56 protein-coding genes (2 of these 56 running past the window's edge) are annotated in these 55,697 nt (G+C 58.1%); 26 read left to right on the top strand and 30 right to left on the bottom strand.

Annotated elements, in window-relative coordinates:
- Nucleotides 1-625: the 5' portion of a ComF family protein gene (locus K0B93_RS06255; RefSeq protein WP_228743318.1), read on the bottom strand. Its footprint begins 119 nt before the window's first position; 625 of the gene's 744 nt are visible here — the first part of the coding sequence; it begins with the start codon at nt 623-625; its stop codon lies off the left edge, out of view.
- 41 nt (nt 626-666) lie between these two features.
- Here K0B93_RS06255 and bioB point away from each other — a divergent pair, with 41 nt between their 5' ends.
- The 7 genes from bioB (at nt 667) to K0B93_RS06220 (ending at nt 9,044) form a co-directional block, all read left to right on the top strand.
- Nucleotides 667-1,743 (top strand): biotin synthase BioB, encoded by a 1,077-nt coding sequence (gene bioB, locus K0B93_RS06250; protein WP_219866388.1) that lies wholly within the window; start codon nt 667-669, stop codon nt 1,741-1,743.
- Between the two features lie 20 nt (nt 1,744-1,763).
- Nucleotides 1,764-2,939, top strand: a complete 1,176-nt coding sequence (bioF, locus tag K0B93_RS06245) for an 8-amino-7-oxononanoate synthase (RefSeq protein WP_219866387.1) — start codon at nt 1,764-1,766, stop codon at nt 2,937-2,939.
- A complete protein-coding gene (gene bioC, locus K0B93_RS06240; RefSeq protein ID WP_219866386.1) occupies nt 2,936-3,784 on the top strand; it encodes a malonyl-ACP O-methyltransferase BioC in 849 nt (282 codons plus the stop codon). Before bioF ends, bioC begins: the two co-directional genes overlap by 4 nt.
- 37 nt (nt 3,785-3,821) lie before the next feature.
- Nucleotides 3,822-4,514, top strand: coding sequence for a dethiobiotin synthase (bioD, locus tag K0B93_RS06235; protein ID WP_219866385.1), 693 nt, complete (start codon nt 3,822-3,824; stop codon nt 4,512-4,514).
- A 51-nt stretch (nt 4,515-4,565) separates the two neighbouring features.
- Nucleotides 4,566-4,811 carry a flagellar biosynthesis protein FlgE gene (locus K0B93_RS06230; RefSeq protein ID WP_219866384.1) on the top strand — a complete coding sequence of 82 codons (246 nt, stop codon included), beginning with the start codon at nt 4,566-4,568 and terminating at the stop codon, nt 4,809-4,811.
- A gap of 425 nt (nt 4,812-5,236) precedes the next feature.
- Nucleotides 5,237-7,036, top strand: coding sequence for an acyl-CoA dehydrogenase C-terminal domain-containing protein (locus K0B93_RS06225; RefSeq protein ID WP_219866383.1), 1,800 nt, complete (start codon nt 5,237-5,239; stop codon nt 7,034-7,036).
- A 211-nt stretch (nt 7,037-7,247) separates the two neighbouring features.
- Nucleotides 7,248-9,044 carry an acyl-CoA dehydrogenase C-terminal domain-containing protein gene (locus K0B93_RS06220; RefSeq protein ID WP_219866382.1) on the top strand — a complete coding sequence of 599 codons (1,797 nt, stop codon included), beginning with the start codon at nt 7,248-7,250 and terminating at the stop codon, nt 9,042-9,044.
- 77 nt (nt 9,045-9,121) lie between these two features.
- Here K0B93_RS06220 and K0B93_RS06215 read toward each other — a convergent pair whose 3' ends face one another.
- The 5 genes from K0B93_RS06215 to leuS all read right to left on the bottom strand — a co-directional run bounded on the left by K0B93_RS06215 (nt 9,122) and on the right by leuS (nt 14,502).
- Nucleotides 9,122-9,757: an endonuclease gene (locus K0B93_RS06215; protein ID WP_219866381.1), complete on the bottom strand. Its 636-nt coding sequence runs from the start codon at nt 9,755-9,757 to the stop codon at nt 9,122-9,124.
- A 192-nt stretch (nt 9,758-9,949) separates the two neighbouring features.
- The gene (locus K0B93_RS06210; RefSeq protein ID WP_219866380.1) at nt 9,950-10,213 is read right to left on the bottom strand and encodes a hypothetical protein; all 264 of its coding nucleotides are present in this window, start codon (nt 10,211-10,213) and stop codon (nt 9,950-9,952) included.
- Between the two features lie 110 nt (nt 10,214-10,323).
- Nucleotides 10,324-11,331: a DNA polymerase III subunit delta gene (gene holA / locus K0B93_RS06205; protein WP_219866379.1), complete on the bottom strand. Its 1,008-nt coding sequence runs from the start codon at nt 11,329-11,331 to the stop codon at nt 10,324-10,326.
- Nucleotides 11,328-11,915: an LPS assembly lipoprotein LptE gene (gene lptE / locus K0B93_RS06200; protein ID WP_219866378.1), complete on the bottom strand. Its 588-nt coding sequence runs from the start codon at nt 11,913-11,915 to the stop codon at nt 11,328-11,330. The genes holA and lptE overlap by 4 nt, the downstream gene beginning before the upstream one ends.
- A gap of 1 nt (nt 11,916) precedes the next feature.
- Nucleotides 11,917-14,502 (bottom strand): leucine--tRNA ligase, encoded by a 2,586-nt coding sequence (gene leuS / locus K0B93_RS06195; RefSeq protein ID WP_219866377.1) that lies wholly within the window; start codon nt 14,500-14,502, stop codon nt 11,917-11,919.
- 205 nt (nt 14,503-14,707) lie between these two features.
- Between leuS and K0B93_RS06190 the strand changes: the two genes are divergently transcribed.
- A complete protein-coding gene (locus K0B93_RS06190) occupies nt 14,708-15,256 on the top strand; it encodes a zinc ribbon-containing protein (RefSeq protein WP_219866376.1) in 549 nt (182 codons plus the stop codon).
- Here K0B93_RS06190 and lnt read toward each other — a convergent pair.
- The 5 genes from lnt to miaB form a co-directional block, all read right to left on the bottom strand.
- On the bottom strand, nt 15,225-16,787 hold the full coding sequence (gene lnt / locus K0B93_RS06185; protein ID WP_219866375.1) for an apolipoprotein N-acyltransferase: 1,563 nt from the start codon (nt 16,785-16,787) through the stop codon (nt 15,225-15,227). The genes K0B93_RS06190 and lnt overlap by 32 nt on opposite strands.
- Nucleotides 16,777-17,622 (bottom strand): HlyC/CorC family transporter, encoded by an 846-nt coding sequence (locus K0B93_RS06180; RefSeq protein WP_219866374.1) that lies wholly within the window; start codon nt 17,620-17,622, stop codon nt 16,777-16,779. The genes lnt and K0B93_RS06180 overlap by 11 nt, the downstream gene beginning before the upstream one ends.
- Nucleotides 17,619-18,092 (bottom strand): rRNA maturation RNase YbeY, encoded by a 474-nt coding sequence (ybeY, locus tag K0B93_RS06175; RefSeq protein WP_219866373.1) that lies wholly within the window; start codon nt 18,090-18,092, stop codon nt 17,619-17,621. The genes K0B93_RS06180 and ybeY overlap by 4 nt, the downstream gene beginning before the upstream one ends.
- Complete coding sequence (locus K0B93_RS06170; RefSeq protein WP_219866372.1) at nt 18,089-19,072, bottom strand: PhoH family protein; 984 nt, start codon at nt 19,070-19,072, stop codon at nt 18,089-18,091. Before K0B93_RS06170 ends, ybeY begins: the two co-directional genes overlap by 4 nt.
- A 78-nt stretch (nt 19,073-19,150) precedes the next feature.
- The gene (miaB, locus tag K0B93_RS06165; protein ID WP_219868043.1) at nt 19,151-20,497 is read right to left on the bottom strand and encodes a tRNA (N6-isopentenyl adenosine(37)-C2)-methylthiotransferase MiaB; all 1,347 of its coding nucleotides are present in this window, start codon (nt 20,495-20,497) and stop codon (nt 19,151-19,153) included.
- A gap of 181 nt (nt 20,498-20,678) precedes the next feature.
- Here miaB and trmH point away from each other — a divergent pair, with 181 nt between their 5' ends.
- Nucleotides 20,679-21,389, top strand: a complete 711-nt coding sequence (gene trmH, locus K0B93_RS06160) for a tRNA (guanosine(18)-2'-O)-methyltransferase TrmH (RefSeq protein WP_219866371.1) — start codon at nt 20,679-20,681, stop codon at nt 21,387-21,389.
- 232 nt (nt 21,390-21,621) lie between these two features.
- On the opposite strand, the gene K0B93_RS06155 is transcribed toward trmH, so the two are convergent.
- From K0B93_RS06155 to gatC, 7 genes are all read right to left on the bottom strand, one after another.
- Entirely contained in the window at nt 21,622-22,638 is a 1,017-nt protein-coding gene (locus K0B93_RS06155) for a nucleoid-associated protein (RefSeq protein ID WP_219866370.1), read from the bottom strand.
- 79 nt (nt 22,639-22,717) lie between these two features.
- Nucleotides 22,718-24,376 carry a sulfate adenylyltransferase subunit CysN gene (gene cysN, locus K0B93_RS06150; protein WP_219866369.1) on the bottom strand — a complete coding sequence of 553 codons (1,659 nt, stop codon included), beginning with the start codon at nt 24,374-24,376 and terminating at the stop codon, nt 22,718-22,720.
- Between the two features lies 1 nt (nt 24,377).
- Nucleotides 24,378-25,286: a sulfate adenylyltransferase subunit CysD gene (gene cysD / locus K0B93_RS06145; protein ID WP_219866368.1), complete on the bottom strand. Its 909-nt coding sequence runs from the start codon at nt 25,284-25,286 to the stop codon at nt 24,378-24,380.
- 169 nt (nt 25,287-25,455) lie between these two features.
- The gene (locus tag K0B93_RS06140) at nt 25,456-25,914 is read right to left on the bottom strand and encodes a PilZ domain-containing protein (protein WP_416383195.1); all 459 of its coding nucleotides are present in this window, start codon (nt 25,912-25,914) and stop codon (nt 25,456-25,458) included.
- Between the two features lie 229 nt (nt 25,915-26,143).
- Nucleotides 26,144-27,595, bottom strand: coding sequence for an Asp-tRNA(Asn)/Glu-tRNA(Gln) amidotransferase subunit GatB (gene gatB, locus K0B93_RS06135; protein WP_219866367.1), 1,452 nt, complete (start codon nt 27,593-27,595; stop codon nt 26,144-26,146).
- 22 nt (nt 27,596-27,617) lie between these two features.
- The gene (gene gatA / locus K0B93_RS06130; protein ID WP_219866366.1) at nt 27,618-29,075 is read right to left on the bottom strand and encodes an Asp-tRNA(Asn)/Glu-tRNA(Gln) amidotransferase subunit GatA; all 1,458 of its coding nucleotides are present in this window, start codon (nt 29,073-29,075) and stop codon (nt 27,618-27,620) included.
- A 29-nt stretch (nt 29,076-29,104) separates the two neighbouring features.
- Entirely contained in the window at nt 29,105-29,392 is a 288-nt protein-coding gene (gene gatC, locus K0B93_RS06125; RefSeq protein ID WP_219866365.1) for an Asp-tRNA(Asn)/Glu-tRNA(Gln) amidotransferase subunit GatC, read from the bottom strand.
- A 374-nt stretch (nt 29,393-29,766) separates the two neighbouring features.
- On the opposite strand from gatC, the gene K0B93_RS06120 reads away from it, so the two are divergent.
- Genes K0B93_RS06120 through K0B93_RS06090 form a run of 7 tightly spaced genes read left to right on the top strand, consistent with a single transcriptional unit; the run spans nt 29,767 to nt 38,931 of the window.
- A complete protein-coding gene (locus K0B93_RS06120; protein WP_218636732.1) occupies nt 29,767-30,807 on the top strand; it encodes a rod shape-determining protein in 1,041 nt (346 codons plus the stop codon).
- Between the two features lie 29 nt (nt 30,808-30,836).
- A complete protein-coding gene (gene mreC / locus K0B93_RS06115) occupies nt 30,837-31,730 on the top strand; it encodes a rod shape-determining protein MreC (protein ID WP_219868041.1) in 894 nt (297 codons plus the stop codon).
- Nucleotides 31,730-32,206, top strand: a complete 477-nt coding sequence (gene mreD, locus K0B93_RS06110; RefSeq protein WP_219866364.1) for a rod shape-determining protein MreD — start codon at nt 31,730-31,732, stop codon at nt 32,204-32,206. Before mreC ends, mreD begins: the two co-directional genes overlap by 1 nt.
- A gap of 2 nt (nt 32,207-32,208) precedes the next feature.
- Entirely contained in the window at nt 32,209-32,811 is a 603-nt protein-coding gene (locus tag K0B93_RS06105; RefSeq protein ID WP_219866363.1) for a Maf family protein, read from the top strand.
- The gene (gene rng, locus K0B93_RS06100) at nt 32,808-34,286 is read left to right on the top strand and encodes a ribonuclease G (protein WP_219866362.1); all 1,479 of its coding nucleotides are present in this window, start codon (nt 32,808-32,810) and stop codon (nt 34,284-34,286) included. The genes K0B93_RS06105 and rng overlap by 4 nt, the downstream gene beginning before the upstream one ends.
- Nucleotides 34,287-34,326: 40 nt before the next feature.
- Nucleotides 34,327-38,079 carry a YhdP family protein gene (locus tag K0B93_RS06095; protein WP_219866361.1) on the top strand — a complete coding sequence of 1,251 codons (3,753 nt, stop codon included), beginning with the start codon at nt 34,327-34,329 and terminating at the stop codon, nt 38,077-38,079.
- Nucleotides 38,080-38,091: 12 nt separating this feature from the next.
- The gene (locus tag K0B93_RS06090) at nt 38,092-38,931 is read left to right on the top strand and encodes a carbon-nitrogen hydrolase family protein (protein ID WP_219866360.1); all 840 of its coding nucleotides are present in this window, start codon (nt 38,092-38,094) and stop codon (nt 38,929-38,931) included.
- A gap of 19 nt (nt 38,932-38,950) precedes the next feature.
- Here K0B93_RS06090 and yjgA read toward each other — a convergent pair whose 3' ends face one another.
- The 12 genes from yjgA to K0B93_RS06030 all read right to left on the bottom strand — a co-directional run bounded on the left by yjgA (nt 38,951) and on the right by K0B93_RS06030 (nt 48,286).
- Nucleotides 38,951-39,481 (bottom strand): ribosome biogenesis factor YjgA, encoded by a 531-nt coding sequence (yjgA, locus tag K0B93_RS06085; RefSeq protein ID WP_219866359.1) that lies wholly within the window; start codon nt 39,479-39,481, stop codon nt 38,951-38,953.
- Between the two features lie 35 nt (nt 39,482-39,516).
- Complete coding sequence (mgtE, locus tag K0B93_RS06080) at nt 39,517-40,878, bottom strand: magnesium transporter (RefSeq protein ID WP_219866358.1); 1,362 nt, start codon at nt 40,876-40,878, stop codon at nt 39,517-39,519.
- Between the two features lie 116 nt (nt 40,879-40,994).
- Nucleotides 40,995-41,264 (bottom strand): HPr family phosphocarrier protein, encoded by a 270-nt coding sequence (locus K0B93_RS06075; RefSeq protein WP_219866357.1) that lies wholly within the window; start codon nt 41,262-41,264, stop codon nt 40,995-40,997.
- 7 nt (nt 41,265-41,271) lie between these two features.
- Nucleotides 41,272-42,156, bottom strand: a complete 885-nt coding sequence (gene rapZ, locus K0B93_RS06070) for an RNase adapter RapZ (RefSeq protein WP_219866356.1) — start codon at nt 42,154-42,156, stop codon at nt 41,272-41,274.
- Between the two features lie 28 nt (nt 42,157-42,184).
- Nucleotides 42,185-42,655, bottom strand: coding sequence for a PTS IIA-like nitrogen regulatory protein PtsN (gene ptsN / locus K0B93_RS06065; RefSeq protein WP_219866355.1), 471 nt, complete (start codon nt 42,653-42,655; stop codon nt 42,185-42,187).
- Nucleotides 42,656-42,741: 86 nt separating this feature from the next.
- The gene (hpf, locus tag K0B93_RS06060) at nt 42,742-43,050 is read right to left on the bottom strand and encodes a ribosome hibernation promoting factor (protein ID WP_203300215.1); all 309 of its coding nucleotides are present in this window, start codon (nt 43,048-43,050) and stop codon (nt 42,742-42,744) included.
- A gap of 110 nt (nt 43,051-43,160) precedes the next feature.
- The gene (locus tag K0B93_RS06055; protein ID WP_228743317.1) at nt 43,161-44,687 is read right to left on the bottom strand and encodes an RNA polymerase factor sigma-54; all 1,527 of its coding nucleotides are present in this window, start codon (nt 44,685-44,687) and stop codon (nt 43,161-43,163) included.
- Between the two features lie 158 nt (nt 44,688-44,845).
- Complete coding sequence (gene lptB / locus K0B93_RS06050) at nt 44,846-45,571, bottom strand: LPS export ABC transporter ATP-binding protein (RefSeq protein WP_219866353.1); 726 nt, start codon at nt 45,569-45,571, stop codon at nt 44,846-44,848.
- Nucleotides 45,549-46,106, bottom strand: a complete 558-nt coding sequence (lptA, locus tag K0B93_RS06045) for a lipopolysaccharide transport periplasmic protein LptA (RefSeq protein ID WP_219866352.1) — start codon at nt 46,104-46,106, stop codon at nt 45,549-45,551. The genes lptB and lptA overlap by 23 nt, the downstream gene beginning before the upstream one ends.
- Nucleotides 46,090-46,740: an LPS export ABC transporter periplasmic protein LptC gene (gene lptC, locus K0B93_RS06040; RefSeq protein WP_219866351.1), complete on the bottom strand. Its 651-nt coding sequence runs from the start codon at nt 46,738-46,740 to the stop codon at nt 46,090-46,092. The genes lptA and lptC overlap by 17 nt, the downstream gene beginning before the upstream one ends.
- Nucleotides 46,737-47,306: a KdsC family phosphatase gene (locus tag K0B93_RS06035; protein WP_219866350.1), complete on the bottom strand. Its 570-nt coding sequence runs from the start codon at nt 47,304-47,306 to the stop codon at nt 46,737-46,739. Before K0B93_RS06035 ends, lptC begins: the two co-directional genes overlap by 4 nt.
- Nucleotides 47,306-48,286, bottom strand: a complete 981-nt coding sequence (locus K0B93_RS06030) for a KpsF/GutQ family sugar-phosphate isomerase (RefSeq protein ID WP_219866349.1) — start codon at nt 48,284-48,286, stop codon at nt 47,306-47,308. Before K0B93_RS06030 ends, K0B93_RS06035 begins: the two co-directional genes overlap by 1 nt.
- Before the next feature lie 235 nt (nt 48,287-48,521).
- Here K0B93_RS06030 and K0B93_RS06025 point away from each other — a divergent pair, with 235 nt between their 5' ends.
- The 10 genes from K0B93_RS06025 to hisC form a co-directional block, all read left to right on the top strand.
- On the top strand, nt 48,522-49,334 hold the full coding sequence (locus K0B93_RS06025) for an ABC transporter ATP-binding protein (RefSeq protein WP_219866348.1): 813 nt from the start codon (nt 48,522-48,524) through the stop codon (nt 49,332-49,334).
- Entirely contained in the window at nt 49,331-50,113 is a 783-nt protein-coding gene (gene mlaE / locus K0B93_RS06020; RefSeq protein WP_219866347.1) for a lipid asymmetry maintenance ABC transporter permease subunit MlaE, read from the top strand. Before K0B93_RS06025 ends, mlaE begins: the two co-directional genes overlap by 4 nt.
- A gap of 35 nt (nt 50,114-50,148) precedes the next feature.
- Entirely contained in the window at nt 50,149-50,598 is a 450-nt protein-coding gene (gene mlaD, locus K0B93_RS06015) for an outer membrane lipid asymmetry maintenance protein MlaD (RefSeq protein WP_219866346.1), read from the top strand.
- Between the two features lie 37 nt (nt 50,599-50,635).
- Complete coding sequence (locus tag K0B93_RS06010; RefSeq protein ID WP_219866345.1) at nt 50,636-51,289, top strand: MlaC/ttg2D family ABC transporter substrate-binding protein; 654 nt, start codon at nt 50,636-50,638, stop codon at nt 51,287-51,289.
- Nucleotides 51,286-51,606 carry an STAS domain-containing protein gene (locus K0B93_RS06005; protein ID WP_219866344.1) on the top strand — a complete coding sequence of 107 codons (321 nt, stop codon included), beginning with the start codon at nt 51,286-51,288 and terminating at the stop codon, nt 51,604-51,606. The genes K0B93_RS06010 and K0B93_RS06005 overlap by 4 nt, the downstream gene beginning before the upstream one ends.
- A gap of 113 nt (nt 51,607-51,719) precedes the next feature.
- Entirely contained in the window at nt 51,720-51,962 is a 243-nt protein-coding gene (locus K0B93_RS06000; RefSeq protein ID WP_218634992.1) for a BolA family protein, read from the top strand.
- 28 nt (nt 51,963-51,990) lie between these two features.
- The gene (murA, locus tag K0B93_RS05995; RefSeq protein WP_219866343.1) at nt 51,991-53,253 is read left to right on the top strand and encodes a UDP-N-acetylglucosamine 1-carboxyvinyltransferase; all 1,263 of its coding nucleotides are present in this window, start codon (nt 51,991-51,993) and stop codon (nt 53,251-53,253) included.
- Between the two features lie 29 nt (nt 53,254-53,282).
- Nucleotides 53,283-53,924, top strand: coding sequence for an ATP phosphoribosyltransferase (hisG, locus tag K0B93_RS05990; RefSeq protein WP_219866342.1), 642 nt, complete (start codon nt 53,283-53,285; stop codon nt 53,922-53,924).
- An 89-nt stretch (nt 53,925-54,013) separates the two neighbouring features.
- Nucleotides 54,014-55,321, top strand: coding sequence for a histidinol dehydrogenase (gene hisD, locus K0B93_RS05985; protein ID WP_219866341.1), 1,308 nt, complete (start codon nt 54,014-54,016; stop codon nt 55,319-55,321).
- A 35-nt stretch (nt 55,322-55,356) separates the two neighbouring features.
- On the top strand, nt 55,357-55,697 hold the 5' end (the start) of the coding sequence (gene hisC, locus K0B93_RS05980) for a histidinol-phosphate transaminase (protein WP_219866340.1). The gene runs 712 nt beyond the window's last position; the window shows 341 of its 1,053 coding nt (coding positions 1-341); the start codon lies at nt 55,357-55,359; its stop codon lies beyond the right edge, outside the window.

The raw sequence follows: 55,697 nt of genomic DNA, 5'->3' as shown, positions 1-55,697 counted from the left end.
TGTGCTCCGGTACCGGGCCACGGATCTCGAAAACCCCTCTAAGATTGTCCAGTCGTTCGTGGCGGTTCAGTTCCCGCTGGGCCCTGACGTTCTGTTTTCGTCGCACCAGGCCGGCGGCGACAGGGATGTCGAGTTGCCTGCCTATCTGTTCAGCGATTTCCTGGGCCTGATTGAAGCCGCGCTTGCGGCGCCGTTGCCGGTACATGGGGGTTGGAATCAGCGCCTCGGGTTTGAGGTCGGGATTCTGCTTGAGCTGCTCGACAAGGTATCGCCCGAGGCCGGCAATCAGGGGGCGGGCGAACTGGCGCTGGCTGTTGTACTTGAAACGCCCAATCATCTTGTCGACCGGAAACTGGTATCGCCATGGAGTCAGTGAGCGCCTGAAGGGCGGGGGAGAGGAAACGCAGTCTCCGCAGGTAGCGACGCGGGCGGAGTGTGGAAGGGGCAGGGCGCAGGTCCGGCATTGCCACTGGTTGGCCGGCAGGTCATCGTGGCAGGCCATGCATAAGCCATTGAAAGCATTGCCCGAAAGGCATGCTACGCACAATCCGGCTGTCATTTCGCTGTTAACCTTTAGTTCCATTAAGGTTGACAGCCAGTTCAGGCCCTTTATCATCTGTTTCATCCGTAAACCCAGAGACCGGAAAAGGTTAACAGGACTCTCACATGACCGCTACAGCCACCTCCTCGGAAATTCGTCACGACTGGACGCTGCAGGAAGCACGCGATCTGTTCGCGCTGCCATTCAACGACCTCCTGTTTCGCGCCCAGAGTGTTCATCGTCAGCACTTTGATCCGAATGAAGTTCAGGTCAGTACCCTGCTCTCTATCAAAACTGGCGCCTGCCCGGAGGACTGCAAGTACTGCCCGCAGAGTGGCCACTACAACACCGGTCTCGAGAAGGAAAAGTTGCTGGAAATTGAGAAGGTGGTGGCTGAAGCCAAGGCCGCCAAGGGCAAGGGGGCTTCCCGCTTCTGCATGGGAGCTGCCTGGCGCAGCCCGTCCAAAAAGGATATGCCCTATGTCCTGGATATGGTGAAACAGGTGAAATCCCTGGGGCTGGAGACCTGCATGACCCTGGGCATGCTGGAGGAATACCAGGCGAAGGAACTGGCGGACGCCGGGCTGGATTATTACAACCACAACCTGGATACCTCTGAGAAATACTACAGCCACATCATCACCACCCGTACCTATCAGGACCGCCTGGATACCCTGGATAACGTACGCAAGGCGGGAATGAAGGTCTGCTGTGGCGGCATCATGGGTATGGGTGAGGACGATGACGACCGGGTCGGGTTGCTGATGCAGCTGGCAAACCTGCCACACCATCCGGAGAGTGTGCCTGTGAACATGCTGGTGAAGGTCAAGGGAACCCCCATGGAGGACGTGGAGGATCTTGATCCTTTTGATTTCGTTCGTATTATTGCGGTGGCTCGGATCATGATGCCGGCCTCCCACGTCCGGCTCTCTGCAGGCCGGGAGAACATGAACGAACAGATGCAGGCGCTGTGCTTCATGGCCGGTGCGAACTCCATTTTCTATGGCGAGAAGCTGCTGACCACTGCCAACCCAGAGGCTGACGCCGATATGGAGCTCTTCCGCCGTCTGGGGATCCGTCCGGAACAGCGTGAACAGTGCGCCTCCGAGGAGCAGGAAGAAGAGGCAATTGCCGAAGCGGTGGAGTATGAGGCGACCCGCCACATGTTCTATGACGCGACACGGGAATCCGCGGCGTCCTGACCGAATTCCGGGGTGATATTGTGCGTGACTTTGAAGGCGAGCTTGCTCAGAGGAAAACGGCGGGTCTCTATCGGACCCGTCGGCAGATCTCTGGCCCACAGCGGCCGGCGTTAACGTCCGATGGCAGGTCCCTGCTGTCCTTCTGTAGCAACGATTATCTTGGATTGGCCAACAATCCTGCCAACATCGACGCCCTCCGGGATGCGCTGCCCGAGACCGGTCTCGGTGGCGCGGCCTCGCACCTGATCTGTGGCCATCACGATGCTCACCACGAGCTGGAACAACGTCTTGCCAGCTTTACCGGGCGCAGCTCCGCGCTGTTCTTCTCCACGGGTTACATGGCCAATATGGGCGTGATTTCGGCGTTGGCCGGACGCGGCGATACGATCTTCTCCGATCGCCTCAATCATGCCTCCATCATTGATGGCTGCATTCTCAGTCGGGCCCGGGTAAGGCGGTACCCCCACGGCGATGTCGGCGAGCTGGAGGCAATGCTGGCGCAGACATCCGGGCACAAGCTGGTGGTAACCGATGGCGTATTCAGCATGGATGGCGATGTCGCTCCGCTGAAGGAATTGGCGAGGGTGTGCCGGGAGCATGACGCCCTGCTGGTTGTTGACGACGCCCACGGCATTGGTGTGCTCGGCCCCGAGGGGCGCGGCAGCATTGCCGCTCAGGGACTGTCCGAAGCTGACGTGCCCGTGCTTATTGGGACGCTGGGCAAGGCTGTGGGTACCAGTGGCGCTTTCGTGGCCGGGTCCCCGGTGCTGATGGATTACCTGGTTCAGAAGGCACGGACCTACATCTACACCACGGCCATGCCGCCGGCGATTGCGGTCGCGACCAGGGCCAGTATTGACCTGATCGAGAAAGATGATGAGCGCCGACAGCACCTTCAGGCGCTGGTCGATCGGTTTCGCACAGAGGCATGCGCCCTCGGGTATCAGTTGATGCCGTCCCAGACCCCCATTCAGCCCATCATGGTGGGCGATAACTGGACCGCGCTCGAACTGAGTCACGCTCTGGAAGAGCGGGGGCTGCTGGTAACGGCGATCCGGCCGCCCACGGTGCCGGAGGGAGAGGCACGGTTGCGGGTTACTTTCAGTGCTGCTCACAGCCAGTCGGATCTGGATCGCCTGCTGCAGGCCCTGGCAGAATGCCGCCATCTGCTGGCAAAGCAGGATGTGGCGGTATGACTGCTGCGGCCTGCCTTCATGCCGAGGCAACAGAACCTTACGCGCCGCCAGAAAAAGAGATTGCAGAAAAGTCCCTGATTTCAAAGCAATTCGGAAATGCCTGCGCCACCTACGAGAATGCCTCCCGGCTGCAGCGCCGGATGGGTGAGGTTATGTGCCATAAGCTCGAATCCGGCGAGAATAGCCTCCGTCCGCTCCGCGTCCTGGACCTTGGCTGCGGGACAGGCTGGTTCGCCCGCAGGTTGTCTCAGATGTGGCCATCAGCACGGGTGACGGGCGTGGATCTCTCGCCGGCTATGATCCGGAGAGCCAGCGAACAGAGCGATGCAGATATTGACTGGCTCGTCGCCGATGCTGAGGCTTTACCGCTGCCGGACTGCAGTTTTGATGTTGTTTTCAGCAACCTGATGATTCAGTGGTGTGCCGATCCGGGACCGGTGTTTGCCCAGTGCCGACGCCTGCTAAGGCCTGGCGGCAGACTGATGGTCTCGACCCTACTGGACGGGACGCTGCGGGAATTGGTGGGTGCCTGGGCTTCCGCCGATCCGGGGCGCCCCCACGTGAACCGTTTTGAGACTGAATCCTTCCTGCAGGCGCGGGTAGCGGGTGAGTTGCCCGGTGCCTCCGTCGAAACCCGGACCCTGCAGTTGCCCTATGCCTCGCCCGTCGCGCTGGCCGCTGAGCTAAAGCAGCTGGGGGCCGGCTTCAAGAGTGAAGGTCGCAGAAAGACCCTGACTGCGCCTGGTCGCGTACGCGCAATGTGCAGACAGTATCCGAGAGAGGCAGACGGCACCGTGATCGCAAGTTATGAGGCGGCGTGGGTGGACTGGGGTTCGGCGGACTAGCTATCTCACCACAACCCATTCAGGAAACACGGAAGGCATGGCCAAGAAATCCTATTTTGTTACAGGCACCGATACCGGGGTGGGCAAGACCATGATCTCGGCGGCGATCCTTGAGTTGGCAAAGGCAGAGGGCAAGCGCACTCTGGCCATGAAGCCGATAGCTTCCGGCTGCGAATCGACAGCCGACGGACTGCGCAATGAGGACGCGTTGGCCCTGCAGAACGCGATCACGGAGCCTCTGACTTACGATCAGATCAACCCGATTGCGCTGGAACCTGCCATTGCGCCTCACGTTGCCGCTGCGCAAGCGGGCAAAAATGTCACGGCGCAGCGCCTGATCGGCTTCTGCCGCGGGCTTCAGATTCGGCCGGCCGACCTGTTGCTGGTTGAGGGTGCTGGTGGCTGGCGGGTTCCCCTGAACGACCGCGAAACCTATTCGGCCATGCCCCGGGAACTGGGGATGCCAGTGATTCTGGTGGTCGCCCTGAAACTCGGATGTATCAATCATGCCTTGCTGACAGCGGAAGCCATCCGGGCTGACGGCCTGGAGGTCGCTGGTTGGGTCGCCAACCGTGTGGAACCGGAATCGATGGCCTCTGAGCAGGAGACGCTGAATTACCTTCTCACCCACATGAGGACGCCGTGCCTTGGTGTGTTGCCCTGGCAGGAAAGTGCCGACCCTGTTGCCCTGGCGAGTTATCTGAAAATCGACCAGTTGTTTGAAAATTGACCAAAAATGTGGCTTACTGGAGTCAATAATCGGTCATCGGAAGTATTGGTTATGTTGAACAACACGCTCGCCGTGGGCATTCAGGGTATTCAGGACGGCATGATGGGCATGGAGAGCGCCGCTCGCAAAATAGCGCGCGGTGGAGCTGATGGTCCCCAGGGGACCGCCCAGGGCGCCGGAAACCTGATTGAGCCGATCATTGACCTGAAGCTCTACGAGCGCAGTGTCGAAGCGTCTGCACAGGTTGTTAAAGCCGCAGACGAGACCCTGGGTACACTTCTGGATATCATGGCCTGAGTAGCGTTCGTGACTGCCATACCCCCCGAATATTCCCTCTTTTCCCGTGTCCGGTGTGGGCCCGATGCTGCCCAATAGGCGATAGGCCGGGAAGTTTTCATCGACGTGCCTCCGTTCAGGGGGATCCCCAAGCGAGCGTTGAGAAGATGTGGATTGTCAGAGCGTCCGCCTGAAATCCAGAACCCTTTCGTCCTGAAATTCCCCCGATTCGCAACTGCTTGTATTTGCTTGTTGGCGCCCCTGGGAGTCACACACGGCAACACAAATTTTTGTTCCGACTATTGACAATTCTGTGCCTGTAAACGTATGTTTCAAACAAGTGTTTAATTAAGGCCGCGGCGCAGCGCGCTGCGGTGTCTGAGCAAACCCAAGGCCAGAAGCTGTCAGACCAGATTCAGCTGAGACCGAAAACCGAGGTGGATTCCATGCCTGAATACAAAGCGCCCCTGCGTGACATCAAATTTGTAATGAACGAGCTGCTGGACAGTGAGCAGCACTACGCAAACCTTGAAGGTGCCGAAGACGCGACTCCGGACATGGTGGATGCCATTATCGGGGAAGGTGCCAAGTTCTGTGAGCAGGTTCTGTCTCCGCTGAACCAGGTGGGTGATAAAGAGGGTTGTACCTGGAGCGAGGACGGTGTGAAAACACCGACAGGCTTCAAGGAAGCCTATCAGCAGTATGTCGAGGGCGGCTGGCCGTCCATGACCGCAGACCCCAACTACGGCGGCCAGGGCCTGCCGCATTCGCTGGGCCTGGTCATGAGCGAAATGGTTGGTACTGCCAACTGGTCCTGGGGCATGTATCCTGGTCTGAGCCACGGTGCAACCAACACCATCGAGGCTCATGGAACCGAAGAACAGAAGCAGACCTACCTGACCAAGCTGATCAGTGGCGAGTGGACCGGCACCATGTGCCTGACCGAGCCGCACTGTGGTTCTGATCTGGGCACCCTCCGTTCCAAGGCCGAGCCGAATGCCGACGGCACCTACTCCATCACCGGCACCAAGATCTTCATCTCCGCCGGTGAGCACGACATGGCCGACAACATCGTCCACATCGTTCTGGCCCGCCTGCCGGGAGCTCCGGAAGGCACCAAGGGTATTTCCCTGTTTATCGTTCCCAAGAACCTCCCGAACGAGGACGGCTCCTCAGGCGAGCGCAACGCCGTTTCCTGTGGCTCCATTGAGCACAAGATGGGTATCCACGGCAATGCCACCTGCGTGATGAACTTTGACGGCGCCAAGGGCTGGTTGATCGGTCCGGAAAACAAGGGCCTGAACTGCATGTTCACGTTCATGAACACCGCCCGTATCGGTACCGCTATCCAGGGTCTGGGTGCCGCCGAACTCGGCTTCCAGGGTTCGCTGGCATACGCCAAGGAGCGTCTGGCCATGCGATCCCTGAGCGGCCCGAAGAATCCGGAGGGCATTGCCGATCCGATCATCGTGCACCCGGACGTTCGTCGTATGCTGCTGACCCAGAAAGCGGTTGCTGAAGGCGCCCGTGCGCTAATCTATCTGACAGCCCAGCAGGCTGACATTGTTCACAGCGGCAAGACCGAAGAAGATCGCAAAGCAGCCGATGAAGCATTGGGCTTCCTGACGCCGATCGCCAAGGCGTTCCTGACCGAGATCGGTTACGAAGCGGCCAACCTCGGCATGCAGGTGTTCGGTGGCCACGGCTTCATTTCCGAGTGGGGTATGGAGCAGAACGTACGCGATGCCCGAATCGGCATGATTTACGAAGGTACTACCGGTATCCAGGCACTGGATCTGCTGGGCCGTAAGGTTCTGATGACCCAGGGCGAGTCCCTCAAGGGCTTCACCAAGCAGGTACACGTGTTCTGCAAGGAAAACGCCGACAATGAGCAACTGAATGAATTCCTTGAGCCGCTGGCTGCAATGAACAAGGAGTGGGGCGACCTGACCATGAAGGTTGGTATGACCGCCATGAAGAACCGTGAAGAAGTGGGTGCTGCATCGGTAGACTACCTGATGTACTCCGGTTACGCCGTGTTTGCCTACCTGTGGGCCCGGATGGCCAAGGTTGCACTGGACAAGATGGCGGACGGAACATCTGAAGAGATGTTCTACAATGCGAAGGTGCAGACTGCTCGCTTCTACTTCAAGCGCATGCTGCCTCGCGCCAAGGCACATGCTGAAAGCATGCTGGCAGGCGCAGACAGCCTGATGGACATGCCGGAGGAAGCCTTCGCCATCTGAGGCGCGGGCTCCTGAGGAAGTTCAGAAGCATACAGAAAGCCCGCACTCCCCGGAGGCGGGCTTTTTTCATGAGTTGAGTTCCGCTTTTGAGGTAGAATAGCGGCCCATAAAAATAATCTAGAGCGGACACATAGCCCGAACAGGCGAGTCTGGCCCCATCACGGCCGTTTTGCCGCCTGAACAGACTGACTGGAATTTTGGAGAGTTATAGATGGCCGATTATCAGGCACCGTTACGTGACATGCGTTTCGTGTTAAACGAAGTTTTTGATGCTCCCGCCCTTTGGGCTTCGCTGCCCAAGGTGGCCGAGAATGTGGATCCGGAAACAGCCGATGCCATTCTGGAAGAAGCCGGAAAAATCACCAGTGGTGTACTGGCACCGCTGAACCGCGAGGGTGATGAGCAGGGAAGCAAGTGGAACGAGGGTGAAGTCACCGCACCGGAGGGCTTCAAGGAGGCTTACCAGACCATCGTGGAAGGTGGCTGGAATGGCCTCGGTGGCAACCCCGAATTTGGCGGCATGGGTATGCCCAAGACCCTGGTCGCCCAGTTTGAGGAAATGATGCAGGGCGCCAACATGGCGTTTGGCCTGGCGCCAATGTTGACTGCTGGTGCCTGTCTGGCGCTGGACGCCCACGGCAGCCAGGAGCTCAAGGAAAAGTACCTGCCAAACATGTATTCCGGGGTATGGTCCGGTGCCATGGACCTGACCGAGCCTCACGCCGGTACCGACCTGGGTATCATTCGCACCAAGGCTGAACCGAACGACGATGGCTCTTTCGACGTGACGGGCACCAAGATCTTTATCACTTGGGGCGAACACGACATGGCCGAGAACATTATCCACCTGGTTCTCGCCAAGCTCCCGGATGCTCCCAAGGGACCGAAGGGCATTTCCCTGTTCCTGGTTCCCAAGTTCATGGTCAATGATGACGGCTCGCTGGGTGAGCGCAACAGCTTCAGCTGTGGCTCCATCGAGAAGAAGATGGGCATCAAGGGTTCGGCTACCTGCGTGATGAATTTCGACGGCGCCAAGGGCTGGCTGGTTGGCGAGGAGAACAAAGGCCTCGCGGCAATGTTCACTATGATGAATTATGAGCGCCTGGGCGTTGGTATCCAGGGCATTGGTGCGGCAGAGGCTTCATTGCAGAGTGCCCGTGAGTACGCGCTGGATCGTATCCAGAGCCGTGCGCCAACTGGCGCCCAGCAGCCGGAAAAGGCCGCTGATCCGATTCTCGTACATCCAGATGTGCGCCGCATGCTGCTCACCATGAAAGGGTATGTCGAGGGTGGTCGCGCTTTTTCCACTTACGTTGCCCAATGGCTGGATATTTCCAAGTATGCGGATCCCAGTGAGGAAGAGCGCCGCAAGCACGCCGAAGGCATGGTTGCCTTGCTGACACCGGTTGCCAAGGCGTTCCTGACCGACCGTGGTCTGGATGCATGTATCATGGGCCAGCAAGTCTTCGGCGGCCATGGTTTCATCCGGGAGTGGGGGCAGGAGCAACTGGTTCGCGACTGCCGCATTACCCAGATCTACGAGGGAACCAACGGTATCCAGGCGCTGGATCTGATGGGGCGTAAAGTTGTCGGCAGCCAAGGCAAGTTGTACGAGTTGTTTGCCCAGGACGTTGCGGCGTTCATTGAGGAAAACAGCGCTGACGAGCATCTGCGTCCGTTCCTGGAACCCCTCGCTGCTGCGTTCGAGCGTCTTTCCGACGTTACCGAGCATGTCATCAAGCAGGCGGGGAATAACCCGGATGCTATCGGGGCCGCATCGGTGGATTATCTTGACCTGTTTGGGCTGACCGCGCTTGGCTACATGTGGGCCAAGATCGTGAAGGCGGCGGCACCTAAAGCAGAAGGTGACAGCTCTGGGTTCTACACGGGCAAGCTGAAAACCGCACGCTTTTATTATGACCGTTTGTTGCCCAAGACCGTTTCCCTCGCGGAGGGGATTCGCAGTGGCAGCGAATCCATGATGGCGTTGACAGCGGAAGAGTTCTGATTGCCGTGTAACGATTGCAGGACAAAAAAAAGCAGGCCCTCGGGCCTGCTTTTTTTATTCCGTAAACGGTGACGTGGTCAGAGCTGTTCCATTCTTTCCGGATGGGTAACAAACGGATTCTCGTTACCCTGTATTTCCGCAATGCGGCGATGCCGGGTCAGCTCGGTATCGTCCGGAGGGTCCATGCGATTCCAGCCCTGAAATACCGGTGTTGCACCAAGCCAGGGTAATCCGTAGGTATCCACCATGTAAGCAACGGAGCGTGCAATATCGCCTTTGACCCGTTCGGGTGGCTCAAAGAATCCGGCGCTTTCCCGGATGCCACACTCGTCCGCCTTCATCGTCTCCCCGAGGTTCTCATAGCGAACGTTACGGCGTTTCATCTCGGTTCGGTTTCGCACGGGAACCATGTTGTGAAGATCCGAGGCAATTTGCCGATAACGGTTGTCCTGCTCGCATTGCCGGGAGGTTCCACAGTCAAGGGCGCTACGGATGTCTGCCAGGGGATAGACATAACCGTCGGTCATGAGAAAGCCCTTGGTGGTAAACGCCTTGTCACAGAAAAAGGAGTTGCCACCGTTGGCATACAGGTTGCCCCAGAATTCGTTCTTGATCACGGTATCCGGGTCGCTGAAGCGGGTATTTTGTCCAATGACAATGCTGGCGGTAAACAGGATTGAGAGAGTTGTTATTGTAAGCAAAAAGTTTTTCATACGCCTTTTATACCTCGCAGTGTCTGTAAGCGCCCATGCAAAGCAGGCCGTGTTGTTACGTTGGCCTGCAATGACCAACTGGTCAAAAACATGACGCTCCGTTCACTAATACTGAGAAGTATGGCACAGAGGCTCTCTCCAAAAGAGCCTCTTTGGTTGAGATTTGTGGCGTTGTGTTAACGGGTTAACAGTTTATTTCAGTTTATTCCGAATGTTCTGATACCCGCTCTTCAGGTCTTCGCCGAGCTTATGGGCGGTCTGGCGTGCTTCCTGCGAGGCACTGTCTGCGTCGTGCAATACCTCGTCGACCTTGGTGCGGAATCGATCCCAGTCTTCCTCCAGGTCGTCCCACTCGTCTTTAACGTCTTCTTTGGCAAGATGCATTTGCACGCGGGCTTCGTCGCGATACTGTTTGATTTTCTCTGACAGCTTCTTGAATTCCTCTTGAAGATTCATATCAAGCACCTCCTTTGATTGACGGTCTGTCTAACATGCGCCGTGAGGTGAAAAACTGTCAAGTGGGTCGTACGCGCGCCTTGAACAACCTGCGGCGAGGTTGATCCAGGTCAGGTACGGCCAGCGAGGTGAACGGACAGGTTTCGCAAGTGGTGCCAGGGGGACAGGTCATCGAAGCCCTTGGCAGCGCGGTCGATCTGGCTGCACAGTTCAATGGCCTCGTGAAGCTGTTTGCGGTCCAGGCGCCGTGCCGCCTGTTCAATAACGCGGGCCCGCTGGGGCTGGAAGACGCCGCGTTTCTTCAGGAACGCCGAGGGGTTTTCGCCCTGAGCCGATGTTCCCTTGAGTTCGAGAATCAGGTTCAGGTCACGGGTGAGTACCGCAAGCAGGCCGAGAGGGTTCTCACCTTCCTGTTGCAGGATACCGATCATCTTGCCGGCATGGGGAGCCCGGCCGGCCAGTAACTCGGTTACCAGTTCGAAGCCGTTAAAGCGGGAGCTGTCTTGAACCGCCTGTTCCACCGTTTCTTCGTCGATGGTCGATCCGTTTCCCAGTAAAGACAGTCGATCAAGTTCCTGACTGGCGGCCAGCAAATTGCCCTCGAGGCGTTCTGCAAGAATGGCCAGGGCACCCCGTGTGAGACTGAGGCCCCGACTTGAAGCCCGTTGTTGTAGCCAGCCCTGGAATTTGTCGGCATCCACCGGCCAGACGGGAACATGCACACCTTTATTCTGGAGTTCCTTGTACCATTTACGTCGCGTTTCCGCCGCGTCCAGCCGTGCACTGATCAGCAGCAGGACAATGTCTTCCGGTGGCTCCTTAAGCACCTGCTCAAGCACCGCCCTCCCGTCGCCCAGTTTTCCGGTCGGGAGGTGGATTTCGATGCGCCGCCTTTCCGCAAACAGGGACATGGCACTGAATTCGTCGGCCACGGAATTCCAGTCCAGCTGGTGGTCGGCATGGAACGTCAACCGGTCCTGAAAGCCGGCATCCCGCGCGGCTTTGCGTACCAGGTCGCAGCATTCCTGAACCAGCAGTGGTTCGTCTCCAGAGATCAGATAGACCGGCGACAGGCCTTTCTTCAGGAGTTGGGGGAGCTGGGCCGGTTGCGTCTTCATGGTGTCGAGGTGTCGCCGTCAGACTCGCTGGCCGTGGCCTGGTGCTGTTCACGAATGGTTTGGATGCGCGCTTCAGTCAGCGGAGCGAGGCGGAAAATCACTTGCTGAGCCAGACGATCACTGAGCTGCATCCGAAGCTCTTCTTCTTCACGCTGTTTGGCCAGGACATTGGTCTCGTCATACCGGTAGCTTTCGCTGGCGGTGAGGCGGGTGTCGCCGATCATGGGCACGCGGTCGGCACTGATCAGTTCGATGTTGACGGAATGGCGAAGCGTGTACTCTGCGGCCGCAGCCTGTACCGTGATGGCAGAAGCGCGTCGGTTTTCCTGGAAGCCACTGAGTTGCATGACATAGGCGGCGTCGGCGGCAGGGCTGAGCTCTACCTCACCCAGCTCCAGCTGATTGAGCACAGACTGACAGAGGGTGTCCGGTACATCGGTTGTGCACTCAACGGCCAGCGGCTGCAGGGCCGACGAGACCGGAGGTGCGCCGCGCAACTGAAATCCACAGCCGGTCAGCAAGGCCGCGAGCGCTGCGGCCATGATCGTAAGCGCTGTGGACTTCATTGCGGGGCAATGGGGCATATCAGTTGGCCACCACGTTAACGAGTTTGCCGGGCACAACGATAACCTTGCGCACAGTCGTGCCTTCGGTAAACCGCATGACGTTCTCGTTTTCCAGTGCCAGCTTCTCCAGATCGGCCTTGCTGATATCAGCCGGTACATCCTGTTTTGCCCGCACCTTGCCGTTGACCTGAAGAACAACCTGAATCTGGCTGCGAACCATCGCGTTTGGATCGGCCTCGGGCCACCGGGCATCCACCACCGGCTCCTCGTGACCCAGTGCCTGCCAGAGAGCGTGGCAAACGTGGGGAACGATGGGGGAGAGCACCAGAACTGCCGTATTCAGGGCTTCCTGTCGCACGGCCCGGCTCTGGTCCTGATCGTCGCTCAATCTGGCGACGTCATTCAGCAGTTCCATCACTGCCGCTATTGCGGTGTTGAAGGTGAGGCGACGGCTGACATCGTCACTCACCTTGGCAATGGTCTCGTGGGTTTTGCGGCGCAGATCTTTCTGGGCATCGTTCAACTCGGCCGCATTGAGAGTCGGGGCCGGGCCACCGGACGTATGTTCGCTCACCAGTCGCCACAAACGCTTGAGGAACCGGTGAGCGCCTTCAACGCCGCTGTCTGACCACTCCAGGGACTGCTCGGGAGGTGCCGCAAACATCATGAACAGGCGAACCGTATCGGCTCCGTGCTCATCAATGATGGCCTGAGGATCAATACCGTTATTCTTTGATTTCGACATCTTGGTGACGCCGCCAATTTCCACCGGTTGGCCATCTTCCTTGTGGAGCGCCCGAATCACCTGACCCTTGCCATCGCGCTCGACCGTCACGTCCGCCGGAGCAATCCAGGTCGTTTTGCCCGAATCATCAGTCCGGTAGTAAGTCTCGGCCAGGACCATGCCTTGGCACAGCAAGCGGTTGAACGGCTCCGAGCTGGTCACCAGGCCTACGTCCCGCAGCAGTTTGTGGAAGAAGCGGGCGTACAGCAGGTGCAGGATGGCGTGTTCGATGCCACCGATGTACTGGTCAACCGGCAACCAGTAATTGGCCGCAGCGGGATCCAGCATGCCCTTGTCGTAGTTGGGGCTGCAGAACCGGGCGTAGTACCACGATGACTCCATGAAGGTGTCAAAGGTGTCGGTTTCCAGTGTCGCCGGCTGGCCTTCAAAGGTGGTTTTGGCCCAGTTCGGGTCCGCCTTGATCGGCGACTGCACACCGTCCATTTCGACGTCTTCGGGCAGGGTGACCGGCAGCTGGTCGTCCGGTACCGGACGTTCGGTGCCGTCTTCCAGCGTCATCATCGGAATCGGCGCGCCCCAGTAGCGCTGACGGGAAACACCCCAATCCCGCAGGCGATAGTTCACCGTGCGCTTGCCAATGCCGTGTTCTTCGAGGTAATTGGCGATCTCGTGGAAGGCTTCCTCGCTGGTCAGGCCACTGTACTTGCCGGAGGAGACCAGGGTGCCTTTCTCGGTAAACGCCGCTTCCTGAACGTCAATCTCACGTCCATCCCGGGCCGCGATTACCTGCTTGATCGGCAGACGGTATTTCAGGGCAAACTCGTGGTCCCGCTCGTCGTGGCCCGGTACCGCCATCAGGGCGCCGGTGCCGTAATCAGTCAGCACAAAGTTGGCGATCCAGATCGGAATTTCTTCCTGGGTCAGCGGGTGAATGGCTTTGAACCCGGTGTCGATGCCTTTCTTTTCCATGGTCGCCAGTTCGGCTTCAGCAACCTTGCTTGTGCGGCACTCGTCGACAAACTCCGCGACATCCCGGTGGCGTTCCGCCGCAGCCTTGGCCAGCGGGTGTTCGGCAGCCACGGCCATGTAGCTGACGCCCATCAGGGTGTCCGGGCGAGTGGTGTATACCGTCATTCCCTCGTCACTGTCTTTCAGCGGGAACGTCAGTTCGGTGCCCACCGATTTGCCGATCCAGTTGCGTTGCATGGTTTTGACCTGTTCCGGCCAGTCTTCAAGCTGATCCAGGTCATTCAGAAGTTCTTCGGCGTAGTCGGTAATGCGGATGAACCACTGGGGAATTTTCTTCTGCTCGACCAGCGCACCGGAGCGCCAGCCACGGCCGTCCACGACCTGTTCATTGGCCAGTACCGTCTGGTCGACCGGGTCCCAGTTGACCGTGGACATTTTCTTGTAGACCAGTCCCTTCTCATACAGGCGTGCGAAGAACCACTGTTCCCAGCGGTAGTAATTCGGCTTGCAGGTGGCCAGTTCACGGTTCCAGTCGTAGCCAAAGCCCAGCTGTTTGAGCTGGTTTTTCATGTACTCGATATTGGCGTGGGTCCATTTCGCCGGGGCTGTCTTGTTGGCTATGGCGGCATTCTCGGCGGGCAGGCCGAAGGCGTCCCAGCCCATGGGCTGCATGACGTTCTTGCCCTGCATGCGCTGGTAGCGGGAGATCACGTCGCCGATGGTGTAGTTGCGAACGTGCCCCATATGCAGCTTGCCGCTGGGGTAGGGGAACATGGAAAGGCAGTAGTACTTGGGTTTGCCCGGTTCTTCCTTCACTTCGAAGGTCTTGTTCTCCTCCCAGAAGTTGCGGGCATTCTCTTCTACGTTGCGTGGATTGTATTGCTCGTCCATTCCTGCCATTACCAAAGTTACCCTGTATCAAAATGATGTTCGGAGCGGCCGGACATTCTAACGCACAGAAGGCCTGACAGGTAGTCTGCCAAAATCCCGATCCTGTGCCAGACTGAACAATATCGGAGCATTGCCGAAAGGTCCTGGGCCGGGGTGGCAGGCAGCCGCCCTTCTCTGTAGTTGGTGTGCGTGTTGGAGAGCCGTTATGACTGAACCAGAACGAAACCATCTGTCCGGTAAAGCGCTTGAAGTCTACAACCGGATGCTGGAGCGGGTGCAAGCCGGGTTGAAACAGACCCAGGATGCCTCCCTCGAGACGCTGGAGGATGAGATTCGGAAAGCAATCGAGTTCGAGTACGAACTGGAAGAGATGACCCGGGAGGAAGCAGACCTTCTGGGCGCCTATCTGCAACGCGACCTGGAGCATTTGCTGCATTTCGTGGAGGAAACCGGGGAAGGCCTGACCGATTGGTTGCAGCTGGATATTTCACTGCTTGAGCACCAGCTCGCCGACCAGCTCCTGTCGGTGGCCGACAAGACCTTGGTGGATACCCTGGAGCTTCGGCAAAAACTGGAGAATGAGGATGCCGGCCATTACATCTCCGGCGAAGTGGCCACGGCAGGCATGTTTCGTTGCCTCAACTGCAGCCACATGCGCTGCCTGACGGCAACCAGTCACCTGGAACCCTGCGACGCCTGCGGTTCCCACTACTACGAGCGGGTTACGAGCCGGTGGCCGAGGAAGGAGGAATAACCCGTTCCCGAACGAACACCACCAGGATCAGCGCCAGGGTCAGAACCGGCCAGGATCCCGTTTGCATATAGGGAGTGCTGCCCTTGGCGGTGAATACCTCGCCGTTCAGGGTAGCGCGCTCAAATTGCGGGATGGTTTCGGTGATCCTGCCGCGGTTGTCGATAATGGCTGTCACCCCGTTGTTGGTGCCTCGGAGCATATACCGCCCGGTTTCCAGGGCCCGCATGCGGGCTAGCTGAAGGTGCTGTAGCGGACCGATGGAATTGCCGAACCAGCCGTCATTGCTGATGGTGAGCAGGAGGTCCGCGCCCCGGCTGTTGAAGGCCACAAAGTCGGGATAGGCCACCTCATAGCAGATAAACGGCATGATGCTCATGCCGTTGGCTTGGAGTGGGCCCTGGTATTCCGGGCCGCGGCTGAAACTGCTCATGGGCAGGTCGAAGAAACCAATCAGTCCGCGGAGCAAGCCTTGAAGCGGGACATACTCGCCGAATGGCACCAGCTTCTGCTTGTGATAGATGCCCTCGCCGTTGCCAATGGCCATGATGCTGTTATGGAAGGTGAAGTCCTCTATACGGTCACTGAATCCGTACCAGGGGATTCCGGTAATCAGGGTGCTCTTCCCGCCCAGCTTCTGATCGATGTGGTCGATAATTTTGCCCGCCTGGTCCTGGGGAATGGGGATGGCGGTCTCCGGCCAAAGGATCAGGTCGGCATTCCAGTGCTCTTCGGTCATGCCCAGATAGGTCACAATCTGGTCTTTCAGGAAGTCCGGATTCCATTTGATCTGTTGGGGAATGTTGCCTTGCATCGCGACAAAGCTGGTCGGCTCGGTGCTGACCTGGGTCCACTCAACACGGTTCAGGGACGGGCCAATCAGCCAGGGCGTCACGGCGACGACAAAGACGATCGCTGCTGCCATATGACGGAGGTGTTTGATCAGCCACCACGCAGCGTAGAGTGCAACGGATGTAACTGTAATCCAGAAAGTGACACCGTGGACGCCGGTCAGTGGGGCCAGCCCTGCGAGTGGGCCGTCTGTGTGCGCGGTACCGAGATACAGCCAGGGGAAACCGGTGAGAAGCCAGCCCCGGAGCCAGTCTCCGAGAATCCAGATGGCAGGAAACAGAATCAGCCGCCGGATGGGACTGTTCTTTGCGAGCTTGCCCCAGAACCAGAATGCGAGCGCGTGGAACAGCGCCAGCCCGGCAACGAAGATCACGGTGAGGAGCACAGAAACGGGGATGGAGGTGTTGCCGTACTGGCTGATGCTGATGTAGACCCAGCTGGCACCGCTTCCGAACAGCCCGAGGCCCGTGAACCAGCCGGCCGCGAACAGCCGGTCGGACCCGAGCGGCACAGTCACCAGCAGGATCAGAAGGATCGAGACTGGCCCGAGCCACCAGAGTTCAAAGGGTGAGAAAGTGAGTGTTTGCAGGGCACCGGCCGCCACCAGTGTGGCCGTGCCCAGCCAGCGACTGGCGGAGAGTGGGGAGCTCAGCCCCCTGATGTCTGTAGCTTCAATGCTCACTTCGGGTTACCTGCAACAAACGGATGACTCGGTTATCGGCGTTGGCAATAGTAAAGCGCAAGCCACCGAATTCAACCGTTTCACCGCGCCTGGGCAGGTGACCGAATTCCTTGAGTACAAGGCCGCCGATGGTATCGAACTCTTCCTCATCCAGCTCTGTTTCGAAGAACTCGTTGAAATCGTCGACCGGTGTTACGGCCTTCACCGCGAAGGTGCCGTCGCCGCGGGCCTTGATATGGGTTTCCTCGTCGAAATCGTGCTCGTCCTCGATTTCGCCGACGATCTGCTCCAGCACGTCCTCGATGGTGATCAATCCGGCCGTACCACCGTATTCATCGACCACAATGGCCATGTGGTTGCGGTTTTCCTTGAACTCCTTGAGAAGCTGATTCAATCGCTTGCTCTCAGGTACAAACGTGGGCGGTCGCAGGATTTCACGAATCTTGGACCAGTTGAGTTCATTGTTCAGGGCCAGTGGCAGAAGGTCCTTGGCCAGCAGAACTCCGATGACGTCATCCTGACTGTCACCGATGACCGGGAAGCGACTGTGGGCAGAGGAAATGATTTCGCCCAGAAACTCTTTGGGCTCTTGGGAAGCCTTGACGGTGACCATCTGCGACCGCGGGATCATTATTTCATCCACCCGCATATCGATCACCTGCATCGCACCTTCGATGATGCTCATGGCATCGGTATCGATGATGCTTTGGGACTCAGCGTCCCGGAGGATTTCCAGCACGTCCTCTACGGACTCAGGCCCGCTGGAAAAGGCCTGTGATATACGTTCCAGCCAGGACTTGTTGCCCTGACTGCGACTCGACTGATCGTCGCTCATGAGTCTTTTTCCGTTTCCTCTGCTTCGTAAGGGTTGCCGAATCCGAGTTGCGCCAGCAGCCGGATTTCAAGGGCTTCCATGACCTCGGCATCTTCGTCTTCTACGTGATCGTAGCCCTGAAGATGCAGCATACCGTGTACTACCATATGCGCCCAGTGGGCTGCAGCCGTTTTGTGTTGCTCAGTGGCTTCGTGCTCCACAACGGGCGCGCAAATAACGAGATCTCCCGCCAATGGAACCGTTATACCGGCTGGCGCTTCAAATGGGAAGGACAACACATTGGTCGGTTTGTCCTTACCCCGAAACTCATGATTCAGGGTCTGGCTTTCCAGCGCTCCGACAACGCGGATGGTTACCTCGGATGGGTGATCGCCCAGCCAGGCAGCCTGCGCCCAGGTCTGGAGCAGGGTTTCCTCGGGCACCCCCGAGCCTTCGAAGACGTTCTGGAAATCCACGGTCAGCGCGCTCATGAGCTGGATCCACTCCCGTCATCGAAGGCATCGTAGGCTTCAACGATACGCTGCACCAGCGGGTGACGGACAACATCCTTGGCTTCGAAGCGGGTAAAGCCGATGCCTGTGACCTTGCCCAACACGCCGGCGGCGTGAATAAGGCCGGAATTCTGGCCGCGAGGCAGGTCGACCTGCGTGGTATCCCCGGTGATCACGGCGGTCGAGCCGAAACCAATCCGGGTCAGGAACATCTTCATTTGCTCACGAGTGGTGTTCTGGCTCTCATCGAGAATGATGAAGGAATTGTTCAGGGTCCGGCCGCGCATGAAGGCCAGCGGTGCAATCTCGATCACGCTTTTCTCTATCAGTCGGGTGACCTGATCAAAGCCCAGCATTTCATATAGTGCGTCATACAGGGGGCGCAGGTACGGATCCACTTTCTGCGCCAGATCGCCTGGCAGAAATCCCAGTTTTTCACCGGCTTCCACCGCCGGTCGCACCAGCAGGATGCGCTTGACCTGTTCGTCTTTCAGGGCTTCTACAGCGCAGGCAACCGCCAGCCAGGTCTTGCCAGTGCCGGCTGGCCCGATGCCGAAGTTAATGTCATGGGTGCGAATGTTGTGAACGTATTTTTGCTGGTTTGCGCCCCGGGGCTTGGCCTGCAGCTTGGGTGTCTTGATAACCGTGACTGCGCCGTCAAAGGGCACATCTTCGGGCAGGCGTTCGTAGCCGGTTTCGCGGATGAACAGGTGCACCGTATCGGGCGGAATGTCATCGGCGGCTTCGGTCTCGCGGTACAGATGGCGAATGACCTCCACGGCGGCTGCAACATGCTCGGTTTCGCCCTCGACGCGAAAATGGTGGCCGCGCCGGCCGACTTTAACCTGCAGTCGGCGTTCGATGTGTTTCAGGTTTTCATCGAACTGACCACAGAGGGTTGCCAGGCGGCGCTGGTCCACGGGGTGCAGGTCAAATTGTCTGGAATCGCTGGTGTTCAAAAATGCTCCGTTTTCGTTGGCTCCCCTGGCATTACCAGAATGGGAGTTTGGGTGCCGGTATGGCTTTGGGCTGTGGCCTCAATAAAGCTCGGAGTTCACGGGCCTGCCACGAAGCGAGTTCGCGTAGGCTTCCACGATTTCAACGTCGATGAAGTGGCCCACTACGTCCGGGTTCTCGTGCCGGAAATTTACAATGCGATTGTTCTCGGTACGGCCGGCATATTCTCCGGGGTCTTTCTTGGAGAGCCCGGTTACCAGAATGCGCTGAGTGGAGCCAACCATCTTGCGGCTGATATCCATGACATTCTGGTTGAGCCGGTCCTGGAGAATCGCCAGCCGCTGCTTCTTGACCTCGATCGGGGTGTCGTCAGGAAGATCTGATGCCGGCGTACCCGGGCGGGCGCTGTAAACAAAGCTGAAGGACATGTCGAAACCGATGTCGTTGATCAGCTTCATGGTGTCTTCAAAGTCTTTCTCCGTCTCGCCGGGGAAGCCAATGATGAAGTCCGACGAAAAACTGATGTCCGGACGGATCTTCCGCAAGCGGCGCAGTTTCGATTTGTACTCCAGCGCGGTGTGGCCACGCTTCATTGCTGCCAGGACACGGTCTGAACCGCTTTGCACGGGCAGGTGCAGGTGACTGACGAGCTCCGGAACCTGCTCGTAAACATCGATCATCGCATCGGTAAATTCCACCGGATGAGAGGTGGTGTACCGGATTCGGTCGATCCCGTCGATGGTCGCAATCAGGGAGATCAGCTCCGCGAGGTCCATAATGTCGCCATCATGGGTCTCGCCCCGGTAGGCATTTACGTTCTGCCCCAGCAGATTCACTTCACGCACACCCTGGCTGGCCAGATGCGCCACTTCGGCAATGACGTCATCGGCAGGCCGGCTCACTTCCTCGCCACGGGTGTAGGGCACCACGCAGAAAGTGCAGTACTTGCTGCAGCCTTCCATGATGGAAACAAAGGCTGAGGGGCCATCGGCCCCGGGCTCGGGCAGGTTGTCGAACTTCTCGATCTCCGGGAAGCTGACGTCGACCACACCGACGCCGTTACCTTTGGCGCGAACCTCGGTAATCATGTCGGGCAGGCGGTGCAGGGTTTGCGGACCAAACACCATGTCTACGTAGGGCGCGCGGTCAATGATGGCCTGACCTTCCTGGCTGGCGACGCAGCCGCCCACGCCGATGATCAGATCGGGTTTGCTGTTCTTCAGGGATTTCCAGCGGCCAAGCTGATGAAATACCTTCTCCTGGGCTTTTTCCCGGATGGAGCAGGTATTCAGCAGCAGGATGTCTGCGTCCTCTGGCGTGTCCGTCATCTCAACGGTTTCGCCGGTACGCAGGAGGTCCGCCATTCGGGATGAATCGTACTCATTCATCTGGCAGCCGTGGGTTTTGATAAACAGCTTCTTGGCCATGGGTCTCAACGTATTCTGGTGGATGGTGCGCCGGGATTTGCGATTCTGGATTGCTGGCGCGATCAAAAAGGAACTGCGTATTATAACGGGGTGCTCATTCTTCAACCACCATTGTCTCGGCTTGTAGCTAGTTCAATGTGGTATTATTGGCCGCTTTCGTACTTGCAGACCCTGAATTCAAATGACTCCCGAACGTCTTGCCCGCATCAAACAAACATTGGACACCCGCCAGCCGGACCTTCGGGTGCTGACCGATCAGGTCCACAAGCCCCGAAATCTGTCCGCCATTATCCGCTCCTGCGATGCTTTCGGTCTGGCCAACATGCACGTGGTCTGGCCCAGGGAAGGTTTTCGGGCGTTCCGGAAGACGGCGGGCGGTAGCTACAATTGGGTCACTACGCTTACGCACCGGACCATGGATGCGGCAATCGGCGAGTTGAAGGGGCAGGGCCACAAACTATATGCAGCCCAGCTGTCCGATCGCGCAGTGGATTATCGCGAGGTGGACTTTACCGTGCCCTGTACCGTCATCCTTGGCAATGAGGTGGACGGCGTGAGCGCGGATGCGGCGGAGCAAGCGGATGAGCATATTGTGATTCCGATGATGGGCATGGTGGAATCCCTCAACGTGTCGGCCGCCTGCGCGATTATTCTGGCGGAGGCCCAGCGCCAGCGTAAGTCAGCAGGTCTCTACGACTACCGCAGGCTGCCCGATGACGAATACCAGCGACTGCTCTTTTGCTGGTGCCAGCCAACGGTCAAACGCTATTGCGATGACCGCAAGCTGCCGTATCCGCCGATTGATCCGGACACGGGAGAGCTGGTCGACGGTGTCGGCTGGATGAAGGAGATTCGCAAGCTTCGGCATCCGCACCTGGAGCACGCCGAATAAAACGAGACCCAGTCGTCTTGCCGGCTTTGGAAGCCGGGCCGTTGCTGCTGTTTCTGTATTTCACTCTTTTTGTTGATTTGCGGTTGTGCGGGTAACTCTGCAAGACGGAAATTGACTGGTATTTTCAAGTTTCAGCGTCCGAACATTATGCCCTCTATACGACCGCTGGATGGTGCCTGAAAACTCACGGCATTCCCCCAAAGCAGTGGGAGTCTGGATTCGACCTGCCTAATCACTCCTCCCGAGCTTCCAAATACCGCTGCAACTGCTCCCTGAGAGCTTTTGGCAGACGGGTAATGGTGAGTGCATCCTTGTCCCGGTCGTAGTAAATCGCCTGGTTGACCAGGTCCGAGGAGAAGGAAACGCTCATGCCACCACCAGATCCGGCGATGCGGACGAGCTTTTTGACCTTGCGGTGGTCCGGGTGAAGTACGCCGCTTTCCGGTAGTTCGGTGGTCTTTGATGCGAACTCCTTGAAGCGTTGGGGTTCGCTCTCATCCAGGTATCCGGAGAGCGCTTCGATCTCGACCGGCTCCCCGAGGGCATGCTGTTCCTTGCAGAACTCGTAGGCCCGGCTCCGTACTTCGCCGGCTTTCTCCGGTTCGGAAGATTTGGCAAAGGCTTCGACCGCATCAAGGAAGGTGACGGTTTCTTTTTCCACGTCTACCTGGTTGGTAAACCCTGCCAGGCGGATGAACATCTCACCGGGTTCACCAGTTCCTCGACCGTGGACAAGGGTCAGGTAATTCTCTGCACCATTCTCACTGCGCCAATCATCCAGCTCAATGCGCACGGCCAGGTTCAGACGGGAAAGACTGAGCACGTCAGTGGCGTCCAGTGCCTGGTTACCGTCGAAACGCAGGGCGCTGTCGCTCTCCAGAATCAGCAGGTATACCACTTCGGTGTCCGCCAGGGTCTCGTGGACAATCATCAGGTGGCCCTGAAACTCTTCCTGGCTTCCTGTGAGGAGCTCCTGCCACTGACCGAACAGGCGGTCGGTCATCGAGCTGAAACTCTGCCTGTCATCAAGGTAGTCTTTGAGCCAGCTACTGAACGGACATTCGCCAATGTCTTCCGAGAAGCGGCCGTATTTCTTGCCCGGTTTACTGTTGAACAGGCGCTTCATTTGCTTGTGCAGTGATTCGTAGTCGCCTCCGGGTTCAGAAAGGACTTCCCCGGACTGAAGGCGGGCGGGCTGACCTGGTTGATATTGGCTGGCAAAGGCGGTGCGTAGGTGTTTGATGGCCATGCTCGGATTCTCTTGCGACGTGCAATAAAAAAGCCCCGGAGGCACTTCTGGCCTGCGGGGCTTGTGTGCAACCCAGAGGTCAGATGCGCTTGCTCCGGACCAACTGTTGAACCAGCTGACTGACAGCGGCAGGAATCTCCTGATCGCTATCAGCGGAAACGGAGGCAGAGGCTACATCGGAACCGAGGTTGACCGCAACGGCGATCAGGCCATGTGAAGACAGCAGCTGAGCTGTCCGGCGGCGGTCGTCAGCGTCGCCGGCATTGTCTTCGGTGACCACGACTGCGGTCTTGCCCTGATCGAAGAGCGCACGCTCGACGGCGAGCGCCAGCGCTGGCGCGTGCTTGCCGTTGCATCCAATGATGGCGGGCCTCTGAGCCAGTCTACGCTCGCGTTCGTCCGGGCTGACAGGGTCGAGAGATTCCAGGCCGTCTGCCAGGCCAGCGATCATGCCGGCGCCAACGGTGACGTTGGAAAGCCGGTCGATCACGATGAAGCTGCCCGTGGCATGATTGCGCTGGTAGGCGTCAAAGGCGATGGGCTGGTTCAGGGTGAGTTCGCACAGGCCGATTTCGTTCAGTTGCAGCTTGCTCGGGTTGGCATTCTGCTCGAGTGTGTTTACGTCGGTCTGGTGATGGATCTTCTTGACCGTACCGGAGGTAAAGGTTGGCCCGAGTTTGATGTCATAGAGTCGACCGGTTTCCAGCGGTGCGTCTGTCATCCAGACGATGTTGGCATTGAAGCGGTTGTCGACTTCCGGCTCGTCCTCCACCTTGACCAGCATGTCACCGCGGCTGATATCGATCTCGTCAGTCAGAGTAAGTGTCACGGCCTGGTCGATGTAGGCTTCGTCCAGGTTCCCGTCGAAGGTGACAATGTCCTTCACCGTGCTGGTGCGACGGGAGGGCAGCACCATGACCTGGTCGCCCGGACGCACCACGCCGGAGGCGATAGTGCCGCAAAAGCCGCGAAAGTTCAGGTTGGGGCGATTCACATACTGTACCGGGAACCGGAAGTGCTCCAGATTCTTGTCTCGGGAAATCTCGACGGTTTCCAGGATGTCCATCAGCGGCTGACCGGTGAACCAGGGGGTGTTTTCGCTCTTGTTGACGACGTTATCGCCTTCAAGGGCGGAAATCGGCACGAACCGAATATCTTTCAGGCCGAGCTTGGTAGCAAAGGCCAGATATTCATCCTTGATTTCGTTGAAGCGTTCTTCGCTGAAATCCACCAGATCCATTTTGTTCACGGCCACGACAATGTGGCGAATGCCCTGAAGCGAGGCAATGAACGAATGGCGTCGTGTCTGGGTCAACACGCCGTGGCGGGCATCGATCATCAGGATTGCCAGTTGGGCTGTCGATGCGCCAGTCGCCATGTTTCGGGTGTACTGTTCGTGCCCCGGGGTATCCGCAATGATGAACTTGCGTTTGTCGGTCGAGAAGAAGCGATAGGCAACGTCGATCGTAATACCTTGCTCACGCTCGGCCTGGAGGCCATCGACCAGCAGCGCCAAATCAAGCTTTTCGCCGGTGGTACCCATCTTGGCGCTGTCTGTTTTCAGGCTCGCCATGTGATCTTCGTAGATCATTTTGGTGTCGTGCAGCAGGCGGCCGATCAGGGTGCTTTTGCCGTCATCGACGCTGCCGCACGTCAGCAGGCGCAGCAGCTCTTTGTTCTCGTGTTGCTTCAGGTAGGCCTGAATATCTTCAGCAATCAGATCAGACTGGTGTGACATCTTAGAAATACCCTTCCCGCTTCTTCTGTTCCATGGACCCGGCTGAATCGTGGTCAATGACCCGCCCCTGACGTTCGGAGCTGGTTGCCAGCAGCATCTCCTGAATAATCTCAGGCAGGGTGTCTGCCTCGGATTCGATGGCGCCGGTCAGCGGGTAGCAGCCGAGGGTTCGGAAACGGACCGATTTCATCATCGGCGTTTCGCCTTCCTTCAGCGGCATGCGGTCGTCGTCCACCATGATCAATGTGCCGTCGCGTTCAACCACCGGTCGCTTGGCAGCATAGTAGAGGGGAACGATTTCGATGTTTTCGAGATAGATGTACTGCCAGATGTCCAGTTCTGTCCAGTTGGACAGCGGGAACACCCGAATACTCTCGCCCTTATTGATCTTGCCGTTGTAGATGTTCCACAGTTCGGGACGCTGGTTCTTCGGGTCCCAGCGATGATATTCATCGCGGAACGAATAGACCCGTTCCTTGGCCCGGGATTTCTCCTCGTCGCGACGGGCGCCCCCGAACGCTGCATCGAACTTGTACTTGTCCAGCGCCTGTTTCAGGGCCTGGGTTTTCATGATGTCGGTATGCTTGGCGCTGCCATGGGTGAACGGTCCAATGCCCTGCTTGATACCGTCCTCGTTCTTGTGGACGATCAGATCAAGACCGTACTCCTTCACCTTGCGATCCCGGAAATCGATCATGTCCTTGAACTTCCACGTGGTGTCCACGTGCATCAGCGGAAAAGGAGGCTTGCCAGGATAGAAGGCTTTACGTGCAAGGTGCAGCATGACAGCGGAATCCTTGCCGATAGAGTAGAGCATGACCGGGTTATCGAACTCGGCTGCCACTTCCCGGATGATGTGGATGCTTTCCGCTTCCAGCTGCTTCAGGTGCGTGAGGTTGTATGTGGTCATGGTGTTCCGTTGCCGCGGTGCGGGCCTTGATGGCTGTGCAAATTAGACCTGTAACTATACCAGAGCCGGCAAGGGTATAAGAAGCGCCGCAACTAGAGTTTGGCGTTATAATAATATAGCGGCAAAGCGGAAATTGCCGCGATGGGATAGAGGTAGTGGCGGTGAGAAATCAGGTCGGATCGTGGGAATCCGCGAGTAGCTTGGCCACGTAGCGATCCACGTAGTCAAATCCGTTGCCTTCGAATTCGGCAAACTGGATGCCGAGATGGAACTCGTCCCGCGCGACGCGGCGCATATGCACAATGTTCCCATCGGCAATAATGGATACCGGCTGGGTGGCAACGACAGGCACTGAAAAACGGGTTTTGACGGAAATCCAGTTGCCCGGAGCAGGACTTTGCTGGTTGGGTATGAGGGCTTTGACGGCTTCCCGGCTGCAGGAAATCATCACACCGGTTCGCGAGAGGTTGGCAACCGAGCAGGTCAGGCAGGAGCCATCCGGCTTTTCTACGGTAATTTCGGTTGAAACATCGACGCGCTGTTGGTTGCGAAGATTGGTTTTTATGGCGACTGGTTTCATGGCTACTCGTCTGGCGTGGCTGGTTTCGAATGCGGCTGCCTTTCCCATAAATCCCTTCCAGAAAAAATACTTAAGCCCGCTGAATCTTAATTGTTTACTTAATGATCGGCAAGAAGCCTGTAGTTCATTGTGGCAGATTTGTTACGTTATTCTGAACAAGACGTCACAAATTTTGACACAAGTCAGATCAGGCCATTGTGTTATTGGTCAGCTTATTCTGTGTGGTGGGGAGTGACCAGGGCGGCAGATTGATGCGCCCTGGTCTCGAGGCAGATTGTCAGTCAGAAAGCTTCCTGATCAGGATCTCGTTAAAGAGCTTGGGGTTGCCCTGTCCCTTGGAGGCTTTCATTAATGGCCCCATAAAGCCGCCCAGCATTTTCTTGCGCTTTTTGGGGTCTTCCTCGTTTTGGTATTGAGCCACCTGGTCCGGCATGCCCGCCAGAACCTCATCGACCATTCTCTCGAGTTCGCCGGTATCGGATACCTGCTTGAGCCCCTTGGCATCAATAATGGCATCAACGTTGTCGTTTTCACCGGACCAGAGTGCGTCGAAGACTTTCTTGGCGCCGGCTGAGGAAATGGTGTTGTCGGCAATGCGCACCACCAGATCGCCGAGCTGTGTGCCGGAAATCGGAGACTCTGAAACGGACTTCTCTTCCGCGTTCAGGCGGGCGGAAAACTCGCCCTGAATCCAGTTGGCGGTCAGCTTGGCGTCTTTGCCATGGCTGACGGCGTCCTCGAAGAAGGTCGCCAGTCGGGCGTCGCCGCTGAGCAGTCCGGCGTCGTAGTCGTTCAGGCCGTACTGCTCCCTGAATCGCGCCTTGCGGGCATCCGGCAGTTCCGGAAGACGTTTGCGTGCATCCTCGATGAAGGCATCATCAATTTCCACCGGCAGCAGGTCGGGGCAGGGGAAGTAGCGATAGTCGTTGGCCTCTTCCTTCGTGCGCATGGAGCGGGATTCGTCCCGGTCACCATTGTACAGCCGGGTTTCCTGTTCAATGACGCCACCGTCTTCGAGGATGTCCATCTGCCGCTCAACTTCGTGAGCAATGGCCTGTTCCATGAATCGGAACGAGTTGAGGTTCTTGGTCTCGGTACGGGTGCCAAGTGTGCCGGAGCCTTTTGGCTTCAGTGAAATGTTAACGTCGAACCGCATGGAGCCCTGGGACATGTCACCGTCACAGATGCCCAGCGACGTCACCAGGCTGTGCAGTTTTTTGGCGAAGGCAACAGCTTCTTCGGCGCTGGTCATGTCCGGTTCGGTGACGACTTCAATCAGAGGGGTGCCGGCCCGGTTCAAGTCAACCCCGGTCATGCCGTGGAAGTCCTCGTGCAGTGACTTCCCGGCGTCTTCTTCCAGGTGGGCGTGGTGAATGCGTACACGCTTGGTCTCGCCGTTGGCCAGATCCAGATCGACATAACCGGGTCCTACGATCGGGCGTTCAAGCTGGGTGGTCTGGTAGCCCTTGGGCAGGTCCGGATAGAAATAATTCTTGCGCTCGAAAACCGAGCGACGCTCGATTTCGGCGTTCACCGCCAGGCCAAACATGACCGCATAGCGGAAGGCCTGCTCGTTTGGAACCGGCAGGGTGCCCGGCATGGCCAGGTCAACGGCATTGGCCTGGGTGTTGGGTTCAGCGCCATAGGCGGTGCTGGAACCGGAAAAGATCTTCGTTTTGGTGGCGAGCTGAACGTGAATTTCCAGCCCGATCACAATATCCCATTGCATGGTGTCATTCTCCTTTTCGGGCTTACTGCGGTTCACGCTGGTGCCAGTCGGTCACCTGCTGGAATTGATGGGCGGCGTTCAGCAACCGGGCCTCGGAGAAATAATCTCCGATGATCTGCAGGCCAACGGGCAGTCCATCCACGAATCCGGCCGGCACCGACATGGCCGGGACGCCTGCCAGGTTGATGGCAATGGTGAAGATGTCCTCCAGGTACATGGTAACCGGATCGTTGGTCTTCTCGCCCAACGCAAACGCGGGAGAGGGGGTGGTCGGACTCATCAGGACGTCTACCTCCTTGAAGGCATTGATGAAGTCCTGCTGGATCAGGCGGCGAACCTTCTGGGCCTTGAGGTAGTAGGCGTCAAAATAACCGGCGGACAGGGCGTAGGTGCCCACCAGGATTCGACGTTTCACCTCGGTGCCAAATCCTTCCGCCCGGGTCCGGGTGTAGAGGTCCATCAGGTCTTTCGGGTCTTCGCAGCGATAGCCGTAGCGGACGCCGTCAAAGCGGGACAGGTTGGCCGATGCCTCTGCGGGCGCGATCACGTAGTAGGCTGCAATGGCGAGCTTGGCGTTGGGCAGGGACACTTCCTTGACCGTCGCGCCCAGCTTTTCGTACTCCCGGACGGCAGCCCGGATCTGCTCCTCCATGGCAGGGCTGAGCTGATCTGAGAAGTATTCCTTCGGCAGGCCGATCCGGAGGCCTTTCAATGGCTCGTTCAGGGTGGCGGTGTAGTCCGGAACTGCCCGGTCCAGTGAGGTCGAATCCTTTGGGTCGAACCCGGCCATCACGTTCAGCATGAGCGCGTTGTCTTCGGCTGTGCGGGCGATGGCGCCGCCTTGGTCAAGGCTGGAGGCGAAAGCGATCATGCCGTAGCGGGAGACTCGACCATAGGTCGGTTTGAGGCCCGTCACACCGCACAAGGCGGCCGGCTGGCGAATCGAGCCGCCGGTGTCGGTGGCGGTCGCTGCCGGCACCAGTCGTGCCGCGACCGCTGCTGCGGAGCCGCCGGAAGAACCGCCGGGTACCCGCTTCTCGCCTTTGCTCAGGCCCCAGGGATTGGTTACTGCGCCAAAATGGCTGGACTCGTTGGAGGAACCCATGGCGAATTCGTCCATATTGGTCTTGCCCAAACACACCGCCCCGGCCTTGCGGAAGTTGTCAGTCACGGTGGCATCATAGGGCGGGACGAAGTTCTCCAGCATTTTCGAGCCACAGGTGGTGCGCACGCCGTTGGTGCAGAAAATGTCCTTGTGGGCGAAGGGAATGCCGGTCCAGGGCGTGGCGTTGCCAGCGGCGCGCTGGGCGTCAGCGGCTTGGGCATCGGCCAGGGCCTGCTCCTCGGTCACGGTAATAAAGCTGTTGTACTTGCTGTCTTCCTGCTTGAGGCGATCGAGGAACTGTTGCGTCAGCTCCACGCTTGAAATCTTGCCGCTCTCCAGTTCCCGGGAAAGCTCTGCTACGGATTTGTTGTGCATGATGATTCCTGAAATCGCTGGTCGTCAGATCACTCAATAACGCGGGGTACGAGATAAAGACCGTTCTCGGTGGCCGGGGCAATGGCCTGGAAGGCTTCCCTCTGATTGGTCTCGGTTACCTCGTCCGGACGCAGGCGCTGAACAGCATCAAGGGGGTGGGCCATAGGCTCGACGCTCTCTGTATCGGCGGCGCTGAGCTGGTCAACCAGATCAAGGATGTTTCCGAGATCGTTCTCCAGGGCCGAAACTTGCTCGTCGTCTACACGAATGCGAGCGAGCACAGCGACTTTTTCAATGTCCTCACGGGAAATGGTCACGCATTGCCTCCCAGATAAATGAAATGTCTTTAATGAAAGTCCTCTGACCACACAAGGATTACCTGCGATGTGTGTCGTTGGGAGAATGCTTTCCAGGATCCTGTGGTGCCAAACATGGCGGAGCACAAGCGCCATGGCGAGGTGCCTGCGGGGGCTCTGGAACACATTCTTCGGACGGCCTTTCACCTTAGCCAAAAAAGAAAGAGCGTATGGTAACAGATTCGAACAAAGGCGGGAGGGCCGAAGGTATGGGGGGGATGTGTGAACCGTAAGGCGCACGGCCTTTTCGCGCCTTGCCTGCAGGGGTGCTCACTGCTAAAGTTGCCGCATCTTTTCTATGCGACTGCAACTCTCAGGTTGAAACTACACGAATGTTGATCAAAAGACTCCGAGGCTTATTCTCCAGCGACCTGTCCATCGACCTGGGCACCGCGAACACCCTTATCTATGTGCGTGAGCGCGGCATCGTGCTGAACGAGCCGTCGGTGGTGGCCATTCGCACCAACAACTCCCAGAAAATGGTGGCCGCCGTCGGTGCGGAAGCCAAGCGTATGCTGGGACGTACACCGGGCAACATTACTGCCATTCGCCCGATGAAGGATGGCGTGATCGCAGACTTCGTGGTGACCGAGAAAATGCTGCAGCACTTTATTCACAAGGTGCACGAAAACAGCTTTATCACTCCGAGCCCACGCGTTCTGGTATGTGTGCCCAGCAAGTCTACGCAAGTTGAGCGCAAGGCCATTCGTGAGTCCGCCCTGGGTGCCGGTGCCCGGGAAGTGTTCCTGATTGAAGAGCCGATGGCCGCTGCCATTGGTGCCGGCCTGCCGGTAGAAGAGGCCAGCGGTTCGATGATCGTCGACATCGGCGGTGGTACGACCGAAATCGCTATCATCTCCCTGAACGGCATTGTTTACGCCGAATCCGTACGAGTTGGTGGCGACAAGTTTGACGAGGCCATCGTGACCTATGTTCGGCGCAACTACGGCAGCCTGATCGGTGACTCCACTGCCGAGCGCATCAAGCACGAGATTGGTTGTGCCTACGAAGGTCTCGAGATTCGCGAGATCGACGTTCGGGGCCGCAACCTGGCAGAAGGCGTTCCCAGGGCCTTTACCCTGAACAGCGAGGAGATCCTTGATGCGCTGCAGGAGTCCCTTGCACAGATTGTTCAAACCGTAAAAAGTGCTCTCGAGCAGTCGCCGCCCGAGCTGGCCTCCGATATCGCCGAGCGTGGTATCGTGCTGACCGGCGGTGGAGCCCTGCTGAGAGGTCTGGACAAGCTCCTCAGTGAGGAAACAGGCTTGCCGGTTATTATTGCGGAAGACCCACTGACCTGTGTTGCCCGTGGTGGCGGCAAGGCGCTGGAAGTGATTGATCGGGGTGGCATTGGAATGTTCTCCCAGGAGGGATAATCCTGTAGGGAGGGTTCGCCATTAAGACCATCTTTGTCCAGGGCCCGGTACCGGGTTTCCGACTCTTTCTCATAGTCATTGTATCGGCAACCCTGGTGGTTGCCGATGCGCGTTTCGACAAGCTCTCTTTCGTCCGCAGCACAATTGCGACTGGCCTGGCGCCCGTCTATTGGCTCGGCAACGCCCCCTACGAGTTCAGTGACTGGGTTGCCGGTCTATTCGTCAACAAGGAAGATCTCCAGCAGGAAAACGAGGATCTCAAGGCTCGCCTGATGATTCTGGAGCGCCGTGCGCTCAAGTACGCCGCGCTTGCTTCCGAAAATAATGAACTGCGACGTCTGATGAATTCCTCCGAAGTACTCGATGACCGCGTCATCGTAGGTGAGGTTGTCGGCGTATCGCCAGATCCCTTCTCCCACGAAGTCATTATCAACAAAGGCGAGAGTGACGGCCTGAAACCCGGACAGGCCGTTCTGGACGCCCATGGACTGATGGGGCAGGTTGTTCAGACCAGTCAGATCACTTCCCGTGTGCTGCTGGTGTCAGACAGCAGTCACGCCGTACCGGTCGAGGTGGTGCGGAACGGGCTCAGAGCAATTTTGCTGGGCACCGGCGACGCGAACACGCTGGATCTCGTTCACGTTCCGGACACCGCCGACATCCGCGAGGGCGACTTGCTCGTCAGTTCCGGCCTGGGGGGGCGGTTCCCGCGTGGCTATCCGGTCGCCGAGGTAGGGCTGATCAATAAAGAGCCGGGGGAGCCTTTTGTGTCCATCGAGGCGACACCCAGGGCCGAGCTGAATCAGAGCCGATTGGTGCTCGTGGTATTCCCGCCCACTGTCGACCGTGAGGCGCCTCTGGAAGAGGGTGGAGAAACCGCAGACGAAGCCGATCAAGGTTCCGGACAGGAGGGAGCAGGCTGATGTTGTCCGTTATCAGTTATCCGGTGTTTGCCCTGTCCGTCGTGGTTGCTCTGGTACTGAGCATTTCTCTGTTTCCGGTTGGCTGGTTCGAGTTCCGTCCGGAGTGGGTCGGGCTTGTCGTATTTTACTGGACCTTTCGGGCGCCTGCCCAGTTCGGTATCTTGCTGGCCTGGTTTCTCGGGCTCTTGCTGGATGTGCTTGAGGCCACGCCCCTCGGCCTCAATGCCCTGGCCATGGGCTTGATCGCATTCCTCGTATTGACGGTGCATCAGCGTCTGCGTATGTATCCACTGCCGCAACAGTGCCTGATGGTCTTTCTGCTGTTGGGGATTAACCAGATGCTCGTTCATTTCATCAAGCAGATGCTCGGTGGCGACGATGCCGGCTTCAGCTATCTGTGGCCGGCCCTGACCAGCGCCCTGGCCTGGCCGGTATTCTGTGTCCTGCTGGACAATATCAATCGTAAGTTGGGATAAGCATGGCCACGATCATTCTCGCATCGGCCTCTCCCCGACGCTCCGAACTCCTGCAACAGATTGGCGTGACGTTTTCGGTACAACCGGCGCACGTGGATGAAACGCCCCGTCCGGGCGAGCTGCCGGAACACTATGTGGAGCGTCTGGCGCGGGACAAGGCGCTGGCCGTCGCGGCGACCTCGCCGGGGGCACTCGTGCTGGGATCCGATACTTCGGTTGTTCTGGACGGGGTAATCCTCGGGAAGCCTGGCAGCCCGGGCGATGCCGTTGAGACCCTGCTCAGACTCTCGGGTGCCACGCATCAGGTAATGACCGCCGTGGCTCTGGCCGAGGACAACCGATGCGCGTCGCGCGTCGTAACCACTGAAGTCACCTTCCGCCCCCTCTCGAAGGCGGAAATTGAGGCGTACGCCGCCAGTGGCGAACCGATGGACAAGGCAGGAAGCTATGGAATTCAGGGTCTTGGTGGTATTTTTGTCAGTAAACTACAGGGCAGTTACAGTGCTGTGGTGGGTTTGCCGCTGCTGGAAACTGCGGCCCTGCTGGCAGATGCCGGTCATCCGGTCTGGGAAAACTGGCCAAACAGTCTGGAGAGCCGAACATGAGTGAAGAGATCCTGATCAACGTGACACCAGTGGAAACCCGCGTGGCACTGGTTGAAAACGGGATGTTGCAGGAAGCCTACATTGAGCGTACCAGCCGCAAAGGCATCGTTGGCAACATCTACAAGGGCAAGGTGGTCAGGGTGCTTCCCGGCATGGAGGCGGCATTTGTCGACATAGGCCTGGAGCGCGCTGCGTTTATCCATGCGTCGGACGTGGTGTCCCAGTCTGGTGGGGACGAGCCCAGTGAAGGGCCGAAAACCGTGCCGGATATCCGGACCCTGCTTCGGGAAGGTCAATCCCTGGTAGTGCAGGTGACCAAGGATCCGATCGGCACCAAAGGGGCCCGGCTGACTACCCAACTCTCCATTCCCTCCCGTTATCTGGTGTTCATGCCAGGCGTAAACCACGTTGGTATTTCCCAGCGAATTGAGGATGAAACCGAACGGGCCCGGCTTAAGGGCCTGGTGGAAGAGGCGGCGGCCGAGGAGACTGAAGCGCGGGGCGGTTATATTATCCGCACGGCCGCGGAAGCGGCATCGCCGGAAGAACTGATCGGTGACATGACCTACCTGCACCGTCTCAGTCAGTCCATCCACGAACGGATTGCGCGGGTGCAGGCGCCGGCAGTGATTTATCAGGATCTGCCACTTTTTATCCGGACCATCCGGGATCTTATCCGCCCGCAGACTGAAAAGGTGCGGATCGATAGCCGCGAGAGCCACCAGCGGGTGATGGAGTTTGTCGAGGAGTTTGTAACCGAATTCTCCGACAAGGTGGAATATTATCCGGGTGAACGACCGATTTTTGATCTCTATTCAGTCGAGGATGAAATCCAGAAAGCGCTCAGCCGCAAGGTTCAGCTGAAGTCCGGTGGCTACGTCATTATTGACCAGACCGAAGCAATGACGACCATCGACATCAACACCGGTGGCTTTGTCGGACATCGGAATCTGGAAGAAACCATTTTCAAGACCAATCTGGAAGCGGCCCGTTCCATCAGCCGGCAACTGCGACTGCGCAACCTGGGCGGCATTATCATTATTGATTTCATCGACATGGAGGATCCTGAGCACCAGCGCCAGGTCCACCGCATGCTTGAAAAGATGCTCGAGCGGGATCATGCCAAGACCAAGATCACCGGCGTCTCGGAACTGGGCCTGGTAGAGATGACCCGGAAACGAACCACGGAGAGTCTGGGGCAGGTGCTCTGCGAGCCCTGTCCGATTTGTGATGGCCGAGGTTTCCTGAAGACCAGCGAGACCGTGTGCTATGAGATCTTCCGGGAAATCCTTCGGGTGAACCGGGCCTACGATGCTGAAAACTATCTGGTAATGGCATCGCAGAGCGTGGTCGATCGCCTGCTGGATGAAGAGTCAGACAATGTCGCGGATCTCGAAACGTTTATCAGCAAGACCATTCGCTTTCAGGTGGAACCGTTCTACAGTCAGGAGCAGTATGATGTTGTCTTGCTCTAATCCGAGGGCTGTCTGTCGGCGCGGGGAGTAAGCCCAATTGATGTCGCCCCCTGACCGCGAGTCCCCAGTATCGGATCATCAGTCTGAGAGTCCGCCGGTCAGGTTTGCCGCGCGGGTTTCCAGCCTCGTCTGGTGGTTTCTTCTGCTGGTGCTGGTGGTGTTCGCGTTGTACGCAGGGGTAGGGCGCCAGCTCACGCGCAATGTCGATGCCTTCGCGGATGACCTGGCCAGTGAACTGTCGGCCCGTCTCGGTCAGGATGTTGTCATTGGCGGCCTGTCCTCGCGCTGGTACTGGCTGGATCCCTCCTTTACGGCAGAGCAGATATCCATAACCAATCCAGATTCCGGGGTGACCGTCGCCCGGGTCGATCATCTTCGTATCCGGTTCGATTTCCTGTCCTCACTGCGCCGGTTGCGGGTTGTTTTTGAAGATTTCGAACTCGATGGCGTCGAGCTGACCCTCAATCAGTCCGAGGCGGGAGAAGTGGGCGTGAAGGGGGCCGACCTCCCCGAGCCAGTTAACAACCGGCTCAAGCATTGGCTCGAACTGGCAGGAGACTGGCTGTCCGAACCGTATGTCAAAATCACCCGATTCAGCCTGGGTGTCCAGGACAATGAGGGGCACCAGCGCCATGTCTATATCCCCCAACTGGACATGGTTTACCGGCAGGGACTTTTTCGGGCCTCGGGTCGTGCCATCAAGTCCGGAACCACAGAGCAGCTGGCAAGTTTCAGTCTGGTTGGGCAACATTTTTTTCGCGGCGACTTCACCGGGCAACTCTACCTGGACGTGAACTCCGGTCGGCTTTTCGATGGCCTGATAGATGAATACCATTGGCGGGACATCCGCGTTGAGGGCTTTGACCTCGGCGGCGAAGCCTGGCTCACGTTCCGTGACGGCCAGATTGTGCAGGTAAATGGAATGCTGGAAACGCCCTATATGCAATTGGGCGTAGGCATGGAGTCCCTGGCCCCGATTGAAAATATACGGGCACGGTTTGGGTGGCGACGATCCCAGGATGCTCTGTCCGAAGTGTCTGCTTCTGCCCAGGCGGATAGCCCGGGAGAGTGGCACCTCCAAAAGCTGGAGTGGACCTGGAATGGTGACGACGTGTCTCCTTTCAGCTTCCGCCTGGCGCCCGAGAATGGCGGTCTCAGGGTTATCGCCGATGCCTTGCCTCTCGGACCTACCCGCAGGCTCCTGTCGCTGTTACCCATGCTCCCGGCGAAAGGGGCGGATGCGTTGAAGAACTACCGTCCCGATGGTTATCTGGACCGGCTGTCTTTATGGCTTCCGAGTACAACCGACGACAGTTTCGAACTTTCCGGTAACCTCCGCGACATCAGCGTGCAGGCCTTTGGTGGCGCCCCCGGCATAACGGGATTATCTGGTTCCCTGTATCTGAAGCCGGGCGCCGGTTATGTTGACATCGAGGATGGCGAGGCGCCGGCCACCCTGGCATTCCCCAAGCTGTATGACGGGGGTTGGGCATTTTCCGACGTCGAAGGGCTGGTTGCCTGGCAGTTCGATGGCACGGTAACCCGCATCTTTTCCGACAACATGCGCATTGCCTATGACGACACCACCAGCTTCTCCGGCGCGTTTGATCTGAAGCTGGACCGGGAAGGTGAGAATAATCTGGGGCTTCGGGTCGGGATTGAGAATGCAACCGAGTCCATGCTGGCGGAATTCGTGCCGTCCAAGGTGGTTAATCCTGAGCTTTATCAATGGCTGACAACGTCGGTACGGACTGCGGATATCACGTCAGGTGTCTATTACGGCCACGGGCAGATTGGTTCAGATGCGCCACGAGGCGCTTTCGCCTCCTCCATGCGATTCGATTTCGAGAACGCCTCCGTCGTTTACGACGAGCGCTGGCCAGAGGTCTCGGGCGCAAGTGGCCAAGTGGTGGTCAACAATCTGGAAACCAGGGTCACCCTGGAGCAGGGGAATACCGGTGGCCTGAGTCTTTCGTCGAGCACCGTAACGGTTAGTCCAGATTCCAATAATACCCTCGTTCGGGTTGATGCCTCTGCTGAGGTTCCCGGAGACGCTGTGGGTTTCTGGCTGAGCAACAGTCCGCTTGGGGAGATCGCGGGGTCTGAGGCGTCAGCGCTTGAATTCGACGGTTCCTACCAGTTACAGCTTGGTCTGGACGTCCCCCTTGCAGGTAACCGGGATATCCTGGTTGAGGCCCGCGTCCGGGCCAGCGATGCGTCAATAGCATACCCGCCTGCCGGTCTTTCCTGGCAGAGCCTCAGCGGGGAGCTGACCTACCACTCCGTTGATGGTTTTTCAGGGGGGCCTCTGACGGCGAGCTTCTTCGGTAATCCCGTCAGTATCGGCTTGTCCCGGAGTGAATCCGGCGAGGCCTTGTCGGTCCGTCAGTCCGGGCAGCTTTCCATGTCCGATGCCCTTGCGACGACGGGCCTTGCGCCGGATACGACCCTCGGGCTCTCCGGAGTCCTCGGTTATTCCGCGGAACTTGATCTCGGTGCCGGCTCTACCTCCGTGATCAATGTCCGTTCGGACCTGGAAGGTGTCGCCGTCGACTGGCCTGAGCCGCTTGCCAAGAGTGCTGGTGAAGCCGCGCCGTTGCTGGCAACCATTGACCCAGCAGCGCCAGAGGGGATTGCCATAACCGGCGACTGGGAGAATCGAGCATCGTTTGAGGTGTTTTGGAAAGACACCGGGCTGGAGATGAACATTGCCCACCTTTATCTGGGCGCCCACACCCTGAGGGACATTCATGTCGAGACTCTTGACCTCGGTGATCGCTGGGTCGTGAATACGCGTTCCGAACGGGCCGTGGGACGTGTGGTTGTTCCTGATGATGGCACGGCGGTCACCGCGGATTTTGAGGTCATGAGGTTGGTTCGGGACGACGAAGCACGGGAAGAGGCGCCAGAACTGCTTTCGATTGAAGAGCAGATCGAAGCCTTCCGGTCATTGGATATGGGCGACTGGCCCGATGTGAACGTCACCATAGCCGACCTTCAGTTGAATCAGGAGTCCCTGGGGCGCTGGGCATTCCAGCTTCGCCCGGAACCCTACCGATTGAACGTCGAGGGAATCGAAGGGCGGCTCAACTCGCTCACTTTGTTGGGGGATATGACCTGGAGCATTATTGATGACCGTGAGGTGAGTCGATTTGCCGGTACGGTAATGGGCGGCGCCCTGGCAGATCTGAACGAGCTGTTCGGTGCGGACATTCCCCTGACCAACAAGGCCACCAACATTGAGCTGGATCTGGACTGGCCGGGCCGGCCGGACGAAATCTCGCTTGCGGACATGAGCGGATCGGTCAGCCTCAGGCTGGACGAAGGTATCATCCTGGAGCAGAACAATACCGCCCAGCTGTTCCGGGTGTTTAACCTGCTTAACGCCGATACCCTGTGGCGCCGCCTGAAGTTGGATTTCTCCGATCTCTATGAACGGGGAGTTGCGTTCGATGCGATTTCCGGTAAAGCACAGCTCATTGATGGCTTGATCACCATGGATCCGGAAGTTCAGGTGGTTGGCCCCTCGGGCGCGTTCAAACTGAGCGGCTCTACTGATATTGCTGATGAGACATTGGACATGCGTCTGGTGGTGGTGCTGCCTCTGACCCAGAATCTGCCGCTGGCGGCATTGTTGATGGGGGCCGGGGCACCGATTGGCGGGGCATTGTTTGTGCTCGACAAGATTCTGGGCGATCCTTTGAGCAAGCTGACCAGCGCGTCCTACGGTGTCACCGGCACTTGGGACGACCCACAGGTAGATCTCCAGCGGGTATTCGATACCGGCGAATAGCAGGAGCCTTTTATGACCCAGACTGTCTCTGCCCGGGTTGCCGCCATCCAGATGGTGAGTACCCACGACATCGACGCCAACCTTGAGGAAGCGCGCCGACTGCTTGCCGAAGCTGCCAGGCAGGGAGCTTCGGTGGCGGTCCTGCCGGAAAACTTTGCGGTCCTGGCAACCCATCAGATGGTGGATCGTGGTCAAGGCGAAGCCGGCGACCATCCACTCATCCGATCTTTTCTGGCGGAGCAGGCGAAAACGCTGGGAATGTGGATTGTGGGTGGTTCCCTTCCAATCGCCGCGCGACCGGATGGCTCGGGTATCGATCACCGAGTCAGGGCCAGTTGCTTGGTTTTTGATGCCCAGGGCCGGGAAGTGGCCCGGTACGACAAAATCCACCTGTTCGATGCCATGGTGGATGACGCTCACGGGCAATATCGGGAATCCGACACCTTTGAGCCCGGCGAGGGGGTGGTGACTGTTGACACCCCTGCCGGCAAGCTCGGCCTGGCCATCTGCTATGATCTTCGGTTTCCGGAGCTATTTCGTGCTCTGAGGGAGCAGGGAGCTGAATGGGTATGTCTGCCCAGTGCATTCACCTGGCAAACCGGGGATGCCCACTGGCATGCCCTTATCCGTGCCAGGGCCATAGAGAACCAGGTGTGGGTGGTTGCACCGGGCCAGGGTGGCCAGAACAGCGAACGGCGGCGCACCTATGGCCATTCCTTGATCTGCGATCCATGGGGGAAGGTGGTGACCGAGCTGGCCGAAGGGCCGGGGGTGGTTGCCGCTGAACTGGATTTGGAGCAGCTCAAACAGTTGCGCAAGCGCATGCCAGTCTGGGAACACCGCCGGCTATAGGGCCGGCGGCAGCTGAGGATCAGTGGGTCGCTTCGGCGTCGTCAATGCATTCGCGCAGGTAGCGGAAGAGCTTGCGGGACTGGCCCGTGTTTTTCTGCTTCTCGACATCTTTCCGCGCGTTTCGTGCCAGATTGCGCAGGTGTTGCATATCGGCGGTCGGGCAATAGCTGAAGAATTCACCCACCACTGAATCTCCCTCGGCGATCATGCGGTCGCGCCAACGTTCGGCAAGGTGATGGCGCCGGGTGTGTTCCTCGCTGCCCGCATCGAAGGCATCAATAGCCCGTTTCAGGGCGTCCGGATCGTCTTCCTGACGAATGATCTTGCCAACATATTGCAGGTGCCGGCGCTTTGCCTCGTTCTGTCGAATGCGGCGAGATTCCTCGATAGCGGCGCGCAGGGTATCGCTGATCGGCAAGGTGTCGAGCTGGTCGTTGCTCAGGTCGAGCATCCGTTTGCCCAGATCCTGTAACGCATGCATCTCCCGTTTGAGCTGGGATTTGCTCTTGCCGAACTCGTCCTCGTCGTCGTACTGATCATGCTGACTCATGGTAGATCCGTTGTTATTCGGTAGTTGTACATCAATTACGCGTAAAATACGGTGGCGAGGCCCAGAAAGGACATGAAGCCGACCACATCGGTAACCGTCGTGAGGATCACGCTCCCTGCCAGCGCGGGATCAATATTTCTGGATTTCAGGAACAGGGGCAGGACTGTACCCACAAGGGCTGCGGCCACCAGGTTTATGACCAGGGCCGCGGCAATCACCGCTCCGATGAGCGGATCCTGGAACCAGGCCGCAGCGGCGGTGGCAACAACCAGGGCCCAGAACAGCCCGTTCAGGGCTCCCGACAGGAACTCCCGGTTCAGCAGCCAGCCGACGTTGGCGCCGCTGATCTGGCCTACCGCCATACCCCGGATAACGAGCGTGAGGGTCTGGCTGCCCGCTATACCACCCATGCTGGCGACAATGGGCATGAGCACGGCCAGCGCCACCACCTTGGTGATGGTTTCTTCAAACAGGCCGATGACAGCCGAGGCGATGAACGCAGTGATAAGGTTAATGCCAAGCCATACCGCGCGTCGCCGGGTCGTTTTCCAGACCGGGGCAAAGGTATCCTCGTCCTCATCAAGACCGGCCATGCTCATCAGTGAGTGATCGGCATCCTCGCGGATAACGTCGACCACGTCATCAATGGTGATCCGCCCCAGCAGCCTGCCATCCTCGTTCACCACCGGGGCCGAGATCAGGTCGTAACGTTCGAACAGCGTCGCGACCTTGGTATCCGAAAGGGAGACCGGAATGGGGTCGATGTCGGTGTCCATCACTTCCCGCACCGTGGCTGCGGGATTGGATACCAGCATTTTCGTGATTGGCAGCATGCCGATGAACTCGTCGCGGCGGCTTACCACAATCAGGCTGTCGGTCATCGGGGGCAGGTTGCGGTGTCGGCGCAGGTAACGTAATACCACGTCGATACTGATGTCAGGGCGCACCGTGATGGTGTCCGTGTTCATCAGGCCGCCGGCCGTGTCCTCGGGGTAGGAGAGTACCTCTTCGACCCGCTGGCGGTCCTGCTCGTCCATGGTGTCCAGAACTTCCTGGATCACCGTGTCCGGTAATTGCTGAAGCAGGTCGGCGAGATCGTCTGACTCGAAATCTTCAATGATATCGGCCAGTTCCTGGGCGTTCAGCTGGCTCAGGAAGTAACCGCGGATATCGTCGCTCAGGTACTGGAGGACTTCCCCTTCCAGTTGCTTGTCCACCAGGTTCCAGAGCAGCGCGCGCTGGCGAGGTGGGGACGATTCCAGGAGGTGGGCAATATCACTGGGGCTCAGGCCGCCATTCAGGATGCGGGCAACCTGTTTCAGGGCGCCGCTATCCAGAGCCTCGCTCAGGGAGCGGAGACGCTGGCGGGCCTGGCTTTTCTCCAGAATATCGGTCATGGATCACCCACAGTCAGAAAACCCTCGTATTATAACGGAGTTAGGAGGCAGAGGTGAGAGAGAGTTGTAGGTGAATTCCACAGAAACCGACGGTGCACGGGTTTTACGTCGGGTAATTACTCGCCTTCGCCGAAATAGTCGTTGATTAATTCCGTCAGGGCTTCAATGGCCGCTTCCTCGTCAGGGCCATCGGCGATGAGCTCCACATCGGTGCCCTGGCTGGCCGCAAGCATCATCACCTGCATGATATTTTTTGCGTCCACATCCCGGCCTTTTCCGCTGATCCGCACGCTACTGTCAAATTCGGACGCCGTTGCGACCAGTTTTGCAGTCGCCCGGGCGTGCAGTCCCAGTTTGTTGATGATGGTTATGGGGCGACGAATCATGGTGCGCTCAGATTTCTCCCCGGGCCTGCAGGTGCGGTAATTCCGTGTGACGAACCTGAACGTTGCTGTAGGTTTTCCGGAAATGTCTGCACAGTTGCTCGCTCACGTACACCGAACGATGCTGGCCACCGGTGCAGCCAATCGAAATGGTCATGTAACTGCGGTTGCTGTCGGCAAAAGAAGGTAGCCAGGTTTCCAGGAAGCTGGTCAGGTCGCCGATCATTTGGCCCGTGGCCGGTTCCTTTTCCAGAAAATCGATAACAGGTTGATCGGTTCCAACAAACTTGCGCAGGCTGTTATCCCAGTAGGGATTCGGCAGGCAGCGAACATCGAATACGTAATCCGAGTCAAGGGGTACGCCGTGCTTGAATCCGAACGACTGGAAGAGCAGGGCCAGCTCCTGATCCTTGCGGCCGACAACGCGCTGTTTGATCATGTCACGGAGTTCGTACATCGACATGCCGGTCGTGTTCACGTAAAGGTCACAGAGCTTGGACAGTGGCTCGAGGAGTTTTTTCTCGTTACTGATCGCCTCGCGCAATGAGGTCCGGTCGTCGCTCAGCGGGTGCTTTCTCCGGGTGGCGTGAAAGCGCTGGAGCAGGGACTGCTCGTCCGCATCCAGAAAAATGATCTCGACGGTGACCCCGGTTTCCTGTAGCTGACGGTAAATGACCTCGAAGTTGGCCAGCTCCCCGGACAGGTTGCGTGCATCGATACTGACAGCCATTTTGTGGAGTCGCCCCGGCGATTCCTGCGCGGCCGCTTCGCGGGTCAGGGGAAACAGCAGCCCGATGGGCAGATTATCGATGCAGTAGTAGCCGAGATCCTCGAGCACATGGAGCGCCGTACTCTTGCCGGAACCGGATCTGCCGCTCACGATGATCAGTTTCATGGGCACTCTGTCTCCACTCTCTGGGGTGTTACTCGGTCGCAGTGGTCATGCGCTTGTATAGTGTGGTGGCGTCATCACACTGCCGAAGCCCATCGCAGAACGCCCGCTCGTTGAACTTCTCCGCCAGCTGGCTGAGCAGTTCCAGGTGTTCGCTGGTGGCCTCCTTGGGGACGACGAGGGCAAACACCAGATCCACGGGCTGGTTATCGATGGCGTCGAACTCGATGCTTTCCTCGAGCGTCAGCAGAACGCCTACCACGTGATCCAGTCCTTCCAGCCGACAGTGGGGTATGGCAATACCCTGGCCAATCCCGGTACTGCCGAGACGCTCCCGGGACACCAGGTTATTGAAGATCTGGGTCTCGCTGAGCGATTCGTCGTGCCGGTGGATCTGTTCGGCGATGAATTCCAGCACCCGCTTCTTGCTTGATGCCGGTACCCGGCATAGGGTCAGCTCCGGTGCAAGGATGTTATCTATGGTCAGGGATGTGTCGCTCATGAATCGACTGCATTTCCGTAAAAAAAAGGCTGCGGCAGGTGCTCCATGCCGCAGCGCGATGAGATGACATGCATGAAAACGGGCGGTTAACGAGAGCCGTTTCCGTGCATCCGGTCTACATTCTTTTCCTTGTGCTTGAGGATCTGGCGGTCCAGTTTATCAATCAACCCGTCGATCGCTGCGTACATATCCTCGTTTTCAGCCTTTGCGTGAATATCACCACCAACCACGTGCAACGTTGCTTCCGCCATCTGACGCACCTTTTCCACCTGCAGGGTAACCTGGCAGTTACTGATATGGTCAAAGTGTCGTTCAAGTTTCTCGAATTTTTCTGAGACGTAATCCTTCAGTGCGGGAGTCAGTTCTACGTGATGGCCTGAAATGTTGAGTTGCATAGGCGTCTCCTGTTGTCATCATGCCGGTCCCAAAAGGCCGGACTGAGGGCTGGCGCACACCGCGCCGGCAAAGTTTGGCTCGGAGGAGCGCTGTACTCGACAGTGCTCCCCTAAACCAGTCTTTTTCGCTCGTTAGAGGGTGGAATATGCATCGCTTCCCGGTACTTGGCGACGGTTCGACGGGCCACTTTGATGCCCTGTTCCCCTAGCATGGCCGCAATTTTACTGTCACTCAACGGCTTTTTCGGAGTCTCGGCCGCTATCAGCTTCTTGATCATTGCACGGATGGCTGTCGATGAACATTCCCCGCCTTCATCGGTACTGACGTGGCTGGAGAAAAAGTACTTGAGCTCGAAGATTCCCCGCGGAGTGTGCATGTATTTCTGGGTGGTGACCCGGGAAATCGTCGATTCGTGCATTTCCACCGCCTGCGCTATGTCGGAAAGGATCAGTGGCTTCATGGCTTCTTCGCCGTGATCCAGAAACCCCTGCTGGTGCTCGACGATGCGTGTTGCCACTTTCAGCAGCGTTTCATTGCGGCTCTGCAGGCTCTTGATAAACCATTTGGCCTCCTGCAACTGATCCCGCAGGTAGGTGTTATCGGCACTGCTGTCTGCTCGCCTTATAAGAGAAGCATAGCTCGCATTGACGCGGATGCGTGGTGCAATTTCAGGATTCAGCTCAACCCGCCACCTGTCGTTGTGTTTGCGGACGATGACATCGGGAATCACGTAATCGGGTTCGGCGCGATCAATGACGTCGCCCGGACGCGGATTCAGACCGGTGATCAGGGCCAGGACTTCCCGCAACTGATCTTCCTTGAGCCGGCTTCGGCGCAACAACTGGGCGTAGTCCCGGTTGCCCAGCAGATTGATGTAGTGGGTGATGACGAGGCGTGCCTGGGCCAGCCAGGGGGTGTCAGGCGGCAACTGGTTCAGTTGGATCAGCAGGCATTCCTGCAGATCCCTCGCAAATACGCCGGGTGGGTCGAAATGCTGCAACCGGTGCAGCACGGCTTCCACCTCGTCCAGTTCAAGCGGGTCTTCCTCGTTTTCATCCAGCAGCCCTGAATGGATCTCGTCCAGCGGGCTGGTCAGGTAACCCCGTTCGTCCACCGCATCCATCAGGGCATGGGCAATGGCCTGATCACGTTCACTCAGTGGTGTCAGGTTCAACTGCCACTCAAGGTGGTCCTGCAGGGTTTCACTGGGGGAATTGCGGGTTTCGAAGTCGTGATCGTTTTCGTCGTCGTTGCGGGCCGCCGGGGCAGGGGCGGACTGATAGATATCATCCCAGGCGGTGTCGACCGGAAGATCGTCGGGGATGTTATCCGGTATCTCGTTTTCGGAGGTCCAGTCGGGGCCGTTTTCCGACTCATCCCAGTCGGTGTTGGTGTCAGAGCCCGCATCTGCTGCCGTTTCCGCGGCTGATTCTTCGTGGCTGTTATCATCGTCACTGGATGCGGTGTCGGCCTGATCGTCGTCTTCCGAGGTTTCCAGCATCGGGTTGGATTCCAGAGCCTGCTGGATTTCCTGCTGTAGATCGAGGGTGGATAGCTGTAGTAGCCGGATCGCCTGTTGCAGCTGGGGCGTCATGGTCAGGCTCTGACCCAGCTTTAACTGTAAGGAGGCTTTCATAACCATGGTTCAGGATCCGTCACTCATCAGGCTCTGCTTTACCGTAAGTTCAAAAAAATTGTTGTATGCCGGTCACTTGCCCTTGGCGCGAAACAGCCTAGCAAGTTCTTTGCCGAGTTTACTTGCTCGGGTTCATCAACACAATCGGGCAGCACTGCTCACAAACGGAATTCATTACCGAGGTAAACCTCTTTTACTTGCTGATTTGCGAGAATGGTTTCCGAATTGCCGGACGCAATGATGTGTCCCCCGGAAACAATGTATGCCGTTTCACAGATGTCCAGGGTTTCCCTCACATTGTGGTCTGTGATCAGTACCCCAATGCCTTTGTCCCGCAGGTGGCGGATAATGTGCTTGATGTCGCTTACCGAAATCGGGTCCACGCCGGCAAAGGGTTCGTCCAGAAGGATAAAAGCCGGTTCCATGGCCAGTGCCCGGGCAATTTCGACGCGCCGGCGTTCGCCTCCGGACAATGCCATACCCACGCTGTCGCGAATGTGGGTAATGTGGAATTCCTCCAGCAGTTGCCCCAGCCTGCTTTCCCGGTCGGCCCGGCTCAAGCCCTTGCGGGTTTCCAGAATCGCCATCAGGTTGTCGCGGACGGTCAGTTTCCGGAACACCGAGGCTTCCTGGGGCAAATAGCCGATCCCTTTTCGGGCCCGGCCATGCATGGGCAGTGGCGTGACGTCCTGGCTGTCAATCGTGATGCGGCCCCGGTCGGCCGGGACCAGCCCGACGATCATGTAGAAACAGGTGGTCTTGCCTGCACCATTGGGGCCCAGCAGGCCGACGATCTCGCCACTGCGAATCTCCAGCGAGACATCAAGCACCACTTTTTTCTGCTTGTAGCTTTTTGCCAGGTTACTGGCTCTCAGAACTGCCATCGGATCCCTGTATGCTCCTGGTGCTGCGTGGCTGAATGACCATCTCGACGCGGCCGCTGCCGGTTTCGGTCTTTGTGCCGCCCTCGGCAGTCACTACCCGACGGACGGTATCATAATGAATGACATCGCCCCGGAACAGGTTTCCATTCTGCTCAATGATCGCGTCCCGTTCAAAAGTCAGCAGGTTCTCCGCGGCCGACCAGGTGATGTTGAGAGCCCGGGCATCGGTTTCACCCTCTCCGTTGCGGGTGGGTTGCTGATAACGGGCGGGCTTGCCAGAGGCCTCAACCCGGCTCAGTCCGTCAACGTCGCGATAAAGGACCACCCGGTCCGCCGTAAGCCGGGTCCTGCCCTGAATCAGTTCAACGTCGCCGGTGTAGGTGGCAATGCCCTTGGCGTCGTCAAGCCGGGCGCTGTCCGCGCTCACGTTAATCGGCAGGTCCGAATCCAGGCTGAACGCGGCGACGGGCCCGGTTAAGGTCAGGGCCAGGGTGATCGCCAACAGCGTTCGTAGTCGGTTATTTGCCAGTTTCATAGCGTCCTTCCACCTGGGAGTTAAGTTCGAGAATGCGCTCGTTGATCCAGGCCTGCATGCCTTTTGCCCGGGTTACGCCAATCGTGTCGGTAATGGTGACGGGGGCATCGGTGTAGACGGTGCCCAGGTCGTTGTCCAGCGTCAGGCTCGTGGTTGTCAGGGTGGCTTCCCGTTCGCCGATGGTTCTGACCACCCGAACATGGTCGGTCAGGTAGAGAACCCCCTCGTTCTGCAGCCAGCTGCCGTTCTCCGCCTCGACAATCCATGGGGTGGTCTGCGGCTCGCCGAAGAGCTTGGCCCGGGGGGCTTTCATCGTCGCAATATTGCCTTCTTCGAACTGTTCGATTCGGGGGCTGGTGAACTGGATTTTCAGGTTGCCTTCCTCGTCATAGGAGGTGTAGCTGCCGTTAATGACAAAGCCGTCCGGTTCGGCCTTGCCCCGGAGCTCCGCCGCCTCATCCTGAACCACGGGCGGCTCGTCACTGCGCCACATCAGGAACACGGTGGCTGCGATGGTGCCGCCAAGAGCCAAAGAGCGCAACCATGGCCGATGCTCCAGCGTGAGCACTGAAATCAGGCTGCTTTTGTCTTCGATCTCGGTGATGTCGTTTTCGCCAGGAGAGGCATCGCTCATGCTTCGGGCTCCAGGAATTTTGACAGGGCATTATCAAGCTTGTCCTGCGCTGTCAGCAACAGATCGCATGCCTCGCGGACGGCCCCGTTACCGCCGGCTGCCTGTGTGCAGTAGTCGGCGTGCTCGCGCACCAGCCAATACCCGTTGGGGACTGTTATGCCGAGGCCGGCAAAGCGAATTGCGGGCAGGTCGGGCAGGTCGTCGCCCATGTAGGCAATGGCCTCGGGCGGAACATTCATGGTACTGACCAATTCTTCAAGGGCTGTCCGTTTGTCTTCCCGCCCCTGTATCAGGTGGGGGATGCCCAGATCCCGCATGCGTTTTTCGGTCAGGGGTGACTGGCGACCGGTGATAACAGCGACGGTAATGTCAGCTGCCATTAGCTGTTTCAGGCCCAGCCCGTCCAGAATATTGAAGGCTTTCAGTTCATCACCACTGGCGCTGAAGTACAGTTTGCCGTCACTCATGATGCCGTCTACGTCGAGGGCGATCAGGCGAATACGGGCGGCTTTTTCCAGGAGCGCCTGGGGCCAGGTGTTCCGCAGTGGACTGGTGTGGGTGGCCATCAGATAACTCCCGCCCGGAGCAGGTCGTGCATGTTGATTGCGCCGACCAGTTCTCCCCCTGCATCGGTGACGGGCAGGGCGTTTATCTTCATCTCTTCCATGATGTTCAGTGCTTCCGCCGCCAAGTGGTCTGCCTCGATGGTTTTGCCGTTGTGGGTCATCACCTGCTCGATCGGCGTGACGTGGACATCGACGTTCTTATCGAGGGTACGACGGAGGTCGCCATCGGTAAACACACCGGTCAGTTTGCCGGCTGCATCCACCACGGTTGTCATACCCAGCCCCTTCTGCGAAATCTCCAGCAGTGCCCCGCTCAATGTTGTGCCTTCCGGGACTCTTGGAATCCGGTCGCCGGTGTGCATGATGTCGGAGACCCGGAGCAGGAGGCGTCGCCCAAGACTGCCGCCCGGGTGAGAAAGCGCAAAATCCTCGGAACTGAATCCACGGGCCTCAAGAAGAGCAACCGCGAGGGCATCGCCCATCACCAGTGTTGCGGTGGTGCTGGAGGTAGGGGCAAGACCCAGCGGGCAGGCCTCGGTCTGGACACTGACATCAAGGTTCGCCACGGCTTCCCGGGCGAGGGTGGAATTCGCATTGCCGGTCATGCTGATCAGCGGTGCGCCCATGCGCTTGATCAAGGGCAGGATGGTGACCACTTCACTGGTGTTGCCGCTGTTCGAGATGGCAATGACCACATCTTGGCTGGTGATCATGCCCAGATCCCCATGGCTGGCCTCACCCGGGTGTACAAAGAAGGACGGCGTGCCGGTGCTGGCCAGTGTTGCGGCAATCTTGTTGCCGATGTGGCCGGACTTGCCCATGCCGGTGACCACCACGCGCCCCTTGCAGGCCATGATGACCTCGCAGGCTTTGATAAAATGGTCATCGATGCGTTCTTCCAGGGCATCAATGGCTTCGCGCTCGATACGAATGGCTTGGATCGCGGAAGTGCGGAAATCCTGTGAGCTCTGTTCAGTCATCGGGATAGGGGCCTGGTCTGCTTGGGTGGTCTCGGAAAATAATGGTACGGCTGAATCCCCGATTTGGGGAGAGCCGCTCAAGTTACAGCGGAGTATATCATTTTCGATTGCAGGCGCCGTGCGGTTACAGAAAGTTCAGACAAACTGACCAATCCTTTCAATAGATTTTGCGTTTCATGGATTGAGCTTGGGGGCTCCTTGGAATAATGTACCCGCTCCTCGAAAGGGAAGGATTATGGGTTCACCCGCATACATTTCACTAAAGGACGTTGTTTTCTCCCGTTCCGGCCGCCGAATTTTTGATGGCGTCAGTCTGGATGTCCCCCGTGGCAAGATAACCGCGATCATGGGGCCCAGTGGAACCGGCAAGACCACGCTCCTGCGTCTGATCGGAGGCCAGCTTCGGCCGGACTCCGGCAGCGTTGTGCTGGATGGTCATGAAGTCCCGAGGCTGAAGCGCGCAGACCTCTATGCGATGCGTGAGAAGATCGGCATGCTTTTCCAGAGTGGTGCGCTTTTTACCGATCTGAGCGTGTTCGAAAACGTGGCGTTTCCGCTCCGGGTTCACAGTTCGCTGCCGGAGGACATGATTCACGACATTGTCCTGATGAAGCTGGAGGCGGTTGGCTTGCGGGGTGCGCGTCACCTGATGCCCTCCGAACTGTCCGGTGGTATGACCCGGCGAGTGGCGCTGGCGCGCAGCATCGCGCTGGACCCTGAGCTGATTATGTACGATGAGCCCTTTGCCGGACAGGACCCTATCGCCATGGGCGTGCTGGTGAAACTGATTCGCGATCTGAACAGCTCTATGGGGCTGACCAGCGTACTGGTCTCCCACGACGTGCCGGAGTCCCTCAGTATCTGCCATTTTGCCTGCATCATCGCGGACGGCAAAGTGATTGGGCAGGGCACACCGGAGGAGCTTCGGGCACACCCGTCTGAACAGGTTCAGCAATTCCTGAAAGGGCAGCCGGATGGCCCGGTACCGTTTCACTACCCGGCAGCTGAGGCCTCGCGGGACTATGGTCTGAGCGGAGGTGCGTCTTGATCGATCGGGTTGTGGCACTGGGTCACCTGGGGCTGACGGTCGTCTCATCTTTTGGTCGTTCCGGACGCTTTCTGGCGGGGGTGTTGCTGGGCGTTCCGCGGCCGGCGACCGGGTTTCCGCTGCTGATCAAGCAACTGTACGGGGTCGGCGTGTTGTCGCTGGCCATCGTCATCGTGTCGGGCCTGTTTATCGGGATGGTGCTGGGGCTGCAAGGCTATACCATTCTGAGTGACTATGGGTCCGAGGCCGCCATTGGCCAGATGATCGCGCTGACTCTTGTTCGCGAGTTGGGTCCGGTGGTTACGGCACTGCTTTTCGCCGGTCGGGCCGGCTCTGCCCTGACCGCTGAAATTGGTCTGATGAAGGCTACGGAACAACTCTCCAGCATGGAAATGATGGGTGTTGACCCCCTGCGCCGGGTTATCGCCCCGCGCCTGTGGGCGGGTTTTATCGCGATGCCCGTGCTGGCAATTATATTTTCAGCAGTCGGCATCTGGGGCGGCATGCTGGTGGGCGTTGACTGGCTCGGCGTTTTCGAGGGCTCCTTCTGGGGTAACATGCAGTCGTCGGTGGATTTTGCCGAAGATGTGATGAACGGCGTGATCAAAAGCGTGGTATTCGGGTTTGTGTGCTCGTGGATTGCCGTCTATCAGGGGTATGACTGCGTGCCGACCTCGGCGGGTATCAGTGCCGCCACCACCAAAACTGTCGTGTATTCTTCCCTGGCGGTGCTCGGTCTGGATTTTGTGCTGACCGCCATCATGTTTGGCGACTTCTGACATAACGATTAATGGATAGGTACCGGGAGCCGGTAATGACACAGCGAACAACAGAAATCATCGTCGGATTGTTCATGATCGCCGGCCTGGCAGCACTCCTGTTTCTGGCCTTGCAGGTCAGTGGCCTGTCACCCAAACCGGCGGAAGATACCTATCGCGTCTACGCCAACTTCAACGATACCGGGGGGCTCACGCCGCGTGGCCGTGTCTCCATGGCTGGGGTGACGGTCGGCACCATCGAGTCGATCAGTCTGGACAAGAAAACGTTCCAGGCCAGGGTGACCATGGCCATTCATTCAGACATCGACAACATTCCTGCGGACAGTTCCGCAGTAATACGTACATCCGGGCTGCTTGGCGAACAGTACATTGATATATCCGTTGGTGGCGACATGGAGTCGCTGGCCGAGGGGGACACATTTTATTCCACGCAGTCAGCCATGAACCTCGAACGGTTGATTGGGAATTTTGCATCCGGCCGTTAATCTGGCTGGGAGGGACTGATTTTTTAAGGAGATTCTGATGCTTGCAGTAAAACAACGCCTTTTCCTGATCCTTGCGCTGTCTGCCTTTCTGGTGGGTGCGGCCAAGGCGGGGGCTTCTGAAGACTTGCGGCAGTATGTGGACGAGAATACCCAGCGCCTGGTCGAAAAGCTCAACAAGGAACGTGGTCTGTACGAGGCTGACCCCGAGGCTTTCTACGCCAGCATGGATGAATCTCTGGACGGTTTTGTCGACTTCCGCCGAATTGCGGCGCGCGTGATGGGTCGGTACGCCCGACAGACCACGCCCGAGCAGCGCGACGAGTTTGTCTTCAAGTTCAAGCGCAGCCTGTTTGACAGCTATGCCCAGGCCCTGGTGGATGCCGAAGACTTCAGTATCCAGGTGAAGGAAGCCGTCATCAATCCGCAGGACGATGGCCGGGCGTCGGTGCAGATGGAAGTCATCAGCGCCTCTGGTAACCGGTATCCCGTGACCTACTCCATGTACAAGGCCAAAGATGGCAACTGGATGATGGAGAACGTCATCGTCGAAGGCGTGAACATCGGTCTGGCCTTCCGCGACCGCTTTGCGCAGGAGATGGAAGCGAACCGCGGTCAGGTTCAGGCGGTGATTGACGGTTGGGGCGATGCGGTGGAATCCCTGAAGCTTGAGAAAGAAGTCGATAATTCATGACCGCTCCGGCGCCCCGGGTCGAGATGATCGACAGTGTGCTCACCGTCAGTGGAGAGGTGGATGGAGATTCCGTTGTTGCTCTGCGCAAGCAGGGCGAGACGCTGCTCAATACGGTGAACGTGGACCTGGTCGTTGACCTCGGGACTCTCAAGACCGCCAGCAGTGTGGTGTTGTCCCTGTTGCTTTGCTGGCAACGCCTGGCGAACCGGCGAGGCGTTTCCCTGTCTTATCGAGGGGTGAGTGAACGCCTGGCGTCACTTGCTGCCCTCAGCAATCTCGATGACCAGCTGTCCGGCTTCAGTTCCGGTTCGGCCTGACTTTCCCCGAAATGAAACGTTCCGGGTCTTAGGTTACCGGACGGTAAAGCTGACCCGAAGTCCGGAATTGGTTACAATCTCGCCCCTGATTTCAAAACACCCGAGGATTTTTTATGGACGCCACCGAAGTCACGGCGCTGGTCGAAGAAGCACTGCCCGGCTGCGAAGTTCAGGTACAGGTTGATGGGACCCATTACCTGGTTGTCGTGGTGGGTGACGTTTTCGAGGGACTGTCGACCATCAAGCGGCAGCAGCTGATCAACAAGGCGCTGTTCCAGCAAGTCATGGATGGAACGATCCACGCACTGCATCCGAAAGCTTTCACGCCGGCTGAATGGGCTGAGCGCCAGGGCTGATTCGCCCAAACAAGACAGGATATTTATTGTGGACAAACTTTTGATCGGGGGGCGAAGGCCTCTGGATGGCGAAATCCGGATTTCCGGTGCCAAGAACGCAGCACTGCCGATTCTGGCTGCCACGCTGCTGGCCGATGAACCGGTAACCGTTGGTAACCTGCCGCATCTTCACGACGTCACCACCATGATCGAGCTGCTCGGTCGCATGGGGGTGGAACTGATGATTGATGAAAAAATGAGCGTGGAGATCCACGCCAATACCATCAAGCACTTCCACGCTCCCTATGAGCTGGTGAAGACCATGCGTGCATCCATCCTGGTGCTCGGTCCCTTGGTGGCACATTTTGGTGAGGCTGAGGTCTCCCTGCCCGGTGGCTGTGCCATCGGCAGTCGCCCGGTAAACCTTCATATTCATGGCCTGGAAATGATGGGCGCGGATATCAAGGTGGAAAATGGTTACATCAAGGCCAAGACCAATGGGCGTCTCAAAGGTGCCCATATTTTCCTGGATACGGTCACCGTAACCGGCACCGAAAACCTGATGATGGCAGCCGCCCTCGCCGAGGGTAAAACCATTCTGGAAAACGCTGCGCGTGAGCCGGAAGTTGTGGACCTGGCGGAATGTCTGATCGCCATGGGCGCTGACATCAAAGGGCATGGCACAGCAACCATTGAAATCAACGGTGTCGAGCGCCTGCACGGGTGTCATTACAATGTCCTGCCGGACCGCGTGGAGACCGGAACCTACCTGGTTGCCGCTGCCGCAACGGGTGGCCGGGTCAAGCTCAAGGATACCCGCGAGGACCTGCTTGAGGCGGTTCTGCTCAAGCTGACGGAGGCGGGCGCCCACATCACCACCGGACCAGACTGGATTGAGCTGGATATGAAGGGCAAGCGGCCGAAGGCGGTCAGCCTTCGCACGGCGCCTTATCCTGCGTTCCCGACGGACATGCAGGCGCAGTTTGCGGCTATGAACGCCGTTGCCGAGGGCACCGGTACGATCGTCGAAACGGTGTTTGAAAACCGCTTCATGCACTTGCAGGAACTGATCCGCATGGGCGCGGATATTACTCTCGAAGGCAATGCTGCGATCATCAAGGGTGTTGACCATCTGGCGGGAGCGCCGGTTATGGCGACCGATCTCCGGGCATCGGCGAGTCTGGTGATCGCCGGTCTGGTTGCTGATGGTGACACCATTGTTGACCGGATCTATCACATTGATCGCGGTTACGAGTGTATTGAAGAAAAATTGCAGCTGCTCGGCGCCAGCATCCGCCGCTTGCCGGCGTGACAGAGACAAAAGGGAAACCGGAAGTACGCATGACAGATTCCATCACCATCGCATTGTCGAAGGGGCGAATCCTCGAGGAGACCCTGCCGTTGCTGGCGGAGGCCGGTATCGAGTTGGTCGACGACATCAAGAAATCCCGCAAGCTGGTGTTCCCCACCACGGATCCCAACGTGCGGGTGCTGATCATCCGCGCCACCGACGTGCCGACCTACGTTCAGTACGGCGGTGCGGATCTTGGTGTCACCGGCAAGGATGTGCTGATGGAACATGGGGGGGAAGGTCTTTATGAGCCGCTTGATCTGAACATCTCCCGCTGCCGTCTGATGACAGCCGGGCCCAAGGACCAGGCGCCCCCTGCCGGTCGCATCAAGGTGGCGACCAAGTTCGTTAACCTCGCGCGTCGTTATTACTCGGCGCAGGGGCGTCAGGCAGACATCATCAAGTTGTATGGAGCCATGGAGTTGGCGCCAATTCTTGGCCTGGCGGATGAAATTGTCGATATTGTGGATACCGGGAATACCCTCAAGGCCAATGGCCTGGAGGCGCGGGAACTGATCGAACACATCAGCAGCCGCCTAGTGGTGAACCGTGCGTCCATGAAGATGAAACACGAGAAGATAAACCCCATAATCGAAAAGATGTCTGCTGCGGTGGATAGGCGGCGTACTTAGGGGTAAGAAGCGCCTTGTCCGACCACTTCTCCTGACCCATACCGGAAATCAACCTGAGCAAGTCATAAATTCCTTGAAGGATTTGATACATGACCGATATCAACATCACACGATTGAATGCCTCCCAAAGTGACTTCGACAGTGCACTGGCCAAGCTGTTGGCCTGGGATGACAGCGTTGATCATCAGGTGAATGAATCGGTTCGTCATATCCTGCATGAAGTGAAAACCCGCGGAGACGCTGCGGTTCTGGAATTTACCGAGAAGTTCGATCGTCTCAAGGTTCGTGGTGTTGCCGAACTGGAAATGGATCAGGGGCGCCTGCAAAAGGCGCTTGACGCGATCCCTCAGGATCAACGTATCGCACTGGAGAAGGCCGCCGACCGTATACGCGACTATCACGAGCGCCAGAATCAGCAGTCGTGGCAGTACGAGGATGAAGATGGCACCGTGCTCGGCCAGAAGGTGACGCCGCTGGACCGGGCGGGACTGTATGTGCCAGGTGGCAAGGCAGCCTATCCTTCATCGGTGCTGATGAATGCGATTCCCGCCAAGGTTGCCGGTGTCAGCGAGGTGGTCATGGTGGTTCCTACGCCTGATGGGGTGGTGAACGACATGGTCCTCGCCGCTGCTGCGATTGCGGGTGTAGACCGGGTGTTTACTGTGGGTGGCGCCCAGGCTGTAGGCGCACTGGCCTACGGCACGGAAACCATCCCTGCGGTCGACAAGATCGTGGGTCCGGGCAACATTTTTGTTGCCACGGCAAAACGTGAAGTCTTCGGTACCGTCGGTATCGATATGATTGCCGGCCCGTCTGAAATCCTGGTGATCTGCGATGGCCAGACTGACCCGGACTGGATCGCCATGGATCTGTTCTCCCAGGCGGAGCACGACGAGCAGGCCCAGTCGATCCTGATCAGTCCGGATGCGGCATTTCTCGATGCAGTCGAGGCCAGCGTCAACAAGTTGCTGCCTACCATGGAGCGTTCCGAAATTATCGCGGAGTCCATGGGCAGTCGGGCGGCTCTGATTGAAGTCGCTGATCTGAGTGAAGCGGCGGCGGTCTCGAATCGCATTGCGCCGGAGCACCTGGAGCTCTCGGTTGAGAACCCGGAAGCGCTGGTGGAAGAAATCCGCCACGCTGGAGCCATCTTCATGGGTCGATTCACGGCGGAAGCGCTGGGCGACTATTGTGCGGGGCCGAACCACGTTCTCCCGACCAGTGGTACGGCGCGGTTTTCCTCGCCCCTGGGGGTCTACGATTTCCAGAAGCGATCGTCGATCATCGGTTTCAGTGCGGCCGGTGCCGACCGCATGGGTCGGGTGGCCTCTGTTCTGGCCAGGGGTGAGGGACTCACCGCCCATGCCCGATCGGCCGAGTACCGTATCGAAGACTGAGCGCTCGCCATTTTTCTCCCCGGAGCCTGAATCCCATGAGCAAGTTTTGGAGCCCTAAGGTCAATGACCTGGTCCCGTATGTGCCAGGTGAACAGCCTAAAATGGCTAACCTGGTCAAACTGAATACCAATGAAAATCCGTTTGGCCCGTCACCCCGGGTGATTGAGGCCATTCAGGCGGAACTGAACGACAACCTCCGTCTCTACCCGGACCCGGAAGGCGATAGCCTTCGCCAAACCATCGCCGGCTACCATAAGGTCAAGCCGGAGCAGGTTTTCCTGGGCAACGGTTCAGACGAAGTCCTGGCGCACATTTTCTATGGTCTTTTCCAGCACGGCGAACCCGTCCTGTTTCCAGATGTGACGTACAGCTTCTA

Source organism: Marinobacter sp. F4218 (genome assembly GCF_019443085.1).
GTDB classification, from domain to species: domain Bacteria; phylum Pseudomonadota; class Gammaproteobacteria; order Pseudomonadales; family Oleiphilaceae; genus Marinobacter; species Marinobacter albus.
The sequence above is the reverse complement of the archived record's forward strand: the minus strand, read 5'-3'. Positions and strand labels throughout refer to the sequence as shown.

What these genes read in the sequence shown, in the direction of transcription:
- bioD (WP_219866385.1), top strand. Translation starts at nt 3,822, where the DNA reads ATGGCCAAGAAATCCTATTTTGTTACAGGCACCGATACCGGGGTGGGC.
- rapZ (WP_219866356.1), bottom strand. Translation starts at nt 42,156, where the DNA reads ATGAAACTGATCATCGTGAGCGGCAGATCCGGTTCCGGCAAGAGTACG.
- ptsN (WP_219866355.1), bottom strand. Translation starts at nt 42,655, where the DNA reads ATGAGCGACACATCCCTGACCATAGATAACATCCTTGCACCGGAGCTG.
- gatB (WP_219866367.1), bottom strand. Translation starts at nt 27,595, where the DNA reads ATGCAATGGGATATTGTGATCGGGCTGGAAATTCACGTTCAGCTCGCC.
- K0B93_RS06010 (WP_219866345.1), top strand. Translation starts at nt 50,636, where the DNA reads ATGCTTGCAGTAAAACAACGCCTTTTCCTGATCCTTGCGCTGTCTGCC.
- mlaD (WP_219866346.1), top strand. Translation starts at nt 50,149, where the DNA reads ATGACACAGCGAACAACAGAAATCATCGTCGGATTGTTCATGATCGCC.
- K0B93_RS06005 (WP_219866344.1), top strand. Translation starts at nt 51,286, where the DNA reads ATGACCGCTCCGGCGCCCCGGGTCGAGATGATCGACAGTGTGCTCACC.
- hpf (WP_203300215.1), bottom strand. Translation starts at nt 43,050, where the DNA reads ATGCAACTCAACATTTCAGGCCATCACGTAGAACTGACTCCCGCACTG.
- trmH (WP_219866371.1), top strand. Translation starts at nt 20,679, where the DNA reads ATGACTCCCGAACGTCTTGCCCGCATCAAACAAACATTGGACACCCGC.
- cysN (WP_219866369.1), bottom strand. Translation starts at nt 24,376, where the DNA reads ATGTCACACCAGTCTGATCTGATTGCTGAAGATATTCAGGCCTACCTG.
- K0B93_RS06180 (WP_219866374.1), bottom strand. Translation starts at nt 17,622, where the DNA reads ATGAGCGACGATCAGTCGAGTCGCAGTCAGGGCAACAAGTCCTGGCTG.
- K0B93_RS06220 (WP_219866382.1), top strand. Translation starts at nt 7,248, where the DNA reads ATGGCCGATTATCAGGCACCGTTACGTGACATGCGTTTCGTGTTAAAC.
- rng (WP_219866362.1), top strand. Translation starts at nt 32,808, where the DNA reads ATGAGTGAAGAGATCCTGATCAACGTGACACCAGTGGAAACCCGCGTG.
- miaB (WP_219868043.1), bottom strand. Translation starts at nt 20,497, where the DNA reads ATGGCCAAGAAGCTGTTTATCAAAACCCACGGCTGCCAGATGAATGAG.
- K0B93_RS06035 (WP_219866350.1), bottom strand. Translation starts at nt 47,306, where the DNA reads ATGGCCACCCACACCAGTCCACTGCGGAACACCTGGCCCCAGGCGCTC.
- lptB (WP_219866353.1), bottom strand. Translation starts at nt 45,571, where the DNA reads ATGGCAGTTCTGAGAGCCAGTAACCTGGCAAAAAGCTACAAGCAGAAA.
- K0B93_RS06140 (WP_416383195.1), bottom strand. Translation starts at nt 25,914, where the DNA reads ATGGGAAAGGCAGCCGCATTCGAAACCAGCCACGCCAGACGAGTAGCC.
- lptE (WP_219866378.1), bottom strand. Translation starts at nt 11,915, where the DNA reads ATGCCCCATTGCCCCGCAATGAAGTCCACAGCGCTTACGATCATGGCC.
- K0B93_RS06230 (WP_219866384.1), top strand. Translation starts at nt 4,566, where the DNA reads ATGTTGAACAACACGCTCGCCGTGGGCATTCAGGGTATTCAGGACGGC.
- K0B93_RS06090 (WP_219866360.1), top strand. Translation starts at nt 38,092, where the DNA reads ATGACCCAGACTGTCTCTGCCCGGGTTGCCGCCATCCAGATGGTGAGT.
- K0B93_RS06030 (WP_219866349.1), bottom strand. Translation starts at nt 48,286, where the DNA reads ATGACTGAACAGAGCTCACAGGATTTCCGCACTTCCGCGATCCAAGCC.
- mgtE (WP_219866358.1), bottom strand. Translation starts at nt 40,878, where the DNA reads ATGACCGATATTCTGGAGAAAAGCCAGGCCCGCCAGCGTCTCCGCTCC.
- K0B93_RS06225 (WP_219866383.1), top strand. Translation starts at nt 5,237, where the DNA reads ATGCCTGAATACAAAGCGCCCCTGCGTGACATCAAATTTGTAATGAAC.
- bioC (WP_219866386.1), top strand. Translation starts at nt 2,936, where the DNA reads ATGACTGCTGCGGCCTGCCTTCATGCCGAGGCAACAGAACCTTACGCG.
- K0B93_RS06075 (WP_219866357.1), bottom strand. Translation starts at nt 41,264, where the DNA reads ATGATTCGTCGCCCCATAACCATCATCAACAAACTGGGACTGCACGCC.
- K0B93_RS06155 (WP_219866370.1), bottom strand. Translation starts at nt 22,638, where the DNA reads ATGGCCATCAAACACCTACGCACCGCCTTTGCCAGCCAATATCAACCA.
- K0B93_RS06095 (WP_219866361.1), top strand. Translation starts at nt 34,327, where the DNA reads ATGTCGCCCCCTGACCGCGAGTCCCCAGTATCGGATCATCAGTCTGAG.
- K0B93_RS06215 (WP_219866381.1), bottom strand. Translation starts at nt 9,757, where the DNA reads ATGAAAAACTTTTTGCTTACAATAACAACTCTCTCAATCCTGTTTACC.
- cysD (WP_219866368.1), bottom strand. Translation starts at nt 25,286, where the DNA reads ATGACCACATACAACCTCACGCACCTGAAGCAGCTGGAAGCGGAAAGC.
- mreD (WP_219866364.1), top strand. Translation starts at nt 31,730, where the DNA reads ATGTTGTCCGTTATCAGTTATCCGGTGTTTGCCCTGTCCGTCGTGGTT.
- lptC (WP_219866351.1), bottom strand. Translation starts at nt 46,740, where the DNA reads ATGAGCGATGCCTCTCCTGGCGAAAACGACATCACCGAGATCGAAGAC.
- hisG (WP_219866342.1), top strand. Translation starts at nt 53,283, where the DNA reads ATGACAGATTCCATCACCATCGCATTGTCGAAGGGGCGAATCCTCGAG.
- lptA (WP_219866352.1), bottom strand. Translation starts at nt 46,106, where the DNA reads ATGAAACTGGCAAATAACCGACTACGAACGCTGTTGGCGATCACCCTG.
- K0B93_RS06000 (WP_218634992.1), top strand. Translation starts at nt 51,720, where the DNA reads ATGGACGCCACCGAAGTCACGGCGCTGGTCGAAGAAGCACTGCCCGGC.
- hisD (WP_219866341.1), top strand. Translation starts at nt 54,014, where the DNA reads ATGACCGATATCAACATCACACGATTGAATGCCTCCCAAAGTGACTTC.
- holA (WP_219866379.1), bottom strand. Translation starts at nt 11,331, where the DNA reads ATGAAGACGCAACCGGCCCAGCTCCCCCAACTCCTGAAGAAAGGCCTG.
- yjgA (WP_219866359.1), bottom strand. Translation starts at nt 39,481, where the DNA reads ATGAGTCAGCATGATCAGTACGACGACGAGGACGAGTTCGGCAAGAGC.
- K0B93_RS06190 (WP_219866376.1), top strand. Translation starts at nt 14,708, where the DNA reads ATGACTGAACCAGAACGAAACCATCTGTCCGGTAAAGCGCTTGAAGTC.
- leuS (WP_219866377.1), bottom strand. Translation starts at nt 14,502, where the DNA reads ATGGACGAGCAATACAATCCACGCAACGTAGAAGAGAATGCCCGCAAC.
- K0B93_RS06055 (WP_228743317.1), bottom strand. Translation starts at nt 44,687, where the DNA reads ATGAAAGCCTCCTTACAGTTAAAGCTGGGTCAGAGCCTGACCATGACG.
- K0B93_RS06210 (WP_219866380.1), bottom strand. Translation starts at nt 10,213, where the DNA reads ATGAATCTTCAAGAGGAATTCAAGAAGCTGTCAGAGAAAATCAAACAG.
- ybeY (WP_219866373.1), bottom strand. Translation starts at nt 18,092, where the DNA reads ATGAGCGCGCTGACCGTGGATTTCCAGAACGTCTTCGAAGGCTCGGGG.
- K0B93_RS06025 (WP_219866348.1), top strand. Translation starts at nt 48,522, where the DNA reads ATGGGTTCACCCGCATACATTTCACTAAAGGACGTTGTTTTCTCCCGT.
- gatA (WP_219866366.1), bottom strand. Translation starts at nt 29,075, where the DNA reads ATGCACAACAAATCCGTAGCAGAGCTTTCCCGGGAACTGGAGAGCGGC.
- bioB (WP_219866388.1), top strand. Translation starts at nt 667, where the DNA reads ATGACCGCTACAGCCACCTCCTCGGAAATTCGTCACGACTGGACGCTG.
- K0B93_RS06105 (WP_219866363.1), top strand. Translation starts at nt 32,209, where the DNA reads ATGGCCACGATCATTCTCGCATCGGCCTCTCCCCGACGCTCCGAACTC.